Below are 44,968 nucleotides of genomic sequence, written 5' to 3'. Positions count from 1 at the left end.
GCCGTGGGGCCTGAGGGGCGTGGCAGCGGGGGGGGCGGCGGTGCCGATGCGACGGCGGTCTCGTCGCCGGACGCATCGCGCAGGCGTTCGCTGATCAGCGCCTCCAGCGGGTCCACGGCCTTGGCGGGGTACAGGTCGAACACCAGCCTGTGCTTGTAGGCCGCCACGGGCTGCAGCGTGAAGACCTGGGGCTTGGCGGGCTGCTTGAGATCGATCACCAGGCGCACCACGCTGGGCGAGTTCTGGCCGACGCGGATGGAGGCGATGTTGGGATCGTCGGAGCGGACCTTGGCCACCAGTTCACGCAGCGCGGGATTGAGTTCGATGCCCTCGATGTCCACGGCCAGCCGCGGGGGCTGGTCCACGAAGAACTGCTTGGCAGCCAGCGGCCGGTCGGACTCTATGGTCACGCGCGTGTATTCGGGCGCAGGCCAGACGCGCACGGCCACGATGGTGGCGCCGTGCGCGATGTGCTGGCGTCCCAGCAGCAGCACGATGGAGCCCGCCTGCAAAAGATTGCGGCGCGACAGGCCGGACGGATAGGAGGAGGAGTTGGCGTCGCTCATGCCTTGAGTGCTTGGATCACGGCGCGTCCGACGGGCGTGCCGGCGAGCAGGGTCACCTGGCGCTGCGTCTCGTCGATTGCTTCGATATGAATAGCTATATCTGCCGCAGGCGTAAGCGCTGCAGCCTTTTCGGGCCATTCTGCCAGCTTGAGACCGGGGCTGGCGAAAATATCGCGAAATCCTGCATCCTCCCACTCGCGCGGATCATCGAAGCGGTAGAAGTCGAAGTGCCAGATGGCCAGGTCCGGCGCCTCATGCGGCTCCACCACGGCATAGGTGGGGCTCTTGATGCGGCCCTGCACACCCAGTGCGCGCAGCCAGTGCCGCACCAGCGTGGTCTTGCCCGCGCCCAGGTCGCCGTGCAGCGTGACGTAGGCGTTGCGCAGCGCGGGATGGGCCGCGAGCTGCTGTGCAAACCGCTGCGTGTCTTCCTCGCTGCCCCATATCCAGCGATGGCCCGCAGTTTCCGCATCCTGCGGCTGGGCGCTTTCTACAATCGAGGGAGTATGTTGTGCAGCAGTCAATTGGTTCCTTTGATGCAAGGCTGGGCCCGCGAGCTGGGATTTTCCCAAATTGGCGTGGCCGGCGTGGATTTGTCTTCTGCGGAGCCGGGTTTGATGCAGTGGCTGGCCCAAGGGTTCCATGGCGGGATGGACTATATGCAGGCCCACGGCCTGCGCCGCGCGCGGCCTGCCGAGCTGGTGCCGGGCACGGTCAGCGTGATCACGGCGCGCATGGACTACCTGCCGCGCGACACGCCTGCCGATGCGCCGGGCGCCTGGCAGGCCGTGGAGTGGGCGAGGCTGCAGCAGCCCGGCGAGGGCATTGTCTCCGTCTATGCCCGAGGGCGCGACTACCACAAGGTGCTGCGCAACCGGCTGCAGAAGCTGGCCGAGCGCATTGCACAGGAAGTCGGCCCCTTCGGGCACCGCGCCTTCACCGATTCCGCGCCCGTGCTGGAGGCCGAGCTGGCCCGGCGCAGCGGCCAGGGCTGGCGCGGCAAGCACACGCTGGTGCTCAACCGCGAAGCGGGCTCCATGTTCTTCCTGGGCGAGATCTATGTGGACCTTGCGCTGGAGCCCACGGCGCCGGTGACCGCGCACTGCGGCAGCTGCGCTGCCTGCATCACGGCCTGCCCCACGGGCGCCATCGTGGCGCCGCACAGGGTGGACGCGCGGCGCTGCATCTCCTATCTGACCATCGAGCATGCGGGCGCCATTCCCGAGGAGCTGCGGCCGCTGATGGCCAACCGCATCTATGGCTGCGACGACTGCCAGCTGGCCTGCCCCTGGAACAAGTTCGCCCAGCCCAGCCGCCTGCCCGACTTCGATACGCGCGAGGCCCTGTCAGGCGGGCAGCTGGTGCATTTCTTCGCCTGGGACGAGCCCACCTTCCTGCGCCTGACCGAAGGCAGTCCCATACGGCGCATAGGCCATGCGCGCTGGCTGCGCAATGTGGCCGTGGCGCTGGGCAATGCCTGGCGCGAAACAGGCGACGCGGCATTGCAGCAGGCGCTGGCCAGCCGCGCCGACCATCCGGACGCCCTGGTGCGCGAGCACGTAGCCTGGGCGCTGTCGCAAAGATCGGATTGAGCCGATAAAACCGGGGTGCTTGTATGTGAAACAATTGTTGCGCCCTGTCGGAGTGCCCCCGGCGGCCTGTTGCGGGCCACCGCCCTTGAAGGCGCGGGGTCTGTGTGTCTCAACATGATGTTCGATATGCGCGCAAAGCCTCCCCGCAGCCTGTCCCGCCTACTGAACGCAGAACCGCTGGCCCAGACCGCCGTGGCGGTCTGGGTGGGCGTGTGCTGCGTGCTGCTGGCCACGGTGGCGTACTGGACGGTGCTGGTGGACAGCCACCGAACGCAGCGCAGCTTTACCGAGTCCCAGTCCTGGCTGCGGGTGGGGCAAATGTCGCATGCGGTGTCAGTGCAGGTGCAGACCCTGCTGTCCGGCCTGGACTACACCATGCGCGGCCTGGAGTCCGACTTTGCCGACGGCGATGCCGACGGGTTCCGGCGTGCCGTGCAGACCACGTTCGACGCCTATCCAGCCGGCACCTTCCTGCAGATCGCCGTGGCCGACGAGAGCGGGGACATCGTCTACTCCAACCTCCAGCAGGAGGCGGAGACGCGGGCCGCCAAGGTCTCCATCCGGGACCGCGAGCATTTCCAGGTGCATGCCAGCCGCGAGAACATGGGCATGTTCATCGGCCGCCCCGTGCAGGGGCGCGTCTCCCACAAATGGACCATACAGCTGAGCCGCGCGCTGTACCGCCAGGGGCGGTTCTCGGGCGTGCTGGTGCTGTCGCTGTCGCCTGAATACATCTCGAGCTACTTCCAGTCCATCTTCGATGGTGCCCGCGACGTCATCCTGCTGCTGCGCACCGATGGCGCCTACCTGGCGCGCTCGCAGGGGCAGGATGAGGTGATGGGCCGTTCGGTCTCCGATGTGCGCGTGGCGCTGTTCGCTCCGGCCCTGGAGCGCGGCACCTACGAGGCCGAATCGACCGTCGATGGCGTGCAGCGCATGTATGCCTGGAGCCGGGTGGGGGGCTATCCGCTGATCGTCAGTGCAGGACTGGACAAGAAGGCCATCTTCGAGCCGCTGGAGGCTTCTCTGGAGCGCGGCCTGCTGCGCAACGGCATAGGCACGGCCGTGCTGCTGCTGGGCATGCTGCTGACGCTGTGGCTGGCGCGCCAGCGCCAGCTCAGCGAGCGCATGCGGCTGCAGGGTGAGCGGCGCTTTGCGCGGCTGGCGCAGGAGGTGCCGGGCGGGCTGTTCCAGTTCCGCATAGATGCGGATGGACAGTTCCGGTTCCCTTTCACCAGCGCCGGTTTCTTCGGACTGCATGGCGCCAAGGCCGATGCCGCCCGGTTTGCCGACCATGAACTGCTCAAGCGCGTCCACCCCGAGGATTTGCCGGCCCTGGCGACTTCGGTGCGGGCCAGCGTGGACAGCAAGGATGTCTGGGAGCACAAGTACCGCGTCTACGGCCCAGGTGGCGAGCTGCGCTGGCTGCATGGCCATGCCAGGCCTCAGCAGGAGGAAGACGGCTCCCTGCTGTGGCATGGCTATGTGCACGATGTGACGCAGGACCAGGCCATGCAGGAATCCATACGTCACAGCGAGGAACGCCTGCGCCTGACCGTGGGCGCCGTGCGCGACGGCCTGTGGCAGTGGGACTGCCGCAGCGGCCATGTGGAATGGGATGCCCGCTGCTACCAGATGCTGGGCTTCGCGGCTGCGCAGTTCCCCATGAACTACGACGCCTTCTGCGCCATGGTCCATCCCTCGGACAGGGCGCGGATGCTGGCGCTGCTTCAGCGCCATGCCGAGGCCGGGGCTGACTTCCGCGTGGAGATGCGACTGCGCAGCTCGGCCGAAAGCTGGCTGTGGGTGGAGTCGCGCGGCGAAATCACCCAGCGCGATTCCGATGGCAAGCCCGTGCGCATGCTGGGTACGCACACCGATATACAGCAGCGCGTGGAGCAGTCCCGCCTTATCAAGGCCTTGCTTGACCGGGGCAGCGCCCTGATCGTCATGACCGGTCCCCAGCGCGAAATCCTCTATGCCAACGAGCGCGCGGTGCAGACCTTCGAGATCGAGGCAGACCGGCTGCCCGGCGGCGTGGACTTGCGCGCCCTGCATGTCAGCGACGAGAGCTTCGAGCGCTTCGGCCAGCTCTACGGCCAGCTCAACGCACGCGGCACGGTGCGAACGGAATGGATTTTGCGCATGCCTTCGGGTGCGGGCCACTGGTTCGACATGCAGGGCTCGCTGCTGGACCCCGACGAGGACGACGGTCGCGTCATCTGGACCATGATCGATATCGACGCGCGCCGGCGTGCCGAGACCGCGCTGGCCGAAACCCAGCACCGGCTGGAGGCCATCATCGACCGCTTTCCCGCAGGCATTCTGGTCACCGACGCCCAGGGCCGCCAGGTGCTGGCCGCCAACCGCATGCTGGCGGCCGCGCTGCGGCTGGACATGGCGCCTGCCGCCCTGGTGGGGCTGGGCATGCCGTCGCTGATCCAGCTGCTTCCGCCTTCGGTGGCGGACGTGCTCAGCGCGGGGCCCGTGGCTGGCCGTTCCCTGCATGCGCTGCCCGATGGCCACTATGTGGAGATCGAGGGCATGCAGCTGCGCGACGGTGATCGCTCCATCGGCCACTGCTGGGTCTTCCACGACGCGACGGAGCGGCAGCAGCGCGAATCCCAACTGGAGACCCTGGCGCTCACCGACGCGCTGACCGGCATTCCCAACCGCCGCGCCTTCATGGAGCGGCTGGCGATGGAGCTGGACCATCTGCGCAGCGGACTGGTGGCGCATTCCACGCTGATCATGCTGGACATAGACCACTTCAAGCAGGTGAACGACGGCTACGGCCACGCGGTGGGCGATATCGTGCTCAAGGAGCTGCTGGTCTCGGTGGCGCAGGAAATGCGCAAGGAAGACATGGTCGGTCGGCTGGGCGGCGAGGAGTTTGCCGTGCTGCTGTCCGACACCGACGCCGAGGTGGGCCTGCGCCGCGCCGAAAGCCTGCGCGAAGCCATTGCCGGGCGGGCCATCGATGCGGGCAAGGCCGGAGACCTGCACATTGCCATCAGCCTGGGCGTGTACGAGCTGCAGCGCAGCGATGCATCGGCCCAGGGCTGCCTGGAGCGGGCCGATGCGGCGCTGTACTACTCCAAGCGCAATGGCCGCAACCAGTCCACGCTGTGGAGCGAGCGGCTGCCTGCCATCGCGCGCTGATCCGGGTTGATCCGGGCTGGTGCGGCGCAAAGGCCTAGGAATACACCCCGGTGAATTTTCAGAATCATCCAATGGCCTGATCGGGCCGCAATCCCGAAAATCCTGGGTTCATGCTGCCGCGTGGACCTGCCGCATCTTCCTTGGCCCCAGCACCCGGGTGCGGTCGGCTCTCCGCGCAACCCATCACAAAAAAGAGGCTGCGCGCCGAGCGCAGGGCGAGGAATGTATGACATACAACCGCTGGTCCACGGTGCATATCGCGCCGCTTTCGCGAGCGCAGTTCTGGAGCGATGCCAGCCGCGAGGCGCAGATGCCGCACACGCCTTTGGTCGCGCAGCCCGAGCGCTTCGAGGCCGTGCTGACGTCGCGCGGCGTGGGTGCGGTGGTGCTCAACCGCATCCAGATGGCGGCCGAACATGGCATGGAGCGCCTGCATGCCCATGGCCAGCGCGCAGGCCCGCCCTGCCTGCTGTGCATGCTCTACGCCAAAGGTGGTGCCCAGGTATTCGCACCGGATTTGCCGGATTTGACGGATGTACCGGATGCATCAGCCTCGCCTGAGGAGCCAGGCATGGCGGCTGCTGGCAGCGGGCTGCAGGCGCAACCCGGCCAGCCGTTCCTGCTGGACGAGCGGCGCGGCTACCGCATCTGGCAGAAAGAGGCCGTGGACCTGGTGGTGCTGGCCGTGCCGCTGGCACTGATCGATTCGCGTGGCGGCCTGGCCCCGCAACTGCTGGCACGCAGCCTGCCCGACTGTGCATCGCTTCAGCTGCTGGTCCAGCAGATGCAATTGCTGGCTGCGTGGCAGAACCCCTTGCCCGATGCCGAATCCGCCAGGCTGTCCGACTTGGTCATCAACACCTTGAAGACCGTGCTGCAGGCCGGCGCCGACATGGCGATGGCCCGACCCGGCGCGCCCATGCACGTGCTGTTGCGCAGGGTGCGCCAGCTCATCGCCCGCCAGTACCCGGACCCGGCGTTGGGGCCCGAGCGCGTGGCGTCCAGCCTGGGGCTGTCCGTGCGCTCGCTGCAAGCCCAGCTGTCGCGCGAAGGCACCAGCCTCAGCGCCGAACTCATGGCCTATCGGCTGGAGCGTGCCCATGCGCTGCTGCGTGGGACGCAGCCGGGAACGCTGGGCATCGCGGAGATCTCGCAGCACTGCGGTTTCAACTCGCCCGCGCATTTTTCCCGCCGGTTCAGGGCACGCTACGGCAGCACGCCGCTGGGGCTGCTGCGGGATGCGGAGGGCGGGGAGGGTGCCTAGGCAGGCTTGGCGGGGCCGCGCCCGGCGTGGCGTGCGCAGATCAGGCCGAGGATTTCGAACATCATCTGCGCGCCCGCATGGGCGGTGTTGGTGGTGGCGTCGTAGGCCGGCGACACCTCCACCACATCGCCGCCCACGATGTGGATGCCGGCCAGGCCGCGCACCATGGCCTGTGCCTCGCGCACGGTGAGTCCGCCGACCTCGGGCGTGCCCGTGCCGGGCGCAAAGGCCGGGTCCAGGCAGTCGATGTCGAAGGAGACGTAGACGGGCGCATCGCCTACCACCTCGCGTGCGCGGGCAATGATGCCGTCCACGCCCAGCGCGGGAAGCTCCTCGGCGTGGATCACGGCCATGCCCGACTCATAGGAAAACTCCCAGAGATATTCGGCTGCGCCGCGTATGCCGATCTGAATGGTCCGCGTGGGGTCGAGCACGCCGTCCAGCACGGCCTGACGAAACGGGCCGCCGTGGTGGAAGCGGCTGCCGTCGAAGGGGCCCCCGGTGTCGCAGTGGGCGTCGAAATGCACCAGGGCCAGTGGCCGCTCGCGGCCCAGTGCGCGCAATACGGGCAGGGTGATGGAATGGTCTCCACCAGCGGCCAGCGGAATCACGCCGGCCGCATGGATCTTCGCGAAGGTCGACTCTATGTCGCGGTGCGACTGCTCCAGGCTGTAGCGGCTGGACAGCGGCACGTCGCCGATGTCCGCCACGCGCAGCTCGCGCGTGGGAGCGGATCGAAGCACATGGTTGTAGGGGCCCACGCGTTCGATGGAACGCAGGGCCCGGGGGCCGAAGCGGCAGCCGCTGCGGTTGCTGATGCCCAGGTCCATGGGCACGCCGATCAGCGCGGCCTGGAGGTCGCCGAAGTCCGGATGGCTCCAGTCCATGGGACGCATGGGCGCGTCCAGCAGCGTGGGCATGCCTGCGTAGGGCGCGTTGCGCGTGCCGCTGGCGTCGATGATGTGGGCGGCCACGGCGCGGAAATGCGGGTCGTGTATCACGGACTCGTTGGCGCCGCCGAAGCGTGCGCGCAGCGCGGCCAGCCTGTCTGCAGTAAAGAGGGTCATGGGTGTGTCCCTTGGTTCAGGATTGGATGCCCGACAGGGAGCGCTGCTGCGTGCGCTGCGCCAGGCTGATGAGGATGAAGCTGGCCGTGCTCACGGCCAGGCTGGCATAGATGGGCGTGTTGGCGGCCAGGCCGTCCCTGACCATGAAGGCGACGGCCGTGGCGCAGCCCAGCAGCATGCTGGCGATGGCGCCCGCCGTGGTGGCCCGGCGCCAGTAGATGGCGCCGATCAGCGGCACCAGCATGCCGCCCACGAGCAGGTTGTAGGCGGTGGTCAGGGCATTGAGCACATCGTCCACCACCAGGGCGATGCCGAGCACGGCCAACCCCACCAGCAGCGTCAGCAGCCGGTGCCAGCGCACATCGACCAGCGGCCGGCCGCCCCGCAGCAGGGGCACGAGGTCCTCGGCCAGCACGGTGGAGCCGGCCAGCATGGCGGCGCTGGCCGTGGACATCATGGCCGCCAGTGCGGCAGCGATGACCAGGCCGCGGATGCCGTCCGGCAGGCTGGCCTGCACGATGGCGGCAAAGGCATTGTTGGCGTTGTCCAGGTCCGGAAGCAGCACGCGCGCTGCCATGCCCACCAGGGCGCCGACCAGCCCGTAGACCACGCAGTACAGGCCGGCAATGCTGCCCGCCACGGCGGCCACCCGTTCGCTGCGGGCCGTGAACACACGCTGCCACACGTCCTGGCCGATCATGATTCCGAAGAAATAGATCACGAAATAGGTGGCAATCGTGTCCCAGCCTATGTGTGTGAACTCGAAGCTGGACGCCGGCAGTCGCGCCACCAACTGGTCCCAGCCGCCGACGCGGTACAGGCAGATGGGCAGCAGGATCAGCATCAGGCCCGCGGTCTTGATCACGAACTGCACGATGTCCGTCAGCGTCAGCGACCACATGCCGCCCACGGCCGAGTAGATGACCACGACGCCCCCGCCCACCAGGATGGAGATCCACAGCGGCAGGTCGAACAGCACCTGCATCACGGTGCCGATGGCGATCACCGACGTGGCCGCCAGCATCAGCGAGTAGGCCAGCATCACCAGGGCGCTGGCCTGCTTGGTGCGGGCGCTGTAGCGCCGCTCCAGCACCTGGGTCACGGTGCAGATGCGCAGCCTGAGCAGGGGCTTGGCCAGGAACAGGTTGAGTACCAGCAGGCCCGCGCCCAGCGCCGCGCACAGCCAGAATCCGGAGATGCCGTACACATAGCCCAACCGCACCGTGCCCACGGTGCTGGCGCCGCCTATCACCGTGGCGGCCATGGTGCCCATGTACAGGCCCGGCCCGAGGTTGCGGCCGGCCACGAGAAAGTCCTCCTGCGTCTTCGCGCGGCGCATGCCGTACCAGCCCAGCAGCAGCATGGCTGCCGCGTAGATCACCACGACCGAGATATCGAGCAACATGGTTTGTCTCCCTTTTGTTGCGGCCCTGTTGGCAGGGGCCTCTTGAAACAGCGGTATCCGTGGAAGTGAATTCCCTGGCTCGCCCCTCTTGTTCTGTATTGCAGTCCCTCTTTGTTCAATCCAGATGTGCTGCAACAGCCGTGGATGCTAGACAGCAGCCCGGATTGCATCCATTTCAAGTTCCATTTACAAACATCGATAAGAATCGATCTTTCCCGAGTGAAAACCCCATGCTCCATACCGTTTCAGACCTGGATCTGCGGCTGCTGCGCGTGTTTCTGGCCATCGTCGATGCGGGCGGCGTGTCGGCGGCGCAGGCCAGCCTTGGCGTAGGCCAGTCCACGCTCAGCAGCCAGCTGTCCACGTTGGAGACGCGCCTGGGATTCAGCCTGTGCGAGCGTGGGCGTGGCGGCTTTCGCCTGACTGCCAAGGGCCGGCGCTTCGTCGATATGGCTCGCACGGCCCTGCAGGGACTGGAAGGCTTCAGTGCGCAGGCGCGCAACATGCACCGGCAGCTGGTCGGCAGCCTGGCCATCGGCCTGATCGGCAATGCACCCATGGAATACAACGCGCTGATGGGGCGGGCCATACAGCGTTTTCGCCAGCGCGACGAGGCCGTGCGCCTGTCGGTGCTGGTGCGCGGGCCGCGCGAGCTGGAGGAGATGCTGCTGCGCGACGAGCTGCAGGTCGCCGTGGGCTATTTCCTGCACCGCGCCCCGGCGCTGGAATACACGCTGCTGTTCAGCGAAAGGCAGGTGGCCTATTGCAGCGCCAGCCATCCATTTGCCGCACGCGCGGGCCGCATCGGCGCGCAGGAGGCGGGCGAGGCCGACTGGACCTGGCGCACCTATCCACTGCCGCAGGCACCGCTGACGGGGCGCCCGCGCCATGTCACCTCAGAGGCGGACAACATGGAGGCGGCCGCCATCCTCATCCTGTCAGGCGCCCACCTGGGCTACCTGCCCGAGCACTACGCGGCGCCCTATGTGGCTGCCGGCCTGCTGCATGCGCTGGACGAATCCCTCTTCAGCTACGACGTGGACATCACCATGGTGGCCAGGAAGCGCGCACGCCAGGACGACATCACGGCCGCGTTCACGGACGACATGCGTGCCGTGCTGTAGGGGAGCCGTGGCACAGCGGCATCAGAACTGCAGCAGGCTCAGCGCAAACGGCAGGCTGAGCACGCCCAGCAGCGTGGACAGCGTGACCAGCCCCGCCACATACGAGCCGTTGTAGCCCATGCGTGCGGCCAGCACATAGCATGACGATGCCGTGGGCAGGGCCGAGAAGGCCATCAGGATCAGGGCCTGCGCACCGCTCAGGCCAAACGCCCGCACCATGGCATAGGCGATCAGCGGCTGCACCAGATGCCGCACGGCCAGCAGGCACACGGCCAGCAGCTTGCCGGCGGCCAGCGCGCCGAACTGCATGCCGGCGCCGGCCGACATCAGGCCCAGCGCGATGGAGGCTGCGCCTATGCGGGAGATCGACGGCTCGATCAGCGCCGGCAGCTTCAGCCCCAGCGCGCTGAACACCAGGCCCGACAGCGTGCCCACGATCAGCGGATTGCGCACCAGCTGGCCCAGGAAATGCTGGTTGCTGCCGCGCGCCATGGGCCAGACGGCCGCGATATTGCACAGCGGCACGCTCACGCCGATCAGCACCGAGATGAACAGCAGGCCCTCAGGCCCCGCCAGCCGGCTGGCCAGCGCCAGGCCTATGAAGGAGTTGAAGCGAAACGCCACCTGCACGGCGCCCGCATGCTCGCGCACATCGATGCGGCCGCGCAGGCCGGGCCACCAGGGCAGGCTGTAGGCCAGGCCGATGCCGACCAGGGCCGCACACACGCCAGCGGCCAGCAAGTGGGAGGTGGCACCCCAGTCCACCGGGCTCTTGACGATGGAGTGGAACAGCAGCACCGGGAACAGCAGGTAGTACACCAGCGCCTCCACTGCCTGCCAGACCGTGCGGTTGAGCTGTGTGAAGCGGCACAGCACGTAGCCGAGCACGATGAGCGAAAAATCGGGGAAGAGCAGCACGGCGTAGTTCACGGGGGCAGAGCATAAGCGCAACCCCGCAGTCGCACGGCCGGGGTGGCAGCAGGGACGAGATTGCCTACGGGTAAACACCGGGAAATCAGTGCTGCGACAAACTGTGACAACCGGGCCCCGGGCCTTAGCATCGCTGGGGTCCACACAGCCGATCCGAAAGCGCAGGTCCTGACGACCGTCAAGCGCGCAGCGGGCTCCAGGCCCCACCATGGCTGTTCCGTGGCAGCGTTTGCGAGCCTTCATTTCGCAGACCATCCATCCGCAGGCACGGCCTTGCGGATGTCCATGAAACCTTCTTCGTCAACACGACCCCCAAAAGGAGATCTTGTATGAATCGTCGCAGCTGGATGGGCCTGACCCTGGTCCTCGCAAGCACCGGAGCCCTGGCCCAGGCCTATCCCACCAAGCCGATCAAGCTGGTGGTGCCCTTCGCCCCCGGTGGCACGACCGACATCATCGCCCGCGTGATCGCCGAACCCCTGACCAAGGAACTGGGCCAGCCCGTGGTGGTGGACAACCGCGGCGGTGGCGGCGGCGTGATCGGCGCCATGGAAACCGCGCGCTCGCAGCCCGATGGCTACAGCCTGGGCATCGCCACGGTCTCGACCACGGCGACCAACCCCGCGATCAACCCCAAGATCTCGTACAACACGCTGACGGACTTCACGCCCATCATCAACGTGGCGGCCACGCCCAACGTGATCGCGGTGAACCCCAAGTTCCCCGCCAAGGACTACAAGAGCTTCGAGGCCGAACTCAAGAAGTCCCAGGGCAAGTACTCCTATGCCTCCTCGGGCACGGGCGGCATCCAGCACATGCTGATGGAGCTGTACAAGAGCCTGACCAACACCTTCGTCACCCACATCCCCTACCGCGGTGCGGGCCCGGCGCTCAACGACGTGGTGGCGGGCCAGGTGCCCATGGTGCTGGACAACCTGCCCTCGGCCCTGCCGTTCATCAAGGACAACCGCCTGGTGCCCATCGTGGTGGCCGCGCCCCAGCGCCTGGCCGTGCTGCCCAATGTGCCCACCTTCAAGGAAGTGGGCCTGGAGCCGGTGAACCGCATGGCCTACTACGGCATCCTGGGCCCCAAGAACATGCCCAAGGACGTGGTGGACAAGATCAACGCCGCCGTGCGCAAGGTGCTGCAGGACCCGGCCGTGCGCAAGCGCATCGAGGACACGGGCTCCCTGGTCATCGGCAACTCGCCTGAAGAGTTCGCCAAGCAGATCAAGGACGAGTACGAGACGTACAAGAAGGTGGTTGCTCAGCAAAAACTCACGCTGGAGTAAGCACCGCCTTGAGCGGTTGGCTCAGAACCCGAGGCTCCTTGCGGACCTCGGGTTTTTTCGTTGTAGGCTTGACGGGATGTCCCAAGTGCCTGTTGCTTCCATCGCTTCCCCATCGGCTGCCGAAGCCGAATCTGCTGCCGATCCGGCATCCTGGCCGGCGCCGCTGCCTGCCAGCCTGGATGCGCTGGACCTGTTCATGGATGCGCTGCTGCTGGAAGACGGGCTGTCGCGCAATACGCTGGCGGCCTATCGCCGGGACCTGACGGCCTGGGGGCGGTGGCTGGCGCACCAGCGGCCGCCGCTGGCGCTGGATGCGGCGGGCGAGCTGGAGCTGCAGGGCTATTTCGCGGTGCGCGTGGAGCAGACCAAGGCCAGTTCTTCCAACCGGCGGCTGACGGTGCTGCGCCGCTACTACCACTGGGCGCTGCGTGAGCAGCGCATTGCCGCCGATCCCACGGTGCGCATGCTTGCGGCCCGGCAGCCCCCGCGCGTGCCGCATACGCTGACGCAGGCCCAGGTGGAGGCGCTGCTCAGGGCGCCCGATGTCGATACGCCGCTGGGCCTGCGCGACCGCGCCATGCTGGAGCTGATGTATGCCAGCGGCCTGCGCGTGAGCGAGCTGGTGGATCTGCCCGTGCATGGCATCGATCTGCGCTCGGGCGTGTTGCGCGTGACCGGCAAGGGGCAAAAGGAAAGACTGGTGCCCTTCGGCCAGGAGGCGCATTGGTGGCTGGAGCGCTACCTGGCCACGGCGCGTGGCGCCATCCTGGGCGGACAGCGCAGCGACGCGGTCTTCGTGACCCAGCGCGGAGCGGCCATGAGCCGCGTGATGTTCTGGGTCATCGTCAAGCGCTGCGCGCAGGTTGCCGGCGTCACGGCACCGCTGTCGCCGCATACGCTGCGCCATGCCTTCGCCACCCATCTGCTCAACCATGGCGCAGACCTGCGCGTGGTGCAGATGCTGCTGGGCCATGCCGACATCTCCACCACCACCATCTACACCCATGTGGCGCGCGAGCGGCTCAAGGCATTGCACGCTTTGCACCATCCGCGTGGTTGATTGTGTGTGGATGGTTCGCCGGTTTGGGTGTCTCTGCTGTTGAAATCGTCGAAGTGGCAAAGCCTGTCCCGGGGATATGTGCTTTGCACAACAATCACCGCCGTGTTCGATGTGTTTTCTGCGGAGTTCTCGATGACTGATTTCCTGCGCCGGCATGTGCTGGTGACTTCCATGCTGGCGGCGGCGGTGGCTGCCGCGGCCCTGCCGATGTCTGTGTCGGCTGCCGATGCGGCCTGGCCCAGCCGGCCCATCCGCGTGGTGGTTTCCTACCCGGCCGGCGGCGTCAGCGATGTGGTGGCGCGCGCCCTGGGCGAGAAGCTGGCCGCCCGCCTGGGCCAGCCCGTGGTGGTGGACAACAAGGCCGGCGCGGGTGGCGCCATCGGCCTGGACCTGGTGGCCAAGGCCGCACCCGATGGCTACACGCTGGGCTTTTCCTCCATCAGCCCGCTGACGCTGAGCCCGCACCTGGGCAAGCCGCTGTTCGATCCGCAGCGCGATCTCGTGCCCGTGACCAGCGTGATGTATTCGCCCGTGCTGCTGCTGGGCACGGCCCGCTCCACGGCGACCGATTTCAAGGCACTGGTGGCGCAGGCCAAGGCCCAGCCCGGTGAAGTCCGCTGGGCCACGGCCGGCCTGGCATCGCTGGGCCACATCATGCTCGAGCAGATCATGTATGCCTCGCAGGCCAGGATCACGCACATCCCCTACAAGGGCGGCGGCCAGCAGCTCAATGATGGCCTGAGCGCCCAGTTCGAGGTGCTCTCCACCAATGCCGGCCCGGCCGTGCTGCAGCACATCAAGGCGGGCAAGTTCAAGGCCCTGGCCGTGGGCGCTCCCCAGCGCCTGGAGTCGCTGCCCGGCGTGCCCACGCTGGCCGAGCTGGGCTACAAGAACGCCAACATGACCTCGGTGTTCGGCATCTTCGCGCCCGCAGGAACGCCCGCGCCCGTGCTGCAAAGGCTCAATGCCGAGATCAACCAGGTGCTGGCCCAGCCCGACATGCGTGCCAAGCTGGAGGCTACCGACAACGTGGCCACGGGCGGCAAGGCCGAGGACTTCGCACGCCAGATCGAGGCCGAGTCCCAGTCCAACGCGCGCATCATCCGCGCCGCGGGCATCCAGCTGAACTGACCACCGTGGCGCCGGGCGCCCACGCAAAAAGGGCTTGCAGCCGTGATGGCTGCAAGCCCTTTGTTCTGGCGCCTTGCGTGCGGTGCGCGCCCAGGCCGTCCAGGCCCGTCCAGGCAGTTCAGGCCGTGGGCTCGTCCGCCGTGAGGTTGTCGGCCCAGGCCAGGGCCTGCAGATGCGCCCAATTGACCTGGTGGTTGGACAGCTGCAAGGAGTTGGCGGCGCGCGCAAAGCCTTCGTCGTCACCGCTTTCGCAGGCGCGCGTCAGCTCCAGGAAGGGCGCGAACACGCCCTTGTTGTGCACCAGCGCATCGATCACGGGCTGGGGCAGGGCGATGGATTCCAGCGCCTTTTCCATGGGCTGGCCCAGCATCACGTCCAGCAGCGAGAACACGCCGACCACGAAGGCGTTGTCGCACTCCTCGGGCGAGAGCAGCTCGGCCGTCAGCAACTCCATCAGGCGGCCGCGGACCACGGCGGTCTGGCCCACGGCCGGTGGCGTGCCGCCCGCGCGCGAGGTGGTCAGCAGCAGCGCTGCCCAGCGGAACAGCTTCTTGAGGCCCAGGATCATCACCGCGTGGCGGAACGAGGTGATCTCGCAGGACAGGCCGAACCCCGAGGAGTTGATGAAGCGCAGCAGGTTGAAGGACAGCGTGGGGTCCTTCTTGAGCAGGGCTTCGATCTCGTCCGTGCCGGCCTGCTGGCGCACCAGATTGATCAGCTGGATGATGGTGGCCTGCGTGGGGCGGATGGTGCGCGCCTGCACGAGTTGCGGCTGGGCGAACCAGAAGCCCTGGAACAGCCGCACGCCCAGGTCGCGCATGCGCTCGAACTGCTCGGAGGTCTCGACCTTTTCGGCCACGATCTGGGCGTTGGTGTGGGAGCGCGCGAACTTCACCAGGGTCTCGGCATCGGCCAGCGCAAAGGTCTGCATGTCCAGCTTGATGAAGGCGGCCGCAGGCAGCCAGCTGGCATAGGCGCGGCGCAGCAGGTGCTGGTTGAAGGCCAGGCGGAAGCCGCGCTGGCGCAGGGCCTGGAAGGTGGGCAGGCGTTCCTCGATATCGGCTGCCGTGGCGTTCTCGCCCAGCGTGGGCACCTCCAGCACCACCTTGTCGGGGTGGATCAGCTCCAGGTGGCCGCCGGCCAGGCTGTCATGCGTGCAGTTGATGAAGACCGTCTTCTTGCCCACCAGCGCTTCGGCTCCCGCATACGACAGCGCGTTGAACAGCAGGGCGGCATCGGAGGCCGCCGTGTGCGCATGCTGGGCTGTGGAGCGGTCGAAGAGCTCATAGCCGAAGACATCGCGCGCCTCGTTGACGATGGCCTGGCGCGCAATGACGGCCACCTGTCCGTCCTCCACCCCGGCTGGCAGGGGGGGCGGCGGAGCGGAGGAGTTGTCGTTGGTAGTCATTTGGAAGCTGAAAAAGATGAAGGAGCGGCGGCGTTCAGTTGCATCCTATAGCTTATGGCTATAGAGAGCTGTCTGCCAGTTGATCGGTCCAGGCCAGGGCCTGCAGATGGGCCCAGTTGATCTGCTGGCTGCTCAGGCGCAGTGCGCCTGCGCTGCGGTTGAAGGCTGCGTCGTCGCTGGCTTCGCAGGCCTGGGCCAGGATCAGCAGCTCGCCCAGCACGCCTTCATGGCGCAGCACGGCGGCGGAGACGGCATCGGGCACGGGGATCAGGCTCATGGCCACGTCCTGGGGCAGGTCCAGCATGCTGCCCAGCAGCGAAAAAATGCCGACGACGAAGGCCTGGTCGGCGTCTTCCTCGCTCAGCGATTCCTGGGCCAGCAGCTCCATCAGCCGCCCGCGGATCACGGCGGTCTGGCCGATGGCCGGCGGCGGCCCGCCGTTGCGCGATGCGGTCAGCAGCATGGCTGCCCAGCGGAACAGCTTCTTGAGGCCCATGAGCATCACGGCCTGGCGAAAGGAGGTGATCTCGCGCTGCACGCCGAAACCCACGGAATTGATCAGGCGCATCAGGTTGAAGGCCAGGCCTGCATCCTTCTTGAGCACATCCTCGATGGCATCGGTGCTGGCCTGCTGGCGCACCAGATTCAGCAGCTGGACGATGCTTTGCTGCGAGGGCGACAGCAGCTTGGTGCGCACCACCGTGGGCCGCGCGAACCAGAAGCCCTGGAACAGCTCAATGCCCAGGCGGCCGACCTGCTCATGCTGCTGGGCGCTTTCCACCTTCTCGGCGATCAGCTCGGCGCGCGTGTGGCGGCCGGCGAAGTTGACCAGCACGGCCAGTTGATCGGGTGCCAGCACGGACAGGTCGAACTTGATGTAGTCGGCCAGGGGCAGCCAGGCCGCATAGGCGGACTCCAGCACCGTGTGATTGAAGGCCAGGTTGAAGCCGCGCGCGCGCAGATTGCTGAGGATGGGCAGGCGGGCCTGCACCTCTTGCTGTGCGGCCAGGCCCAGCGGCGGGATCTCCAGCACCACCTTGTCGGGATTGAGCAGCTCCAGATGCCCGCCGGCCAGGCTTTCATGCGTGCAGTTGACGAACATCAGCTTGGTGCCGACCAGATCCTCCTCGCCGGCATGCGACAGGGCCGTGAACACCAGGGACACGTCCGAGGCCGCCGTATGGTCCGGGTAGGCGCGCGAACGGTTGAAAAGCTCGTAGCCGATGATCTGCTGCACCCCGTTGACGATGGCCTGGCGCGCAATCATTCCCCGGTCTGTGGACGCGGGGCTGGCCGCAGGGGCATCGTTGAAGAGATGGACAGGCAATTCGGTCATGGAGTGTTCGGTCAAGGAGGCACGGGAAGCAGCAGATCTGATTGTAGGAATGTTCTGAATAAATATGCCGACAGGCAGTGTCTGCTGGGACAAGTCCGATTGCGGGGTCGGACCCATCCTAGTTTGTAAACCATTGTGTGGCCATGCGTACGGGCGGTGCCTGTCCGCGCGGCTGTGGCAGTCTTTCTTCAGACCTGCTGCAACCAGGCCAGTTCGGTATCGGTGAAGCCGGCCGCGCGGCGCGCGCGCTCGTTGAAGGGCGGGCGCAGGCGCGGTGCCTCGTAGCGTTGCGTCAGGTGCTGGTAGTGCGCCTCGGGCTCCAGGCCTTCCCGCTCGCACAGCCAGCGGTACCAGTGGTTGCCTATGGCCACGTGGCCCACTTCCTCGCGCAGGATGATGTCGAGGATGTCCACGGCCGCCAGCGCATCGGGCGCGCGCGTGTTGCGCAGCTTGTTCTGGATCTGGGGCGTGGCGTCCAGGCCCCGTGCCTCCAGCGTGCGTGGCACCAGGGCCATGCGGGCCACCACGTCATGCGCAGTCTTCTCGCACATGGTCCACAGACCCTGGTGGGCCGGGAAGTCGCCGTAGTCGTGGCCCAGGTGCGCGCGCAGATGCTCGCGCAGCAGGCGAAAGTGCTTGGCCTCCTCGGCAGCCACCTGCAGCCAGTCCAGGTAGTACTGCTGCGGCATGCCGTCAAAGCGCCAGACGGCATCCAGCGCCAGGTTGATGGCGTTGAACTCGATGTGGGCAATGGCGTGGATCAGCACGGCCCGTCCCTCGGGCGTGGCCGGCGAGCGCCTTGCAACGGCGGTGTGGTGGCGCAGCTCGGGCCGCAGCGGGCGGCCGGGCAGGTCCGGTGCGGGATCGGGCAGGGCCGGTGCCTGCGCTGCTATTGAATAAAGCGCCTGCCGTGCATACATGTCCAACGCGGCGGCGGCCTTTTCTTCGGGGTCCGGGAGGCACAAAACCTCAAGGGCGCGGTGACGTAACTCCATCCCTACAATTCTAGGTTTCCTGCCATCACCAATAATTGACGGAGACAAAGACCCATGGCGATTTATGAACTGGATGGAGTGGCCCCTGAAGTGGCAGCATCGGCCTGGGTGGCCGACAGCGCCGAGGTCATGGGCAATGTGCAGCTGGCCGAAGACGCCAGCATCTGGTTCGGCGCCGTGCTGCGCGGCGACTGCGAGAGCATTTCCATCGGCGAGGGAAGCAACATCCAGGACGCCAGCGTGCTGCATGCCGACCTGGGCAAGCCGCTGGTCGTGGGGCGCCATGTGACCGTGGGCCACCAGGTCATGCTGCATGGCTGCACCATCGGCGACGAATCGCTGATCGGCATCGGTGCCGTGGTGCTCAACGGCGCGAAGATCGGCAGGAACTGCCTGGTCGGCGCAGGTGCCCTCATCACCGAGGGCAAGGAGTTTCCCGATGGCTCGATGATCATCGGCAGCCCGGCCAAGGCCGTGCGCCAATTGACGCCCGAGCAGATCGAAGGCTTGCGCCGCAGCGCCCAACACTATGTCGATAATGCGCGCCGGTTCAAGACCGGGCTGCGCAAGCTGGGCTGAGCGAGGCCCGGCACTTTTTTACGGAATCCATCAGCGTGTCTGAACTGCATAAATTCATCTTCGAAGGCCTGCCCGTGCGCGGCTCCATCGTCCGCCTCACCGACGCCTGGCAGGAAATCCTGCAACGCCGCGCGGACAACGGCGAGACCGGCGCCTACCCCGCCGCCGTGCGCGAACTGCTGGGAGAAATGGCGGCTGCGGGCGTGCTCATGCAGTCCAACATCAAGTTCAACGGCGCCCTGGTCTTCCAGGTCATGGGCGATGGCCCGGTCAAGCTGGCCGTGGCCGAGGTGCAGTCCGACTTCGGACTGCGCGCCACCGCCACCCTGATCGGGGAGGCTCCCGAAGGCGCCACGCTGGAGCAATTGCTCAATGTGAACGGTGGTGGCCGCTGCGCCATCACGCTGGATCCCAAGGGTCGCCAGCCGGGCCAGCAGCCCTACCAGGGCGTGGTGCCGCTGCAGGACGCGCAAGGCCGCAGGTTCTCCAGGCTGTCGGACGCACTGCAGCACTACATGCTGCAGTCCGAGCAGCTGGACACCGTGCTGGTGCTGGCCGCCAATGACCAGCTGGCCGCCGGCCTGCTGATCCAGCGCATGCCGGTCAAGGGGGAAGCCAACCTTGCCTCCGCCACCGAAAGCGAGCAGTCGGGCCAGGATGCCATCGGCCTGAACGAGGACTACAACCGCATCGCCATGCTGGCCGCCAGCCTGACGCGCGACGAACTGCTCACGCTCGACGTGGAAACCATCCTGCGGCGCCTGTTCTGGGAAGAAAAGCTGATGCGCTTCGTCCCCCAGCAGGACGAAGAGCGCCCGCGCTTTGCCTGCACCTGCAGCCGTGAGCGCGTGGGCGCCATGCTGGTTTCGCTCGGCATTGAAGAGGTGGACAGCATCCTGGAGGAGCGCGGCAATATCGAGGTGGGCTGCGACTTCTGCGGCAAGCAGTACGAGTTCGATCCCATCGATGCCGCCCAGCTGTTCACCGAGGCCGGCAAGCAGCCGCCGACCTCGACGAACGTCCAGTAAATACGCTCGGAGTCAGTCCCGCCCGCTGCGCAGCGCATCGAACAAGCGCCGCTCGCAGTCGGGGTCGCTGCATTGTTCGCAGCCGTAGGGGCGAAGGCGGGCGCTGCGTTGCACGGGGCTTGCGGGCAGCCAGGACCAGTCCAGTTGCGGAGCCTTGAGCCTGAGCGACTCGGCCAGCTGTTGCCATTGCCGGGCGGTATTGCCGTAGAGCACCACGTAGTCGCGTGACTGGCTTTGCAGCTGGTCGCGCCAATGCTGGAGCTGTGCGGCAGGACCATCGCTGACTCCTTCGTGCTCAGGTACGGGGGCTCTCCAATCCAGTCCCAGCAGGTAGACGGCCCCATGTTCCGGCAGAGGCTGCCCCGGCTCGGCCGCCAGGCATTGCCAGTCGGCAGGAGGTGTTCCGTGGTGCTGCCAGGCCTGGCGCAGTGCATGGGCCATGGAAAGCGCGAGCGCGGGCGGAGATCCCAGAAGAATCACCGGGGGCGGGGGCAAGCGGTCTTTGTCCAAGTACCTGTCTCGGCTTGCGCGCAGGCCCGGGTGAGGGGCGCAGGCGCCTTGTTGCAAAAGCACAAGGCCGGCATGTAGCCGGCCTTGATGCAGAAAATCCCAACCTTCAGCGCCGCACGATCTGCACGAAGATCTCGTTGGGCTTGACCATGCCCAGCTCGCTGCGGGCCTTTTCCTCGACCATGGCCAGGCCGTCCTTGAGGTCGTTGACCTCGGAAGCCAGGCGGTCGTTCTCGGCCTTTTCCAGCGCGTTGGCCACGTTCTGGTCATGGATCTGCTGCTGCAGTTCCTTGACATAGGCCACGCTGCCATGGCCCAGCCACAGCTGTGCATGCACGGCAGCGAGCAGGGCGAGCAGGACGAGAGGTACGACGCGATTGACCATGGGAGCGGACGTGGCTGAAAGGAAAAAGGCTTGCCGGCCGGATGGCTTGCAAGCCTAACGCTTTTTCAGCGCAGGTTGTAGAACGCCTCGCGGCCAGGGTAGTGGGCGATGTCGCCCAGGTCTTCCTCGATGCGCAGCAGCTGGTTGTACTTGGCGATGCGGTCAGAGCGGCTCAGCGAGCCGGTCTTGATCTGGCCGGCGTTGGTGCCCACCGAGATGTCGGCGATCGTCGAGTCTTCGGTTTCGCCCGAGCGGTGCGAGATCACGGCCGTGTAGCCCGCGCGCTTGGCCATTTCGATGGCGGCAAAGGTTTCGGTCAGCGTGCCGATCTGGTTGATCTTGATCAGGATGGAGTTGGCGATCTTCTTGTCGATGCCTTCCTTCAGGATCTTGGTGTTGGTGACGAACAGGTCGTCGCCCACCAGCTGGACCTTGGCGGCCAGGCGGTCGGTCAGGATCTTCCAGCCATCCCAGTCGCCTTCGGCCATGCCGTCCTCGATGGAGATGATGGGGTATTTGTCGCACCAGCCGGCCAGCATGTCGGTCCACTGGGTGGCGGTCAGCGTCAGGTTGCCTTCACCGGCCAGCACGTACATGCCGTCCTTGTAGAACTCGCTGGCGGCGCAGTCCAGGCCCAGGGCGATCTGTTCGCCGGCCTTGTAGCCTGCGTTTTCGATGGCCTGCAGGATCAGCTGGATGGCGGCTTCGTGGTTTTCCACGGAAGGCGCGAAACCGCCTTCGTCGCCCACGGCCGTGCTCATGCCCTTGTCATGGATGATCTTCTTGAGCGCGTGGAAGACTTCGGCGCCCCAGCGCACGGCTTCGCGGAACGAAGGCGCGCCCACGGGGATGATCATGAATTCCTGCAGGTCCAGGCTGTTGTTGGCGTGCGCGCCACCGTTGATGACGTTCATCATCGGCACGGGCAGCTGCATGCCGCCCATGCCGCCCAGGTAGCGGTACAGCGGCAGGCCGGCCTCTTCGGCGGCGGCGCGGGCCACGGCCATGGAGACGGCCAGCATGGCATTGGCGCCCAGGCGGCCCTTGTTGTCGGTGCCGTCCAGGTCGATCAGGGTCTTGTCCAGGAAGGCCTGCTCGGAGGCATCCAGGCCCAGCACGGCTTCCGAGATCTCGGTGTTGATGTGCTCGACGGCCTTGAGCACGCCCTTGCCCAGGTAGCGGCTCTTGTCGCCGTCGCGCAGCTCGATGGCTTCGCGCGAACCGGTGGACGCGCCCGAAGGCACGGCGGCGCGGCCCATCACGCCCGATTCCAGCAGCACGTCGCACTCGACGGTGGGGTTGCCGCGGCTGTCCAGCACTTCGCGGCCTACGATGTCAACGATTGCACTCATGGCATTTCCTTTGCGGTTTTTGAAATCGGTGTGCAGGCGGGTTCCGGTGAGGTTGCGCCCTGGTGCTTGCCGGGCAAGCGGTGTGGGTGGTCGGTGGCGTGGCGGGCTGCCGCGCCACCGGGCACAGCCATGCTCCGCGGCGCAGTATCTGCGATCGGGCGGCGGCTATTGTGCACAAATTGGTTGTATGGCTTTGTATGCGCTGCGCTCTTGACGGGCCGGGATGGCTGGCCGTCAGACGCCCTCCACGCAGACCATGCGCATGATGGACGCGCCTTCGCGGGCCTCGCGTGCACGCAGGTACTCGGGCGTGTCGTAGAAGGCCCGGGCGGCCTCGAAGCTGGGGAACTTGAGGATCACGGTACGGCCGGGATTCCAGTCGCCTTCCAGCACTTCGACCTTGCCGCCGCGCACGCAGACTTCGGCGCCATGCACGCGCATGGCCTCGGTGCTCCACTTGCGGTATTCCTCGTACTGCTCGGACTTGGTGACGGTGACGGACGCGATGATGTAGCCGCTGGCCATGGGTCAGACTCCAAAGTCGTTTTCTAGGAAGCCGTTGCGCTTGGTCACGTCGTCGAGCGCGACCAGGGTTTCGAGCAGGGCCTTCATGTGCTTGAGCGGCACGGCGTTGGGGCCGTCGCTGAGAGCGCAGGGAGGGTTGGGATGGGTTTCCATGAACAGGCCCGCCACGCCCACGGCCACGGCCGCGCGCGAGAGCACGGGAACCATCTCGCGCATGCCGCCGCTGCTGGTGCCGTTGCCGCCGGGCAGTTGCACGCTGTGGGTGGCATCGAAGACGACGGGCGCGCCGGTCTCGCGCATGATGGACAGGCTGCGCATGTCCGAGACCAGGTTGTTGTAGCCGAAGCTGGCGCCGCGCTCGCAGGCCATGAAGCTGTCCTCGGGCAGGCCGGCTTCCCTTGCGGCCGCACGGGCCTTGTCGATGACATTCTTCATGTCATGCGGGGCCAGGAACTGGCCCTTCTTGATGTTCACCGGCCGGCCCGACTGGGCGACGGCGCGGATGAAGTCGGTCTGGCGGCACAGGAAGGCCGGCGTCTGCAGCACGTCCACGACCTGGGACACGGCCGGGATTTCGGACTCGGTGTGCACGTCGGTCAGGATGGGGACCTGCAGGTCCTTCTTCACCTTGGCCAGGATCTCCAGGCCCTTGTCCATGCCCGGGCCGCGGAAGCTGGCGCCCGAGCTGCGGTTGGCCTTGTCGTAGCTGCTCTTGAAGATGAAGTGGATGCCCAGGGCCGCCGTGATTTCCTTGAGCTGCCCCGCCACGTCCATCTGCAGCTGTTCGGACTCGACGACGCAGGGGCCTGCAATGAGAAAGAAGCGCCGGTCGAGGCCGACGTCGAAGCCGCAGAGTTTCATGGTGGGGATTCCTTGGGAAATGGTGGGCGGCGTTGCGGGGCTCAGGACTTGCGCGGTGCCTTCTGGCGCTCGATCGCAGCCTTCACGAAGGCATTGAACAGAGGGTGGCCGCTCCACGGCGTGGACTTGAACTCGGGGTGGAACTGCACGCCGATGTACCAGGGGTGAACTTGCCGGGGCAGCTCGACGATCTCGGTCAGCTGCTCGCGCTGGGTCAGCGCCGAGATCACCAGGCCCGCTTCGCGCAGCTGGTCCAGGTACTGGACGTTGGCTTCATAGCGGTGGCGATGGCGCTCGGTGACCACATCACCGTAGATGCTGTGTGCCAGCGTGCCGGCCTGCACGTCGGAGGACTGCGCGCCCAGGCGCATGGTGCCGCCCAGGTCGGAGTTCTCGTCGCGGGTCTTGACCGTGCCGTCGGCGTCCTTCCACTCGGTGATCAGGGCGATCACGGGGTTGGCGGACTTGGGGTCGAACTCGGTGGAGTTGGCGCCTTCGAGGCCGGCCACGTGGCGGGCGTATTCGATGGTGGCCACCTGCATGCCCAGGCAGATGCCCAGGTAGGGCACCTTGTTCTCGCGGGCGAAGCGGGCGGTGGAGATCTTGCCTTCCACGCCGCGCGAGCCGAAGCCGCCTGGCACGAGGATGGCGTCGTACTGCGAGAGCTTGTCGCGCGCATTGGCGTCGCTGATGGTCTCGGAATCGACGTGGGTGATCTTCACTGCCACATGGCTTTGCATGCCGGCGTGCTTGAGCGCTTCGTTGACGGACTTGTAGGCGTCCGACAGCTCGACGTACTTGCCGACCATGGCGATCTTGACCTCGCCCTGCGGGTGCTCGGTCTCGTGGACCAGGTCATCCCAGCGCTTGAGGTTGGTGGGCGGCGTGTTCAGGCGCAGCTTGTCGCAGATCAGGCCGTCCAGGCCCTGCTCGTGCAGCATGCGGGGCACCTTGTAGATGGTGTCCACGTCCCACATGGAGATCACGCCCCACTCGGGAACGTTGGTGAACAGCGAGATCTTTTCCTTCTCCTCTTCCGGCACCTGGTGCTGCGCACGGCACAGCAGGGCGTCGGGCTGGATGCCGATCTCGCGCAGCTTCTGCACGGTGTGCTGCGTGGGCTTGGTCTTGAGCTCGCCCGCCGTGGCAATCCAGGGCAGGTAGGTCAGGTGCACGAAGGCCGTGTTGTTGGGCCCCTGCTTGAGGGCCAGCTGGCGCACGGCTTCGAGGAAGGGCAGGGACTCGATATCGCCCACCGTGCCGCCGACCTCGCAGATGGCGACATCGACGGCGTCAGGCGTGCCCAGGCCGGCGCCGCGCTTGATGTACTCCTGGATTTCGTTGGTCACGTGCGGGATCACCTGCACGGTCTTGCCCAGGTAGTCGCCGCGGCGCTCTTTTTCCAGAACGCTCTGGTAGATGCGGCCGGTGGTGAAGTTGTTGGACTGCTTCATGCGCGTTTCGATGAAACGCTCGTAGTGGCCAAGGTCCAGATCGGTCTCGGCGCCATCATCGGTCACGAACACTTCACCGTGCTGGAAGGGCGACATGGTGCCCGGGTCCACGTTGATGTAGGGATCCAGCTTGATGAGGGTGACTTTGAGGCCGCGCGATTCGAGGATCGCAGCAAGGGAGGCTGAGGCGATTCCCTTGCCCAGGGAAGACACCACACCGCCTGTGACGAAGACAAATTTGGTCATGTCTTTTATTGGTGGTGGTAAAGCAGGATTATAGATGCGCCGCCGAATTCGCCGCGCCGCGCGGGGCTGCTCGGATGCTCCGGCTCTGCTAAATTGCGCGCCATGACTGAAGTGTTCGCAGGTAAACATCTGGTGCTCGGCCTCTCCGGAGGCGTGGCTTGTTACAAATCTGCCCAGCTGGTGCGCCTGCTGGTGCAGGCCGGGGCCACCGTGCAGGTGGTGATGACCGAGGCGGCAGAGCAGTTCATCACGCCGGTGACCATGCAGGCGCTGTCGGGCCGTCCGGTCTATGGCTCGCAGTGGGACGCACGCGAGCCCAACAACATGCCCCACATCAACCTCAGTCGCGAGGCCGACGCCATGCTGATCGCGCCCTGCAGCGCCGACTTCATCGCACGCCTGGTGCAGGGCCGCTCCGACGAGCTGCTGAGCCTGATGTGCCTGGCGCGTCCCATGGACCGCGTGCCCCTGTTGCTGGCGCCTGCCATGAACCGCGAGATGTGGGCGCACCCGGCCACGCAGCGCAACCTGGCGCAGGTGGCGGCCGACGGTGCGCTGGTGCTGGGCGTGGGAACGGGCGACCAGGCCTGTGGCGAGGTGGGCGACGGCCGCATGCTGGAGCCCGAGGAAATCATGGAGGAGCTGGCTGCCTTCTTCACGCCCCGGCTGCTGCAGGGCCGCCAGGTGCTGGTCACGGCGGGCCCGACCTTCGAGGCCATCGACCCCGTGCGCGGCATCACCAACCATTCCAGCGGAAAGATGGGCTTTGCCATTGCGCGCGCCGCACGCGAGGCGGGCGCCCAGGTGACCCTGGTGGCCGGACCCGTGCACCTGCGCACGCCGCGCGGCGTGCAGCGCATCGACGTGCAATCGGCGCAGCAGATGTTCGATGCCGTGCAGCAGCAACTGCCCCAGGCTGGCGTGTTCATCGCCACGGCGGCCGTGGCCGACTGGCGCCCGGCCACGGCGTCGGACCAGAAGATCAAGAAGGACGGCTCGGGCCAGACGCCCACGCTGACCTTCGTCGAGAACCCCGACATCCTGGCGGCAGCCGCGCAGTCCGAGCCCGCACGCAGCGGCCGGCTGTACTGCGTGGGCTTTGCCGCCGAAAGCCATGACCTGCTGCAGCACGCCAGCGCCAAGCGCCTGCGCAAGCAGGTGCCGCTGCTGGTGGGCAACATCGGCCCCGCGACCTTTGGGCGGGATGACAATGCCCTGCTGCTGATCGACGAGGCTGGCACCATGGAGCTGCCGCACGCCTCCAAGTCCCTGCTGGCGCGCCAGCTGGTGGCCGAGATCGCCAGGCGCCTGCCGCCCGTCCGCTGACACCACCGAAGGCCCGCATGTCACAGAACACCTATGAAGGCCCCCGCCACGGCGACTATGTGCGCTATGTGGATGAGCTGCTGCGCGCCAGCCCCCTGTACCGCTCTGCAGCCCACGGCTGGATGGTGCAGGGACGCAGCGATTTCACCGATGCGGTGGCCACGCCGGGCGCGCAGTCCCAGTCCGTGGTCGAGCGCGTGCGCGAGCAGGTGCAGGCTGCGGCCGAGAAGGCGCGCATCGCCGCGCAGCAGGCTTCGGTGCCCGCCTTGCCGGGGCGCCAGCCAACTGCAGGCGACAGGCATGGCGACAGGAACGGCGATAGAAATGGTGGCAGGGCCGATCGCGGCCGGCAGGCGGCGCGGGCACAGCAAGCCCAGGCCTCCTCCGCCGCCAAGGCTGTCAAGAAGACGGTCTTCAAGATAGGTCCGGGCCAGTTGCTGGGCATCGTGATCGGCCTGATCCTGGCCGTGGTGATTCCGGGCATCGGCCCCTTCATCCTGCTGCTCACCATCATCAATGCCATCGTCAAAGGCTTTCGCAGCGGGCTCAAGTCGTCCGGGTGACGGCGCGGGGCACAATGCGCGCTTTGCTTTTCAAGAGAGCCTGCCGTGAGGCGCTCCCCAGATTGTTTCCATGAACGTTGATATCAAGATCCTTGACGCGCGCCTGCGCGAGAACATGCCCGCCTACGCCACGCCGGGAAGCGCGGGCCTGGACCTGCGCGCCTGCATCGATGCGCCGCTGACGCTGGAGCCCGGCCAATGGCAACTGGTGCCCACGGGCATGGCCATGTACCTCAAGGACCCCGGCTACGCCGCCATGATCCTGCCGCGCTCGGGCATGGGCCACAAGCACGGCATCGTGCTGGGCAACCTGGTCGGGCTGATCGACAGCGACTACCAGGGCCAGCTCATGGTCAGCGCCTGGAACCGCTCGACCACGGCCTTCACGCTGCAGCCCATGGACCGTCTGGCCCAGCTGATCATCGTGCCCGTGGTGCAGCCCAGCTTCAATGTGGTCGAGGAGTTCGAGTCGGCTTCCGAGCGCGGCGCGGGCGGCTACGGCTCTACCGGCAAGCAATAAGGCTTTCCGCCAGACATCATCGCCCGCAGCCGCGCTGCCCGGGCATCGCTCCAGGGAGGAATCCGCATGGCCAGGCCATCCCGGCGCACGCGCCACCGCCCATCCGCGTCATGGACGCGCGTGATGCTGACGCAGGAAGACCGCATGCGCCGTCGCCTGCAGCAGCGCCACTGGCTGCGCCTGCATGCGGCACTGACGGGCGGGTTGAGCCTGGCCGGCATGTCGCTGTTGAGCCTGGGCCTGCTGCACGCGGGCATGCACAGCATGGCGCTGCGCTATGGCGTGGCCCTGGCCTGCGGCTATCTGCTGTACCTGTTGCTGCTGCGCCTGTGGGCCGAATGCATGTTGCGCCGCGACTGGGATGTGCCGGATGTCACGCCCGACGGCAGTGGTTCTTCACCGGCCCGCACGCCGGAGGCTGGCGGATTCGACAGCGGGCAGGGCGGCTCTTATGGCGGCGGTGGCTCCAGCGGCAGCTGGGACGATGGCGGTGCCATGTCCGAGGCCGCTTCCTCGGCGTCGCAAGGCTTTGACGTGCCTGGCATCGATGGGCTGGACGACGGCGCCGTCGTCCTGGTCCCGGTGCTGCTGGTGTTCGCGGCGCTGCTGGTCGCGGTCACGGGCGCAGGCTCGCTGCTGTGGCTGGTCTTTGGCGCCGACCTGTTCCTGGCCGTGGCGGTGGAAGTGGCCTTTGCGCTGCTGATGGCGCGCACGCTCTATGTGGTGGAGCGCGAAGGCTGGCTGCTGGCCGCGCTGCGCCTGAGCTGGAAGCCGGTGCTGGGCGCCCTGGTGGCCGCCGTGGCGCTTGGCGCACTGGGCGACTGGCTGTTTCCCCAGGCAGACACCCTGGTGCAGGTGCTGCGCGCGCTGAGAGGACACTGAGAGGGCACTGGGAGGGCACTGAGCCGCTGCTGCCCCGCTCCGGCCGTCACGCCTGTCTTTTTGCCCCCGGCAGGCGCAGCTGCATGCGCAGGCCGCCCAGCGGCGAGCGGCTGGCCGCGATGCTGCCGCCATAGGTCTGCACCAGGTCACGCACGATATCCAGGCCCAGGCCTGCGCCGGGCCTGCGTTCGTCCAGGCGCTCGCCGCGCTCGAAGATGCGGCCAAGGTCGGCGTCTTCGATGCCGGGGCCGTCATCGTCCACCGTCAGCAGCAAGGGGCAGCCGGCCTGATCGTGCTCCAGGCCCTGGACTTCCAGGCTCACGGCCTGGGCCGCCCACTTGCCGGCGTTGTCCAGCAGGTTGCCCAGGATTTCCATCAGGTCCTGGCCATCGCCCAGAAAGTCCCAAGGCTGCGCATCGCCCTTCAGCGCGAAGCGGATGCCGCGGCCGGCGTGCAGCCGCTCCATGGTGCGCACCAGCGAGGCCAGCGGCGGCTCCAGCGGCGTGCGCAGGCCCGTGGCCTGGCGGGCCGCAGCGCGGGCGCGTGCCAGATGGTGGTCCACCTGGCGGCTGGCGCTTGCCACCTGCTCGCGCACCAGTTCGGCCAGCGCCCCGCCTTCCTGCGCGGCGGCGTTGCCGAGGATGGACAGCGGCGTGTTCACCGCATGGGCCAGGTTGCCGGCCTGCGTGCGCGCGCGCTGCACCATGTCGGCGTTCACATCCAGCACATGGTTGAATTCCTGCACCAGGGGGCGCAGTTCCTGCGGAAACCGGCCTTCGAGGCGTGGCGTTGCCCCCTTGCGCACGTCGGACAGGCCCTTGCGCAGCAACTGCAGCGGCCGCAGCGCCAGGCGCAGCTGCAGCACCACGGCCAGCGCCAGCCCGGCCGCCAGCGTGCCCAGTGCGGCGATCAGCATGGTGGTGAAGCGCTGGATGGGCTCGGCCAGCAGGGCGCTGTCGGCCGCAACGATCAGGCGCAGCGGCGGCGCGTCGGCTTCGGGCAATTGCAGGGGGCGTGCCACGGCCACGAGCTGGTGGCCCTGGCCATCGGGCAGCATGCCGGTGTTCAGCGCCGTGTCCTCGTGGTGCTCATCCGGGCGGCCGGCATCGGCGCGGAACTGGTGCCAGTCCAGCGTCTGGTCCCACAGCGAACGAGAGCGCAGCAAGCCGGCCTTCTCGGGCGGACCCGCGCCATCGCTCACCTGGTCGATCTGCCAGTACAGGCCCGACAGCGGCTGCGCCAGGCGCGGATCGCCCACGGCCAGTCCGACTTCGATGCGCCCTCCGGGCAGGCTGTTGACGGCTGCGCTGAGCTGGTCGAGCTGCAGCACCAGCTGCGCCTGCAACTGCTGCGCGATGTGGTCGCGGAACAGGCCGCGCAGCCCCCAGCCGGCCAGCAGCACGGCCGCCAGCACCCAGGCCAGCGTGCCGGCCAGCAGGCGCAGGCGCAGCGAATCGCCAAGCCGGGATACCTGTCTTTCCTGTGGTGCGTTCATGCCGCGGGCGCGCCTTCCACCAGCCGGTAGCCCAGTCCGCGCACGGTCTCTATGCTGCCGGCCGGCAGCTTCTTGCGCAGGCGGCCGACGAAGACCTCGATGGTGTTGGAGTCGCGGTCGCTGTCCTGCGGGTAGATGTGTTCTGACAGTTCGGTGCGCGATATCACCTGGCCCACGCGCTGCATCAGCAGGGCCAGCACCTTGAATTCATGGCTGGTGAGCGTGAGCGGCTGGCCGGCGACGCTCACACGGGCATGGCGCGAGTCCAGCACGATGGGGCCGCATTGCCACTGGGCGCTGGCGTGCGGGCTGAGCCGGCGCAGCAGGGCGCGCAGGCGGGCCATCAGCTCTTCCATGTGGAAGGGCTTGGCCAGGTAGTCGTCGGCGCCGGCATCCATGCCGGCCACCTTCTCATGCCAGGCGCCGCGCGCCGTGAGGATCATCACCGGCATGACCCGGCCCTGCGCACGCCAGGCGCGCAGCACGGTGAGCCCGTCGCGCACGGGCAGGCCCAGGTCCAGCACGGCGGCGTCGAATTCCTCGACCTCGCCCAGGTACTGGGCCGTTGCGCCGTCCGCGGCCGTCTCCACCGTATGGCCTGCCTGCTGCAAGGCCTGTACCAGTTGCCCGCAGAGCGTGGGCTCGTCTTCCACCACGAGGATTCGCATCTGCGTCTAGTCCTTGCGCTTGAAGCTCAGCACCTTGCCATCGCGCGCATCGATCTTGAGCTTGGCCACGCGGCCGCCCGATTGCAGCAGCCGGATCTCGTAGATGAAGCGGCCGTCGTCATGCTCGAACTCGACCTTGATGACCTGGCCCTGGTAGTCGCGCTCGACCTGGTCGAGCACGGTGCGCAGCGGCAGCACGCGGCCTTGCTGCAGGGCCTGGCGCGCGAGTTCATGGTCGCTGTCGCCGGCGTCCGAGGGCGTGGTCCAGGAGGCCAGGGCCGCCGCCATCAGCAGCAGTGCGGCCAGCAGCATCCAGGACCTGCGAGGAATGGAGAAGGATGGAGTGGGCATGGAAAACTTTATAGCCCAGCGTGGATGAACCTCGGATGAACGGCTGCTTCAGCTTGCGTTCATGGCCTGCATCGAACAATGGCTGCACGCCGTCGCAATCCACCGGAAACGAAGGCGCAGCAGCCGGCAGATGCGGCCTTTTCAAATGCATCGCCAGCCCAATCGCCGACCCGATCGCCGACCCGATCGCCGACCTTCACATGCCAAGGAGAACCTCATGCCTTCCATCCGACAACTGATTTCCCGCGCTGCACGCCATGGCCTGACGGGCCTGGGCATTGTTCTGATCGCCACTGCCGGGCTGTTCGCCCAGGTGCAGGCCCAGGCCGCCGCCACGGGCGGGCCTTCCGTGACCGTACAGGCCGGCGAGGCCGTGGCCACCACGGTGGCCTCCGTGCGCGGCGCCTTCCAGGGGCCGGGCCTGAGCATCCGCGAAATCTTCGAGCGCATGGAGGTCCTGGGCTACCGCGACCTGCGCGAGATCGAGTGGGAGGACGGCCTCTACCAGGTCAAGGGCCAGACCGGCGACGGCCGCCCTGTGAAGCTCTACGTCGATGGCAACAACGGCAACGTGCTCAGCATCCGCGCACGCAATTGAGGCCGGGCGGGCAGGCTGATTTTTGTCAGCAAGTGTTCTGTCCGGTCGGCAGGCATGCGGCCTGAGACGTTGAAGCGGTATGCAGTCGCTGGCCGGTCCGGTGGCTGCCCTTGATCGATCCACGGACAGTACACAGGAGATTCTCATGCCTTCCATTCATCGCTTGAGCGCCATGGGCGCCGGCTGCATTGCCGCGCTGCTGCTCAGCGCCTGCGCGGGCTACCCCCAGCAGGGCGGATACCCGGGTGGCGGCTACCCTTCCGGTGGCTATCCAGCCGGGGGCTATCCGACCAGCGGCTACCCCAGCGGTGGCTATCCCAACGGCGGCCAGCCCGGCACGGCCTACCCGGGCGGCGGCTATGCGCAGCAGGGGCGCGTGACCAATGTGCAACTGGTGCAGATCCAACAGCCCAGCGGCATTGGCGGCTCGGGCATAGGCGCCGGGGCCGTGGTGGGCGGCGTGGTCGGCGGGGTGCTGGGCCGCCAGGTGGGCAAGGGCAGTGGGCGCGACATCGCCACCATTGCGGGCGTGGTGGGCGGTGCCATGGCGGGCAATGCCATCGAGAAGAACACCGGCCCTGGCGACCTGCGCGATGTCTATCGCGTCACCGTGCAGTTGAACGACGGCAGCACGCGTGTGTTCGACTACCAGAACAATCCGCAGCTGCGCATAGGCGAGAGCGTGCGCGTGGACAACAACCAGCTGATTCGCTGAGTACCAGGCTCGCTCCATGCAAAAGGGCTCCCCGCAGGGAGTCCTTTGCCATTTCAGCGCGGCAATTTCAGTGCAGCGTGTCGTTGCCCGGAGCCATGGGCTGGATGCGGAAGAATCCGGTGCCGGCCGAGCCGCGGCCGATTTCCTCCTCGGTGGCCTCGCGCACGCCTTCGACCTTCAGGTGCAGGCGCAGCGCAATGCCGGCCAGCGGGTGGTTGCCGTCCAGCACCACATGCTCGGGATAGATTTCCGTGACGGTGTAGAGCAGGTCGGGCTGCACGGCGCTGCAGCCCTTGGGCAGGGCGCTGGCTTCGAAGCTCATGCCTTCCTCCAGCTCGGCCGGGAACAGGGCGCGCGGCTCCAGGAAGATCAGGCTTTCGTTGTAGTCGCCAAAGGCTTCCTCGGGCTCCAGGTGCAGGTCCAGGGTCTTGCCTTGGCCGTGGCCCTGCAGGGCTTCCTCGATGCGCTTGAGCAGATCGTCGCCGCCGACCAGGAACTCCACGGGCTCGTCGAGCACGTCCAGTTCCTCGCCCAGGGTGTCCTTGAGGGTCCAGGTCAGAGCGACCACGCATTGTTCTGTGATTTCCATGGTGTGCAGCTTGTGCGGCCCATGCCGCAGTGGGGAAAAGAAAGACCGCCGCGCGCGCCCGTGTTTGACGAAGGCGTGCCGGCGGCCGCGTTGGCGCGATTTTCCCACGGCTGCCCGGCTGCTGCGCAGGCCGGGCGGCGAGTCCTGCCGATCAGAACGGATAGTGGCGGGGCGCGGTCTGCATGGTGATCCAGCGCGTCTCGGTGAAGGCATCGATGCCTGCCTGGCCGCCGAAGTGGCCGTAGCCCGAGTTTTTCACGCCGCCAAAGGGCATCTGTGCCTCGTCATGCACGGTGGGGCCGTTGATGTGGCAGATGCCGGCCTCGATGCGCGCGGCCACGCGCCAGCCGCGTGCGGTGTCGCGGGTGTAGACGGACGAGGACAGGCCGAATTCGTTGTCATTGGCCATGGCGATGGCCTGCTCCTCGCCGCGCACGCGCACGATGGCCTTGACGGGGGCGAAGGTTTCCTCGCGGAAGATGTCCATCTCGGGCGTGACGCCGTCGATCAGCGTGGCCGCCATCAGGGTGTTGGTGGCCTTGCCGCCGCACAGCAGTTTTGCGCCCTTGGCCAGCGCGTCGTCGATCAGGCGGTTGGCGCGTTCCACGGTGGCCATATCCACCACCGAGCCCAGCACCACGGGGCCCTTGCGCGGATCGCCCAGCGGCAGCGAGGTGGCGCGGGCCACGAGCTTGTCCAGGAAATCACCGGCCACGGACTCGTCCACGATGATGCGCTCGGTGGACATGCAGATCTGGCCGGAGTTGGCGAAGGCACCGAAGGTGCAGCCGGCCACGGCGGCGTCGATGTCGGCATCGTCCAGCACCACGAAGGGCGCCTTGCCGCCCAGCTCCAGGATGGCGGGCTTGAGGTACTTGGCGCAGGTCTGGCCGAGGATGCGGCCCACGCGCGTGGAGCCGGTGAAGTTCACGCGGCGCACGGCCGGGTGGGCCACCATGGCTTCGACCACGGCGCCCGCATCTTCGGGCGCATTGGTCACGAAGTTGACCACGCCGGGCGGCAGGCCGCCTTCCTGCAGGGCCTCGATGATCAGGCCGTGCGTGGCGGGGCACAGCTCGGAGCCCTTGAGCACCACGGTGTTGCCGCAGGCCAGCGGCGTCGCAATGGCGCGCACGGCCAGGATGACGGGTGCATTCCAGGGCGCAATGCCCAGCACCACGCCGGCGGGCTGGCGCACGGCCATGGCCAGGCTGCCGGGCACGTCCGAGGGAATGATCTGGCCATTGATCTGGGTGGTCAGCGATGCGGCCTCCAGGAACATGTTGGCGGCCAGGTGCACGTTGAAGCCGGCCCAGATGCCCGATGCGCCCGTCTCGGCGGCCATGGCGGCGGCAAAGGCCTCGGTCTTGGCTTCCAGCGCCTGCGATGCCTTCATCAGCATCTGGCGGCGTTCGGTCGGACCCAGCGCGGCCCAGGCGGGGAAGGCCTTTTGCGCGGCCTCGACGGCGCGCACGGCATCTTCGGGCGTGGCGGCCGGGGCGCGCGTGGCCACCGATCCGTCCAGCGGATTGCGGCGCTCGAAGGTGGCGCCGTTGCCGGCCTGTGCGGCCTGGCCTGCGATGAGCATGGTTTGTTCGATCATGACTGTCTCCTTGGTATGCGGTTGTGGCGTTGGCATTGGCAATGGCGTTGGCGCCGCCGGGCGTGCCGGTCATCGTAGAAGCAGGTGCTGGCGCAGGCAGCCCGCTGCGCGCACAAAGCGCATGACGGATCGTGCACAGGCTCCGGGGTTTACCCTTGTCCTGGCTGTCCGCGGGGAAAGCCATGGGGCGCGATGGGCCTGCACTTTCCCATAATCACGTCCATGGCCGCACACAGATCCTTCACCCGTGCGGCAAGCAGGAGAAACCGCACATGACCGATGCCATGGTGTTGAGCACCGACGGACTGCCGCCCGGCGAGACGGCGTCGGCCTGGCACGCCTGGATGTCGCGCCTGTTTGCGGGCCTGGACACCGATGTCTATGGCGATCGCCTGTTCGAAGGCCATGTGCGCGTGGCCAATGCCGGCGATGTGGTGCTGACCCGGCTGGAGGCGGGCCGCCACCGCGTCATGCGCAGCATGCAGGGCCTGCGCGCCCATGAGTCCCCCTATCTGAAGATCGTCGCGCCCTGGGAGGGCGTGGCCAGCGTGCGCCAGCACAACCGCGAGGCCAGCGTGCGCAAGGGCAGCTGGGTGATCTATGACACGGCGCAGGAGTACGAGGTCACCAACCCCGAATGGTCCGAACACCTCATCGTGATGCTGCCGCGCCAGGCCATCGTGGAGCGGGGCATCCGGCTGGAAGGGCTGATGGGGCGCAACGTGGGCGGCAGCTCGGGCATTGCCCGCATCGCGCTGGAGACCATGCGCAGCACCTACCAGGAGTTGCCCGGCATGGCGCCTCATCTGGCGCGCCGCGCGGGCGAGCTGCTGGTGGACATGGTCCATCTGTCGCTGCAGGAGCTGGCCGGGCAGAGCACGGCAGGCACGCAGCAGCTGGCGCTGCAGGACCGCATCCGCGCCCATGTGGCGGCCCATCTGCGCGATCCGTGCCTGTCGGTGGAGTCCGTGGCCGCCGCGCTCAACTGCAGCAAGCGTCATCTGCACAATGCCTTTGCGGACAGCCAGACCAGCCTGGGGGCCTTCATACAGCACAGCCGCCTGGAGCTGTGCATGCGCGAGTTGCTGCAGCCCGCCCAGGCGCAGCGCACCATCACCGAGGTCGCCATGGATTGCGGCTTTGGCAGCAGCGCCCATTTCAGTCGCGCCTTCAAGGCCTATACGGGCCTGTCGCCCTCGGATTTCAGGGCCATGCGCAAGCCGGCCGGCTGACCGCGACGAAGCCATTGCGGGGCAGCTTGCGCTGGCGCCAGGACAGGGCAATGGCCGCATAGGACAATGCCGCCCTGTCTCTTCGCTCACTTCGGACCATTTCATGGACACCAACACACCGCTTGCCCTGCTGGGCGGGCTTACCGCTTCCCAATTCATGCGCCGCCACTGGCACAAGAAGCCCTTGCTGGTGCGCCAGGCGATCCCGGGCTTCAAGCCCCTGATTCCCCGCGCCAGGCTGCTGGCCATGGCAGGCGAGGACGGTGTGGAGTCGCGCCTGATCCAGCAGCACGACGGTGGCAGCTGGAAGCTCAGCCACGGCCCGCTGTCGCGCCGCAGCCTGCCCTCGCTGCAAAAGCCCGGCTGGACCGTGCTCGTGCAGGGCGTGGACCTGCACGACGACGGCGTGCACCAGCTCATGCAGCAGTTCCGCTTCGTGCCCGAGGCGCGGCTGGACGATCTGATGATCAGCTTTGCCACCGACCAGGGCGGCGTGGGCCCGCATTTCGACAGCTACGATGTCTTCCTGCTGCAGGCGCATGGCCGCCGGCGCTGGCGCATCGGCCGCCAGAAGGACCTGTCGCTGCAGCCCGATGTGCCGCTGAAGGTGCTCTCGAATTTCGAGCCGGAAGAGGAATTCGTGCTTGAGCCCGGCGACATGCTCTACCTGCCGCCCAAGTGGGCCCATGACGGCATTGCCGAGGGCGAGTGCATGACCTACTCCATCGGCTTTCGCTCGCCCGCGCGCGACGAACTGGCCCGCGAGCTGCTGCTGCGCATGTCCGACGAGCCCGATGAACCCGAAGCGCCCATGGTCTACCGCGATCCCGACCAGCCCGCCGTCGAGGCCCCGGGCGAGATTCCGTCGAGCCTGCACGACTTCGCGCGCAAGGCGCTGGAGCGCGCGCTGGCCGAGCCGCTGGCGCTGGAGCGCGCGCTGGGCGAGTACATGACCGAGCCCAAGGCCAATGTCTGGTTCGAGCACGGCGAGGAACACGGCATGTTCGAGAGCGTGGTCCTGGACCGCCGCACGCGCATGATGTATGACGCAAAACACATCTTCATCAACGGCGAAAGCTATCTGGCCGGTGGCCGCGATGCCACCCTGATGCGCAGGCTGGCTGATACGCGGGCCCTGTCACGCGCCGATCTGGCCAAGGCCAGCGATGACGCGCTGGAGCTGCTGTCCTCCTGGTTCGATGCCGGCTGGGTGCGAGGCGGGCCGCTGTCCTGAACCGGGTAGACGCTGTGGCGCAGTCATGCTAAGTTCGGGCATTCACCGTTGACAGCGTTCTGCTGATTCATGGCGGACTCCGATAGATTTGTAAAGAATTGTCTTGGGTCCGTCAGTAAATTGACAGCAACCTGGTTTTGTTACACAGTGGACGCCAAGGCAGTTTCTTGCTGCCCCATTCGGACTTGGCAAGAGGATTTGTGCGGAATTGTTCAGGGGTTGTCAGTTTCAGTCAGCCTCGGGAAAACCTCCCTATAATCCGCTCCAAGTCGAATGAATGTGTTTGACGTGGCCTGGCCGCCGCGTACCGGTTGCCCGCATCCGGTGGCGCAAGTGGCGGGGCCCCTCCTGTGTACTGTCTTCTTACCTACTCTCTAGGAAACTGTGATGAAGAACTCTCTGATCCTGGCTACCGTGATCGCTGCTGCAGCTCTGGCCGCTTGCGGCAAGAAGGAAGAGGCTCCGGCCCCCGCTCCCGCACCCGCCGTTGAAGCTCCCGCACCGGCCGCTCCCGCGCCCGCAGAAGCTCCTGCTGCTCCCGCCGCCGACGCTGCTGCTCCCGCAGCCCCTGCCGCCGACGCTGCAGCACCTGCTCCCGCTGCTGACGCTGCCGCTGCAGACGCCGCCAAGGCTGCTGCCGACGCTGCCGCCAAGGAAGCCACCAAGCAGTAATTCGGCCCTCGCCGATGGAAGAGGTTTCGGCCTCTGCCGCGAAAGAACCGCATCCTTCGGGCTGCGGTTTTTTTTCGTCTTCGCCTTGCTTTTGTCCTGCAAAAAAGCCACCGGCAAGTGACTGCGCGGTGGCTGCAAGCCAAGGGCGGACGCTGCCGCCCCAAGGTCTGAAAAGAGGCTCGCTTACTTCATGTCGTCGGTGATGACGCGCACGATGCGCTGGGCATTGGCCGATGTCTCGGGCTGGCCCTGGGTGTTGAGCACGGTGACGGTGGACTTGTCGCCTTCGCTGCGCACCTGGATCTGGTACTTGACCGGCGCGGCTGCATCGGGCGAGCGGCTGAACAGCTTGCTGAAGAAGCCCTTGGGCTCGACCTTGGCGTCAGGCGCGACATAGCGCACGAAGTAGATGCCGCGGCTGCGGTCACGGTCCTCGACGGTGAAGCCCGTGCGGTCCAGGGCCACGCCGACACGGCGCCATGCGCGGTCAAAGCCTTCGTCGATCTGCAGTACGGGCTGTCCGTTGGCGGTTTCCATGCGCACGCTGCCGGTGGCGGCTGCCGTGGTGGTGTTGGCCTTGGCCACGGCATCGGCCTGTTCCTGGCTCACGCCGAGCTTGACCATCAGGCGGCGCAGGAATTCGGTCTCCAGTTCCGGGTCGGAGGGGCGCGGCTGCCAGATGGTCTGGTCCTTCTGTGCGCTGGTGTAGACCTCCTGCATGCCGCGGTGCGTGATGTAAACCTCGGTGGAGCCGTCGGCCGAGCGCTCCAGGCGTGTGCGGAAGCGGTCGCGCTCGCTGGTGGAGTACAGGCCGTCGAAGACCTTGCCCAGCGTCTTGCGGATCACGTCCTGCGGGATCTTGGCGCGGTTCTCGGCCCAGTCGGTCTCGATGATGCCGAGCTGGCGGTCTTCGGTGGTGAAGATGAAGCCGTTTTCCAGCCAGAAGTCGCGCACGGGCTCCCACAGCTGGTCGGCCGGGCGCTTGATCACCAGCCAGCGCTGTTCGCCGTTGCGCTCGATGCGCACATCGCCCATTGCAACGGTGGCCGTGCGGCCTTCGCTGGGCTTTTGCGCCTTGGAGTTGGCTTCCATGGCTGCGGCGGAGACCACGCCGCCGGGCACGGCATAGCGGGAATCCGTGGACAGCTGGGTCAGGTCCGGCGGGACTTCCAGGGTGGGCGCCTGTTGCTTGCCGGCGCTCTTGTAGTCGATCTTGCTCTCTTGGAACGTGGTCGTGCAGGCTGTCAGGCCGATGGCCAGGCTCAGCAGGCTCAGACGTGCAATGGGCTGTTTCACGCGAATATCCTTGGTGCGTTCGGTCGGTGGCGGTGGGGCGGGGCGCCTCACAGCAGGCCAGCGGAGCCCAGGGCGGCTTCCACGGTGGCTTCCAGGTTCTTGCTCAGGGGTGTCATCGGCAGGCGCATGGCCGGGCCGCACAGGCCCAGGCGCGCTGCGGCCCACTTGACGGGAATGGGGTTGGCCTCGACGAAGAGGTTCTTGTGCACGGGCATCAGGCGCAGCTGGATGTCCATGGCGGTGCGCACATCGCCGGCCAGGGCCGCCTTGCACAGATCGCTCATCAGGCGCGGCGCCACGTTGGCCGTGACGCTGATGTTGCCATGGCCGCCACACAGCATCAGGGCCACAGCGGTCGGATCATCGCCGGAGTACACGCCGAAGTCCTTGGGCACTTCACGGATCAGCCATTGGGCGCGCTCGATGTTGCCCGTGGCTTCCTTGATGCCGATGATGGCGGGGATCTGCGCCAGGCGCAGCACGGTGTCGTGCTGCATGTCGGCCACGGAGCGGCCGGGCACGTTGTAGAGTACCACCGGCAGGTCGCCCACCGCTTCGGCAATCGCCTTGAAGTGCTGGTACTGGCCTTCCTGCGTGGGCTTGTTGTAGTAGGGCACGACCTGCAGCTGGCTGTCGGCACCGACCTTCTTGGCGTAGCGGGCCAGTTCGATGGCTTCGTGCGTGCTGTTGGCGCCGCAGCCGGCCATCACGGGCACGCGGCCTGCGGCCTGCTCGACGGACACGCGGATGATTTCGCAGTGCTCCTCCACGTTGACGGTGGGGGATTCACCTGTCGTTCCCACCACGCCGATGCAGTCCGTGCCTTCGGCCACATGCCAGTCGATGAGTTTTCGCAGCGCCGGGTAGTCAACACTACCGTCCTCGTGCATGGGCGTGATGAGGGCAACGATGCTGCCAGTGAGAGCGACGGAGGAGGATGTCATGTCCGCAAGAAAAAACGGGAAAGGATCATTCTAACGAGTGTCTGAGGCAGGCCCAAGGCGGGCGCCTGTAGGGATTCAGGCGATTGCGGAGCCTGACGCCTTCTGATGCGCCAGCATGGCCACGGGTTCCCGGCCTGTTGCGTCGGGGCGCAGCGCTGCAATGCGCTGGACCATGCGATCGGGCTCGCCCAGCTGGCCGTGCTCGTAGGCCACGATGTGCCAGCCCGCGCAGGCCTGCAGCAGCTCGCCGGGCGCCAGCAGGAAATCGGGGCGGGAAGGCTTGCCGAAGGCCTCGTTGCCCTGGGCAAAGGTTTCGTACAGCAGCACGCCGCCGGGGGCCACGCTGTCCAGCAGTGCCGGCCACAGCGGGCGCCACAGATAGTGGGTCACGACCACGGCGCCGAACTGCCGGCCGGGCAGGGGCCAGGGGCCGTTTTCGATGTCGGCGCACAGCAGCTCGCCCACGCCCTGCAGGCCGGCCAGGGCCTGGGCGTCGCGGTCCACGCCGGTGACCTCGTGGCCACGCGCATGGAACCAGCGCATGTGCCGGCCCGGGCCGCAGGCCACGTCAAGCACCGAGGCCTGGGGCGCCAGAAGGTGCGACCAGCGTTGGATCCAGGGCGAGGGCGGCGTGGCTGCGTGCATGTGCAATTTTGGAAATAAAGTGAAAGCGGCCGACATTGTGCCGCCAGGCCTTCGCCGCTGCCGCTTCCATTTCAGAAGCAGGCCCAGATCTGGTCTGCCATGCCCAGCATGAACTGCGGCTGCAGGTAGAGCATGAAGACCAGGCCCAGCACCATCAGCACGGCGGCCCACAGCGCCAGCCTGCGCAGGATGCGTGGGCGGGGCCTGGTGGATGTCGTCATGTCAGGCAACGGCCTGGGCCGCGCGCAACCGTGCCACCGGGGCTTCGCGTATGGGCAGGTTCAGCAGGCCGGCGGCCACGCCCAGGCCGATGGCCAGGTACCAGACCACCTGGTAGCTGCCCGTGTGGTCATAGAGATAGCCCCCCAGCCAGACGCCCAGGAAGCTGCCCACCTGGTGGCTGAAGAACACCATGCCGCTCAACATGGACAGATGCTGCACGCCGAAGATCTGGGCCACGGTGGCATTGGTCAGCGGCACGGTGGACAGCCACAGCAGGCCCATGGCGGCAGAGAAGATGTAGACCGACCAGGGCGTCAGCGGCGCCAGCAGGAAGAGCACGATCACCACCGAGCGCGTGAAGTAGATGGTGGACAGCAGGTAGCGCTTGGGCAGGCGCTGGCCCAGGTTGCCGGCCACGTAGGTGCCAATGATGTTGAACAGCCCCACCAGCGCCAGCGAGATGCTGGCCACCTGCGGCGCCAGGCCGTAGTCCTTGAGGTAGCTGGGCATGTGCACGCCGATGAACATTACCTGGAAGCCGCAGACGAAGTAGCCGGCCGTCAGCAGCACGAAGCTGGGCGTGCGCAGCGCTTCGGCGACGGCCTGGCCCGCGCTCTGGTCGCGCAGGGGACGGGCGTTGCCGGCCTGGAAGCCCGGCTCGCGCAGGCCGAAGGCCAGAGGAATGATCATCAGCGCGCACAGCGACAGCAGCAGCAGGGCGTTGGACCAGCCGAAGTTCGAGATCAGGCTGCCTTCCACGGGCACCATGAAGAACTGGCCGAAGGAGCCTGCCGCCGCCGTCACGCCCATGGCCCAGCTGCGCCGCGCCACGGGGATCTGGCGGCCCAGCACGCCGTAGATCACGGCATAGGTGGTGCCGGCCTGGGCTGCGCCGATCACCACGCCTGCCATCAGGGCGAACCAGGTTGTCGTAGGCGCCATGGCCATGCCGGCCAGGCCCAGCGCATACAGCAGCGCGCCGACGAGGAGCACGCGGAAGGCGCCGAAGCGGTCGGCCAGCATGCCGCCGAAGATGCCGAGCACGCCCCAGGACAGGTTCTGGATGGCGATGGCCAGCGCGAAGGACTCGCGCGTCCAGCCCATCTCCTGGGTGATGGGCTGCAGCCACAGGCCGAAGCCGTGGCGGATTCCCATGGACAGCGTCACGACTGCGCCCCCGCACAGCAGTATCTGCACCATGGACATGGGTTGGTTGTTTTTTTGCATGCGGCAAACTTTAGCGAAACTCCGGGTTTTGCGCTGCGTCGCCTGGGTCGCCCATGCGCCAGCACGGCCCTTGATGGCAGCGGCTTTACGGGGTGGTCACGGTCAATGACTGTGAATGTATCCAGCACTGAGCCGGGCCGCGCACTACAATCCGCCCCCATGGCAGTCAAACCATCTCCCACTTCCGCCAGCGAATACTCCGAAGGCTCGATACGCGTGCTCAAGGGCCTTGAGCCCGTCAAGCAGCGTCCCGGCATGTACACGCGCACCGACAACCCCCTGCACGTGCTGCAGGAGGTGATAGACAACGCGGCCGACGAGGCACTGGCCGGCTTCGGCAAGAAAATCCGCTTCACCCTGCATTCCGACGGCTCCTACAGCGTCGAAGACGATGGCCGGGGCATCCCCTTCGGCATGCATCCCGAGGAAAACGCGCCCGTGGTGGAGCTGGTCTTCACGCGCCTGCATGCGGGCGGCAAGTTCGACAAGGGCAAGGGCGGCGCCTACAGCTTCTCGGGCGGCCTGCACGGCGTGGGCGTCTCGGTCACGAATGCGCTGGCCACGCGCCTCGAGGCCTGCATCCACCGCGAGGGCAAGGTGGCCACCATCGCCTTCTCGGGCGGCGACGTTGTCGAGCCCCTGCAGTCGCGGCCGCTGGCCGCGGGCGAGCGCAAGCAGGGCACGACCGTGCGCGTGTGGCCCGATGCCCGCTATTTCGAATCGCCCCAGCTGCCCATGGGCGAGCTGATGCACCTGCTGCGCAGCAAGGCCGTGCTCATGCCCGGCGTCTCGGTGACCCTGGTCAACGAGAAGACGCGCGACACCCAGACCTGGCAGTTCAAGGGCGGCCTGCGCGACTACCTGCAGCAAAGCCTGCATGGCGAGGCCGTCATCCCCCTGTTCGAGGGCGAGGGCTTTGCCGACCGCCACCACGACAGCTTTGCCGAAGGCGAGGGCGCCGCCTGGTGCGTGGCCTTCACCGAGGACGGCGCACCGCTGCGCGAAAGCTATGTCAACCTGATCCCGACCACTGCCGGCGGCACGCACGACAGCGGGCTGCGCGACGGCCTGTTCCAGGCGGTCAAGGCCTTCATCGAGATGCACTCGCTGCTGCCCAAGGGCGTCAAGCTCATGCCGGACGACGTCTTTGCGCGCGCCAGCTATGTGCTCAACGCCAAGGTGCTGGACCCGCAGTTCCAGGGCCAGATCAAGGAGCGCCTGAACTCGCGCGATGCCGTGCGCCTGGTCAGCGGCTATGTGCGCCCCGCGCTGGAGCTGTGGCTCAACGAGCACGTGGAATGGGGCCGCAAGCTGGCCGAGATCGCCATCAAGGCCGCGCAGACCCGCCAGAAGGCGGGCCAGAAGGTCGAAAAGCGCAAGGGTTCGGGCGTGGCCGTGCTGCCGGGCAAGCTCACCGATTGCGAAAGCCGCGACCTGAGCCTGAACGAGGTCTTCCTGGTCGAGGGCGACTCGGCCGGCGGCAGCGCCAAGATGGGCCGCGACAAGGAAACCCAGGCCGTGCTGCCCCTGCGCGGCAAGGTGCTCAACACCTGGGAAGTGGACCGCGACCGGTTGTTCGCCAACAACGAAATCCATGACATCTCGGTGGCCATCGGCGTGGACCCGCACGGCCCCAACGACACGCCCGACCTGTCGGGCCTGCGCTACGGCAAGGTCTGCATTCTTTCGGATGCCGACGTGGACGGCTCGCACATCCAGGTGCTGCTGCTGACGCTGTTCTTCCGCCATTTCCCCAAGCTCATCGAGGCCGGCCACATCCATGTGGCGCTGCCGCCGCTGTTCCGTGTGGACGTGCCTGCGCGCGGCAAGAAGCCTGCGGCCAAGATGTACGCGCTCGACGAGGGCGAGCTGACCGCCATCCTGGACAAATCGGCCAAGGACGGCGTGCCGCGCGAGAAATGCCAGATCAGCCGTTTCAAGGGCCTGGGCGAGATGAATGCGGAGCAGCTGTGGGAGACCACGCTCAACCCCGACACGCGCCGCCTGCTGCCCGTGCAGTTCATGAACCTGGATTTCGCGGCGGCCGAGCAGGTCGTCACCAAGCTCATGGGCAAGGGCGAGGCCGCAGCGCGCCGCGAGCTCATGGAGCTCCATGGCGACGCCATTGAAGTCGACATCTGACCCATGCCTGTGCTCCGCGCCGCCCTGAAGCACCGCCCGCCCCCGGCGCGCGGCGCCGGGGTGCGCGCGCTGGCGGCGCTGGGCCTGGCCCTGGCGCTGTGGGGGCTGGCGCGGCCGGCGCATGCCGATCTCTGGGCCTTCGTGGACGAGCGTGGCATCACGCACTTTGCTGCCGAGGCGCTGGACGAGCGCTACAGGCTGTACTTTCGCGGCTCGGTCTATGACAGCACCGAGCAGGGGCTCAAGCCTCCCATGGTGGCGGCCGAGGCCGCAGCCGACGATCACGGCAGCGGTGATGCGGGTCGCATGCTGCAGGCGCATACGCGGCTGCAAAGCTTCTTCGACATCTCGCCGCGCTACAAGAGCGTGCGCAGCCATCTGCGCAAGGCGGCGGACCACACGGGCGTGGACTACGACCTGCTCAAGGCCGTGATCGCCGTCGAGTCGGGCTTTGACGCGCAGGCCATCTCGCCCAAGGGGGCGGTCGGCCTGATGCAGCTGATGCCGGCCACGGCCCAGCGCTTCGGCGTGGAGGCCAGCCGCCAGCGCAGCGTGCAGCAGCAATTGGCCGATCCGGCCGTCAACGTGCCGGCCGGCGCACGCTACCTCAATCATCTGATGGGGCTGTTCCCCGGCCGGCTGGACCTGGTGCTGGCCGCCTACAACGCAGGCGAGGGCGCCGTGCGGCGCGCGGGCCAGGCCATTCCTCCCTTCCAGGAAACCCGCAATTACGTGAAGGCCGTGCTCGGCATCTACGAGCAGCTGCAGGGCG

General features: G+C 67.1%; 44 protein-coding genes (1 of these 44 running past the window's edge). 20 read left to right on the top strand and 24 right to left on the bottom strand.

Translation table 11 applies throughout. The features are described 5' to 3' along the window. Together A9976_RS23030 and tsaE are read right to left on the bottom strand one after the other, a co-directional pair. The coding region (locus A9976_RS23030) for an AMIN domain-containing protein (protein WP_259649278.1) at positions 1-566 on the bottom strand (566 nt) is incomplete at its 3' end. Continuing rightward, positions 563-1,090, bottom strand: a complete 528-nt coding sequence (gene tsaE, locus A9976_RS23025) for a tRNA (adenosine(37)-N6)-threonylcarbamoyltransferase complex ATPase subunit type 1 TsaE (protein WP_183020925.1) — start codon at positions 1,088-1,090, stop codon at positions 563-565. The genes tsaE and A9976_RS23030, both read right to left, overlap by 4 nt. Positions 1,091-1,102: 12 nt before the next feature. Here tsaE and queG point away from each other — a divergent pair, with 12 nt between their 5' ends. The 3 genes from queG to A9976_RS23010 all read left to right on the top strand — a co-directional run bounded on the left by queG (position 1,103) and on the right by A9976_RS23010 (position 6,584). Continuing rightward, positions 1,103-2,158, top strand: a complete 1,056-nt coding sequence (queG, locus tag A9976_RS23020) for a tRNA epoxyqueuosine(34) reductase QueG (protein ID WP_183020924.1) — start codon at positions 1,103-1,105, stop codon at positions 2,156-2,158. Between the two features lie 114 nt (positions 2,159-2,272). Beyond that, positions 2,273-5,320, top strand: coding sequence for a diguanylate cyclase (locus A9976_RS23015; RefSeq protein WP_183020923.1), 3,048 nt, complete (start codon positions 2,273-2,275; stop codon positions 5,318-5,320). Positions 5,321-5,546: 226 nt separating this feature from the next. Continuing rightward, positions 5,547-6,584, top strand: coding sequence for an AraC family transcriptional regulator (locus A9976_RS23010; RefSeq protein ID WP_183020922.1), 1,038 nt, complete (start codon positions 5,547-5,549; stop codon positions 6,582-6,584). Here A9976_RS23010 and speB read toward each other — a convergent pair. After that, entirely contained in the window at positions 6,581-7,651 is a 1,071-nt protein-coding gene (gene speB, locus A9976_RS23005) for an agmatinase (RefSeq protein WP_183020921.1), read from the bottom strand. The two genes, A9976_RS23010 and speB, sit on opposite strands and share 4 nt — an antisense overlap. Before the next feature lie 16 nt (positions 7,652-7,667). After that, on the bottom strand, positions 7,668-9,056 hold the full coding sequence (locus A9976_RS23000) for a sodium:solute symporter (protein WP_183020920.1): 1,389 nt from the start codon (positions 9,054-9,056) through the stop codon (positions 7,668-7,670). 230 nt (positions 9,057-9,286) lie between these two features. On the opposite strand from A9976_RS23000, the gene A9976_RS22995 reads away from it, so the two are divergent. Then, positions 9,287-10,180, top strand: coding sequence for a LysR family transcriptional regulator (locus tag A9976_RS22995; RefSeq protein ID WP_183020919.1), 894 nt, complete (start codon positions 9,287-9,289; stop codon positions 10,178-10,180). A gap of 21 nt (positions 10,181-10,201) precedes the next feature. Here A9976_RS22995 and A9976_RS22990 read toward each other — a convergent pair whose 3' ends face one another. After that, complete coding sequence (locus A9976_RS22990; protein WP_183020918.1) at positions 10,202-11,110, bottom strand: AEC family transporter; 909 nt, start codon at positions 11,108-11,110, stop codon at positions 10,202-10,204. A 329-nt stretch (positions 11,111-11,439) separates the two neighbouring features. Here A9976_RS22990 and A9976_RS22985 point away from each other — a divergent pair, with 329 nt between their 5' ends. The 3 genes from A9976_RS22985 to A9976_RS22975 all read left to right on the top strand — a co-directional run bounded on the left by A9976_RS22985 (position 11,440) and on the right by A9976_RS22975 (position 14,593). Then, positions 11,440-12,402, top strand: coding sequence for a tripartite tricarboxylate transporter substrate binding protein BugE (locus A9976_RS22985; RefSeq protein WP_012206917.1), 963 nt, complete (start codon positions 11,440-11,442; stop codon positions 12,400-12,402). A 76-nt stretch (positions 12,403-12,478) separates the two neighbouring features. Next, positions 12,479-13,462, top strand: a complete 984-nt coding sequence (gene xerD, locus A9976_RS22980) for a site-specific tyrosine recombinase XerD (RefSeq protein ID WP_183020917.1) — start codon at positions 12,479-12,481, stop codon at positions 13,460-13,462. 132 nt (positions 13,463-13,594) lie between these two features. Then, positions 13,595-14,593 (top strand): tripartite tricarboxylate transporter substrate binding protein, encoded by a 999-nt coding sequence (locus A9976_RS22975; protein ID WP_183020916.1) that lies wholly within the window; start codon positions 13,595-13,597, stop codon positions 14,591-14,593. A gap of 118 nt (positions 14,594-14,711) precedes the next feature. On the opposite strand, the gene A9976_RS22970 is transcribed toward A9976_RS22975, so the two are convergent. The 3 genes from A9976_RS22970 to A9976_RS22960 all read right to left on the bottom strand — a co-directional run bounded on the left by A9976_RS22970 (position 14,712) and on the right by A9976_RS22960 (position 18,332). Beyond that, on the bottom strand, positions 14,712-16,001 hold the full coding sequence (locus tag A9976_RS22970; protein WP_183020915.1) for an EAL and HDOD domain-containing protein: 1,290 nt from the start codon (positions 15,999-16,001) through the stop codon (positions 14,712-14,714). A 58-nt stretch (positions 16,002-16,059) separates the two neighbouring features. After that, positions 16,060-17,337 (bottom strand): EAL and HDOD domain-containing protein, encoded by a 1,278-nt coding sequence (locus A9976_RS22965; protein ID WP_183020914.1) that lies wholly within the window; start codon positions 17,335-17,337, stop codon positions 16,060-16,062. A 188-nt stretch (positions 17,338-17,525) separates the two neighbouring features. Beyond that, on the bottom strand, positions 17,526-18,332 hold the full coding sequence (locus A9976_RS22960) for a ferritin-like domain-containing protein (protein ID WP_013801101.1): 807 nt from the start codon (positions 18,330-18,332) through the stop codon (positions 17,526-17,528). A gap of 54 nt (positions 18,333-18,386) precedes the next feature. On the opposite strand from A9976_RS22960, the gene A9976_RS22955 reads away from it, so the two are divergent. Beyond that, positions 18,387-18,911 (top strand): gamma carbonic anhydrase family protein, encoded by a 525-nt coding sequence (locus tag A9976_RS22955; RefSeq protein ID WP_012206911.1) that lies wholly within the window; start codon positions 18,387-18,389, stop codon positions 18,909-18,911. Between the two features lie 35 nt (positions 18,912-18,946). Continuing rightward, a complete protein-coding gene (locus A9976_RS22950) occupies positions 18,947-19,939 on the top strand; it encodes an Hsp33 family molecular chaperone HslO (RefSeq protein WP_183020913.1) in 993 nt (330 codons plus the stop codon). Between the two features lie 12 nt (positions 19,940-19,951). Here the strand turns inward: A9976_RS22950 and A9976_RS22945 are convergent, their stop codons facing one another. From A9976_RS22945 to A9976_RS22920, 6 genes are all read right to left on the bottom strand, one after another. Further along, positions 19,952-20,380, bottom strand: a complete 429-nt coding sequence (locus tag A9976_RS22945; RefSeq protein ID WP_183020912.1) for a hypothetical protein — start codon at positions 20,378-20,380, stop codon at positions 19,952-19,954. A gap of 175 nt (positions 20,381-20,555) precedes the next feature. Further along, positions 20,556-20,834: a cell division protein FtsB gene (gene ftsB, locus A9976_RS22940; RefSeq protein WP_012206908.1), complete on the bottom strand. Its 279-nt coding sequence runs from the start codon at positions 20,832-20,834 to the stop codon at positions 20,556-20,558. A 65-nt stretch (positions 20,835-20,899) separates the two neighbouring features. Next, entirely contained in the window at positions 20,900-22,186 is a 1,287-nt protein-coding gene (eno, locus tag A9976_RS22935) for a phosphopyruvate hydratase (protein WP_012206907.1), read from the bottom strand. A gap of 234 nt (positions 22,187-22,420) precedes the next feature. Further along, entirely contained in the window at positions 22,421-22,711 is a 291-nt protein-coding gene (locus tag A9976_RS22930; RefSeq protein ID WP_183020911.1) for a DUF1330 domain-containing protein, read from the bottom strand. Between the two features lie 3 nt (positions 22,712-22,714). Next, positions 22,715-23,572 carry a 3-deoxy-8-phosphooctulonate synthase gene (kdsA, locus tag A9976_RS22925; protein ID WP_183020910.1) on the bottom strand — a complete coding sequence of 286 codons (858 nt, stop codon included), beginning with the start codon at positions 23,570-23,572 and terminating at the stop codon, positions 22,715-22,717. Between the two features lie 41 nt (positions 23,573-23,613). After that, positions 23,614-25,272 (bottom strand): CTP synthase, encoded by a 1,659-nt coding sequence (locus A9976_RS22920; RefSeq protein ID WP_183020909.1) that lies wholly within the window; start codon positions 25,270-25,272, stop codon positions 23,614-23,616. A gap of 102 nt (positions 25,273-25,374) precedes the next feature. On the opposite strand from A9976_RS22920, the gene coaBC reads away from it, so the two are divergent. The 4 genes from coaBC to A9976_RS22900 all read left to right on the top strand — a co-directional run bounded on the left by coaBC (position 25,375) and on the right by A9976_RS22900 (position 28,563). Continuing rightward, positions 25,375-26,598 carry a bifunctional phosphopantothenoylcysteine decarboxylase/phosphopantothenate--cysteine ligase CoaBC gene (gene coaBC, locus A9976_RS22915; protein ID WP_183020908.1) on the top strand — a complete coding sequence of 408 codons (1,224 nt, stop codon included), beginning with the start codon at positions 25,375-25,377 and terminating at the stop codon, positions 26,596-26,598. 17 nt (positions 26,599-26,615) lie between these two features. Further along, positions 26,616-27,161, top strand: coding sequence for a hypothetical protein (locus A9976_RS22910; RefSeq protein ID WP_183020907.1), 546 nt, complete (start codon positions 26,616-26,618; stop codon positions 27,159-27,161). Positions 27,162-27,231: 70 nt separating this feature from the next. Further along, complete coding sequence (dut, locus tag A9976_RS22905) at positions 27,232-27,681, top strand: dUTP diphosphatase (RefSeq protein ID WP_034396440.1); 450 nt, start codon at positions 27,232-27,234, stop codon at positions 27,679-27,681. Positions 27,682-27,747: 66 nt separating this feature from the next. Then, positions 27,748-28,563, top strand: a complete 816-nt coding sequence (locus A9976_RS22900; RefSeq protein ID WP_183020906.1) for a hypothetical protein — start codon at positions 27,748-27,750, stop codon at positions 28,561-28,563. Between the two features lie 46 nt (positions 28,564-28,609). Here A9976_RS22900 and A9976_RS22895 read toward each other — a convergent pair whose 3' ends face one another. Genes A9976_RS22895 through A9976_RS22885 form a run of 3 tightly spaced genes read right to left on the bottom strand, consistent with a single transcriptional unit; the run spans position 28,610 to position 31,038 of the window. Then, complete coding sequence (locus tag A9976_RS22895) at positions 28,610-30,058, bottom strand: sensor histidine kinase (RefSeq protein WP_183020905.1); 1,449 nt, start codon at positions 30,056-30,058, stop codon at positions 28,610-28,612. Continuing rightward, positions 30,055-30,726 carry a response regulator transcription factor gene (locus A9976_RS22890; RefSeq protein ID WP_012206898.1) on the bottom strand — a complete coding sequence of 224 codons (672 nt, stop codon included), beginning with the start codon at positions 30,724-30,726 and terminating at the stop codon, positions 30,055-30,057. The genes A9976_RS22895 and A9976_RS22890 overlap by 4 nt, the downstream gene beginning before the upstream one ends. Positions 30,727-30,732: 6 nt before the next feature. Then, on the bottom strand, positions 30,733-31,038 hold the full coding sequence (locus tag A9976_RS22885) for a PepSY domain-containing protein (RefSeq protein WP_012206897.1): 306 nt from the start codon (positions 31,036-31,038) through the stop codon (positions 30,733-30,735). Positions 31,039-31,294: 256 nt separating this feature from the next. Between A9976_RS22885 and A9976_RS22880 the strand changes: the two genes are divergently transcribed. Together A9976_RS22880 and A9976_RS22875 are read left to right on the top strand one after the other, a co-directional pair. Then, entirely contained in the window at positions 31,295-31,675 is a 381-nt protein-coding gene (locus tag A9976_RS22880) for a PepSY domain-containing protein (RefSeq protein ID WP_183020904.1), read from the top strand. Positions 31,676-31,820: 145 nt separating this feature from the next. Beyond that, on the top strand, positions 31,821-32,390 hold the full coding sequence (locus A9976_RS22875) for a glycine zipper 2TM domain-containing protein (protein WP_183020903.1): 570 nt from the start codon (positions 31,821-31,823) through the stop codon (positions 32,388-32,390). A 67-nt stretch (positions 32,391-32,457) separates the two neighbouring features. Here the strand turns inward: A9976_RS22875 and A9976_RS22870 are convergent, their stop codons facing one another. Both A9976_RS22870 and A9976_RS22865 read right to left on the bottom strand, forming a co-directional pair. After that, positions 32,458-32,979: a peptidylprolyl isomerase gene (locus A9976_RS22870; RefSeq protein ID WP_012206894.1), complete on the bottom strand. Its 522-nt coding sequence runs from the start codon at positions 32,977-32,979 to the stop codon at positions 32,458-32,460. 151 nt (positions 32,980-33,130) lie between these two features. Continuing rightward, on the bottom strand, positions 33,131-34,582 hold the full coding sequence (locus tag A9976_RS22865) for an aldehyde dehydrogenase (protein WP_183020902.1): 1,452 nt from the start codon (positions 34,580-34,582) through the stop codon (positions 33,131-33,133). Positions 34,583-34,854: 272 nt separating this feature from the next. Between A9976_RS22865 and A9976_RS22860 the strand changes: the two genes are divergently transcribed. The 3 genes from A9976_RS22860 to A9976_RS22850 all read left to right on the top strand — a co-directional run bounded on the left by A9976_RS22860 (position 34,855) and on the right by A9976_RS22850 (position 37,720). After that, on the top strand, positions 34,855-35,814 hold the full coding sequence (locus tag A9976_RS22860) for a helix-turn-helix domain-containing protein (RefSeq protein ID WP_183020901.1): 960 nt from the start codon (positions 34,855-34,857) through the stop codon (positions 35,812-35,814). 103 nt (positions 35,815-35,917) lie between these two features. Further along, on the top strand, positions 35,918-37,048 hold the full coding sequence (locus tag A9976_RS22855) for a cupin domain-containing protein (protein ID WP_183020900.1): 1,131 nt from the start codon (positions 35,918-35,920) through the stop codon (positions 37,046-37,048). A gap of 387 nt (positions 37,049-37,435) precedes the next feature. Next, positions 37,436-37,720 carry a hypothetical protein gene (locus A9976_RS22850; protein ID WP_012206890.1) on the top strand — a complete coding sequence of 95 codons (285 nt, stop codon included), beginning with the start codon at positions 37,436-37,438 and terminating at the stop codon, positions 37,718-37,720. Positions 37,721-37,903: 183 nt separating this feature from the next. Here the strand turns inward: A9976_RS22850 and bamC are convergent, their stop codons facing one another. From bamC to A9976_RS22825, 5 genes are all read right to left on the bottom strand, one after another. Further along, a complete protein-coding gene (gene bamC, locus A9976_RS22845; RefSeq protein WP_183020899.1) occupies positions 37,904-39,016 on the bottom strand; it encodes an outer membrane protein assembly factor BamC in 1,113 nt (370 codons plus the stop codon). A gap of 47 nt (positions 39,017-39,063) precedes the next feature. Then, a complete protein-coding gene (gene dapA / locus A9976_RS22840) occupies positions 39,064-39,960 on the bottom strand; it encodes a 4-hydroxy-tetrahydrodipicolinate synthase (RefSeq protein WP_012206888.1) in 897 nt (298 codons plus the stop codon). Positions 39,961-40,035: 75 nt separating this feature from the next. Next, complete coding sequence (locus A9976_RS22835; RefSeq protein ID WP_183020898.1) at positions 40,036-40,605, bottom strand: bifunctional 2-polyprenyl-6-hydroxyphenol methylase/3-demethylubiquinol 3-O-methyltransferase UbiG; 570 nt, start codon at positions 40,603-40,605, stop codon at positions 40,036-40,038. Between the two features lie 71 nt (positions 40,606-40,676). Then, positions 40,677-40,826 (bottom strand): hypothetical protein, encoded by a 150-nt coding sequence (locus tag A9976_RS22830; protein ID WP_180319011.1) that lies wholly within the window; start codon positions 40,824-40,826, stop codon positions 40,677-40,679. 1 nt (position 40,827) lies between these two features. After that, the gene (locus A9976_RS22825; protein WP_183020926.1) at positions 40,828-42,033 is read right to left on the bottom strand and encodes an MFS transporter; all 1,206 of its coding nucleotides are present in this window, start codon (positions 42,031-42,033) and stop codon (positions 40,828-40,830) included. 180 nt (positions 42,034-42,213) lie between these two features. Between A9976_RS22825 and A9976_RS22820 the strand changes: the two genes are divergently transcribed. Beyond that, the gene (locus tag A9976_RS22820; RefSeq protein ID WP_183020897.1) at positions 42,214-44,196 is read left to right on the top strand and encodes a DNA topoisomerase IV subunit B; all 1,983 of its coding nucleotides are present in this window, start codon (positions 42,214-42,216) and stop codon (positions 44,194-44,196) included. A gap of 3 nt (positions 44,197-44,199) precedes the next feature. Then, on the top strand, positions 44,200-44,968 hold the 5' portion of the coding sequence (locus tag A9976_RS22815) for a lytic transglycosylase domain-containing protein (RefSeq protein WP_183020896.1). 104 nt of this gene lie beyond the right edge of the window; 769 of the gene's 873 nt are visible here — the first part of the coding sequence; the start codon lies at positions 44,200-44,202; the stop codon falls past the right edge of the window.

The organism is Delftia sp. UME58 (assembly GCF_014170385.1).
GTDB lineage: Bacteria > Pseudomonadota > Gammaproteobacteria > Burkholderiales > Burkholderiaceae_C > Comamonas > Comamonas acidovorans.
This window is presented reverse-complemented; position numbering and strand designations above follow the sequence as displayed.

What these genes read in the sequence shown, in the direction of transcription:
- queG (WP_183020924.1), top strand. Translation starts at nt 1,103, where the DNA reads ATGCAAGGCTGGGCCCGCGAGCTGGGATTTTCCCAAATTGGCGTGGCC.
- A9976_RS23015 (WP_183020923.1), top strand. Translation starts at nt 2,273, where the DNA reads ATGATGTTCGATATGCGCGCAAAGCCTCCCCGCAGCCTGTCCCGCCTA.
- A9976_RS23010 (WP_183020922.1), top strand. Translation starts at nt 5,547, where the DNA reads ATGACATACAACCGCTGGTCCACGGTGCATATCGCGCCGCTTTCGCGA.
- speB (WP_183020921.1), bottom strand. Translation starts at nt 7,651, where the DNA reads ATGACCCTCTTTACTGCAGACAGGCTGGCCGCGCTGCGCGCACGCTTC.
- A9976_RS23000 (WP_183020920.1), bottom strand. Translation starts at nt 9,056, where the DNA reads ATGTTGCTCGATATCTCGGTCGTGGTGATCTACGCGGCAGCCATGCTG.
- A9976_RS22995 (WP_183020919.1), top strand. Translation starts at nt 9,287, where the DNA reads ATGCTCCATACCGTTTCAGACCTGGATCTGCGGCTGCTGCGCGTGTTT.
- A9976_RS22985 (WP_012206917.1), top strand. Translation starts at nt 11,440, where the DNA reads ATGAATCGTCGCAGCTGGATGGGCCTGACCCTGGTCCTCGCAAGCACC.
- xerD (WP_183020917.1), top strand. Translation starts at nt 12,479, where the DNA reads ATGTCCCAAGTGCCTGTTGCTTCCATCGCTTCCCCATCGGCTGCCGAA.
- A9976_RS22975 (WP_183020916.1), top strand. Translation starts at nt 13,595, where the DNA reads ATGACTGATTTCCTGCGCCGGCATGTGCTGGTGACTTCCATGCTGGCG.
- A9976_RS22970 (WP_183020915.1), bottom strand. Translation starts at nt 16,001, where the DNA reads ATGACTACCAACGACAACTCCTCCGCTCCGCCGCCCCCCCTGCCAGCC.
- A9976_RS22965 (WP_183020914.1), bottom strand. Translation starts at nt 17,337, where the DNA reads ATGACCGAATTGCCTGTCCATCTCTTCAACGATGCCCCTGCGGCCAGC.
- A9976_RS22960 (WP_013801101.1), bottom strand. Translation starts at nt 18,332, where the DNA reads ATGGAGTTACGTCACCGCGCCCTTGAGGTTTTGTGCCTCCCGGACCCC.
- A9976_RS22955 (WP_012206911.1), top strand. Translation starts at nt 18,387, where the DNA reads ATGGCGATTTATGAACTGGATGGAGTGGCCCCTGAAGTGGCAGCATCG.
- A9976_RS22945 (WP_183020912.1), bottom strand. Translation starts at nt 20,380, where the DNA reads ATGGCCCATGCACTGCGCCAGGCCTGGCAGCACCACGGAACACCTCCT.
- ftsB (WP_012206908.1), bottom strand. Translation starts at nt 20,834, where the DNA reads ATGGTCAATCGCGTCGTACCTCTCGTCCTGCTCGCCCTGCTCGCTGCC.
- eno (WP_012206907.1), bottom strand. Translation starts at nt 22,186, where the DNA reads ATGAGTGCAATCGTTGACATCGTAGGCCGCGAAGTGCTGGACAGCCGC.
- A9976_RS22930 (WP_183020911.1), bottom strand. Translation starts at nt 22,711, where the DNA reads ATGGCCAGCGGCTACATCATCGCGTCCGTCACCGTCACCAAGTCCGAG.
- kdsA (WP_183020910.1), bottom strand. Translation starts at nt 23,572, where the DNA reads ATGAAACTCTGCGGCTTCGACGTCGGCCTCGACCGGCGCTTCTTTCTC.
- A9976_RS22920 (WP_183020909.1), bottom strand. Translation starts at nt 25,272, where the DNA reads ATGACCAAATTTGTCTTCGTCACAGGCGGTGTGGTGTCTTCCCTGGGC.
- coaBC (WP_183020908.1), top strand. Translation starts at nt 25,375, where the DNA reads ATGACTGAAGTGTTCGCAGGTAAACATCTGGTGCTCGGCCTCTCCGGA.
- A9976_RS22910 (WP_183020907.1), top strand. Translation starts at nt 26,616, where the DNA reads ATGTCACAGAACACCTATGAAGGCCCCCGCCACGGCGACTATGTGCGC.
- dut (WP_034396440.1), top strand. Translation starts at nt 27,232, where the DNA reads ATGAACGTTGATATCAAGATCCTTGACGCGCGCCTGCGCGAGAACATG.
- A9976_RS22900 (WP_183020906.1), top strand. Translation starts at nt 27,748, where the DNA reads ATGGCCAGGCCATCCCGGCGCACGCGCCACCGCCCATCCGCGTCATGG.
- A9976_RS22895 (WP_183020905.1), bottom strand. Translation starts at nt 30,058, where the DNA reads ATGAACGCACCACAGGAAAGACAGGTATCCCGGCTTGGCGATTCGCTG.
- A9976_RS22890 (WP_012206898.1), bottom strand. Translation starts at nt 30,726, where the DNA reads ATGCGAATCCTCGTGGTGGAAGACGAGCCCACGCTCTGCGGGCAACTG.
- A9976_RS22885 (WP_012206897.1), bottom strand. Translation starts at nt 31,038, where the DNA reads ATGCTGCTGGCCGCACTGCTGCTGATGGCGGCGGCCCTGGCCTCCTGG.
- A9976_RS22880 (WP_183020904.1), top strand. Translation starts at nt 31,295, where the DNA reads ATGCCTTCCATCCGACAACTGATTTCCCGCGCTGCACGCCATGGCCTG.
- A9976_RS22875 (WP_183020903.1), top strand. Translation starts at nt 31,821, where the DNA reads ATGCCTTCCATTCATCGCTTGAGCGCCATGGGCGCCGGCTGCATTGCC.
- A9976_RS22870 (WP_012206894.1), bottom strand. Translation starts at nt 32,979, where the DNA reads ATGGAAATCACAGAACAATGCGTGGTCGCTCTGACCTGGACCCTCAAG.
- A9976_RS22865 (WP_183020902.1), bottom strand. Translation starts at nt 34,582, where the DNA reads ATGATCGAACAAACCATGCTCATCGCAGGCCAGGCCGCACAGGCCGGC.
- A9976_RS22860 (WP_183020901.1), top strand. Translation starts at nt 34,855, where the DNA reads ATGACCGATGCCATGGTGTTGAGCACCGACGGACTGCCGCCCGGCGAG.
- A9976_RS22855 (WP_183020900.1), top strand. Translation starts at nt 35,918, where the DNA reads ATGGACACCAACACACCGCTTGCCCTGCTGGGCGGGCTTACCGCTTCC.
- A9976_RS22850 (WP_012206890.1), top strand. Translation starts at nt 37,436, where the DNA reads ATGAAGAACTCTCTGATCCTGGCTACCGTGATCGCTGCTGCAGCTCTG.
- dapA (WP_012206888.1), bottom strand. Translation starts at nt 39,960, where the DNA reads ATGACATCCTCCTCCGTCGCTCTCACTGGCAGCATCGTTGCCCTCATC.
- A9976_RS22835 (WP_183020898.1), bottom strand. Translation starts at nt 40,605, where the DNA reads ATGCACGCAGCCACGCCGCCCTCGCCCTGGATCCAACGCTGGTCGCAC.
- A9976_RS22830 (WP_180319011.1), bottom strand. Translation starts at nt 40,826, where the DNA reads ATGACGACATCCACCAGGCCCCGCCCACGCATCCTGCGCAGGCTGGCG.
- A9976_RS22825 (WP_183020926.1), bottom strand. Translation starts at nt 42,033, where the DNA reads ATGTCCATGGTGCAGATACTGCTGTGCGGGGGCGCAGTCGTGACGCTG.
- A9976_RS22820 (WP_183020897.1), top strand. Translation starts at nt 42,214, where the DNA reads ATGGCAGTCAAACCATCTCCCACTTCCGCCAGCGAATACTCCGAAGGC.